This is a genomic window from Brevibacillus sp. NSP2.1, from assembly GCF_000470975.2.
GTDB classification, from domain to species: domain Bacteria; phylum Bacillota; class Bacilli; order Brevibacillales; family Brevibacillaceae; genus Brevibacillus; species Brevibacillus agri.
The window spans coordinates 1046030-1103700 of the sequence record NZ_CP048274.1; the positions used below are offsets into that span (position 1 = coordinate 1046030).

The following is a 57671-nucleotide window of genomic DNA, read 5'->3' on the forward strand; positions in this document are numbered from 1 at the left end:
TTCCGGGCGTGATCTTCATCAACCTGGTCGGCATCATGGTCGACCTGCACCTGCCCAAGCTGGGATGGAGCTCAGAGCAGGAAGCGGTGAAGCAGAATCTCAATCCGCTGTTCTCGCTTCTCGTCGGCCTGGTGGCGGGAGGACTGGTTGTCGTGGCTATTAGTTTTGCGGGGACTTCTCTGTTTGCAACGGCTCTGGGACTTTTCGCTCTTTTTGCCCTTCTGGACTTCGGAATTTACCGATTGCTTGTTGCCAAAGGACCAGGGTGGCTGGAAAAGATCGAAGAGTGAGCATAACGTTTGGCTGCTGAAAAGCCGTTCTCCCCGTGCTGGAGTGCGGCTTTTTTCACATGGTCAACGCCAATTAGGAACATTTTGTGAAAAGAGGGTATAAAGAAGTGCGCGATCCATCCCGATACATGAAAGGGGGATCGTTGTTGTCCGGGACGCTCGTCGAGTCCTGGACCTTTCTGCCACAGAAACGGCAGGGAGAACTACATAGAAAAAGGGGTAAAGATTCTGGCAAAGGAGAAAGGAGTATGCGTATAACATGATGAAGCGTTTTGCTCTCTGTTTTCTCATGGCATTGCTGCTCGTGCAAACTGCATGGACGGGCGGAGCACATGCTGCAGGTGTTTTCGATGACACCGAAGGACACTGGGCAGAGCAACAAATTGAAGAACTGGCGAGCCTGGGGATTGTAAAGCGAAACAGCAGCCACGCGTTTTATCCGAACAAGCCGATTACGCGCGGCGAAGCGCTGGCTCTGCTCAACCGCGTATTTGAGACGGCCTACGGCTCGCTTGAGCTGCCGCAGCGAAAAAGCAACCTGGACTACCGCTTTCTGCTTCGGGGGGAAGTAGAACAACTGTTGGTCAACATGAAAGCGATCTGGCAAGTAGAAACGAATGCGCAGTCCAGCTACGATCCGGGCGACAGAATGCTCTATTACTTGTACCTGGCCGAAAGCGGGCAACTGCTCAAAAAACAGCAAAAAGAAAATCCTGACTGGTGGCTGTCCAGCGAAGCCATGCAGCGGCCGTTGACCCGAGAAGAGGCGAGCCTGCTGTTGTTCCACGTGCTGGCGCCGCAAAAATTCAGAACGGCCAATTTGAAGCCGCAGGACGCGGTGACGTACTTCAACAGCTTTTACGAGTGGAAGCAGGATCGGTTCTACCGCGATACATACTCTCCATACCCGCTGGCTATTCGCGAGTTTCAGTTGTTTTTGACCGAAAAGACGTTTTCACCCGAGAAAATCATGACCCGCGCGGAATATGCCGTCGTCATGAAGCGACTGCTCGATTATTACCGCACCGATATGGCAGCCCAGTTCCGCAGCACGGTGGCGCAGCAGCAAAAAATCGCCCAACTGTACTTGCGCTCCGCTACTCTCGCGCTGGAGAAAAAGCAGCAGGCCCGCTTGGCCGCCGTGTTCGCTCCCGAACCGTTAAAAGCGATGACAATGCTTCCGCAAGTGCCGAAGTACAACGGCCCGGTGACGATTACAAACAAGACAGACATGAATGACCCGAAAATTCTTTGGCTGATCGGCCACTATCGCGACCCGGTAAACGGAGACTTCCAGGTCGAATACAAGCTGGAGCAGGATGCGTCGAATGCTTATGGGCGCAAAATCACAGCCGTTCTTTATTCGGAAAAATAGGCAAGCACTATGGGGAGCATCTGTTGCAGGATGCTCCTCTTTGTTTTGAAATGGAAAAGAGGAAGAAACACCGACAAGTGACGATTGCAAATGACAGAATTTTCGATTACAATAAAACTGAACGGTGACTCAGTAGGGGGTCAGCCAAAACATCTCAGGGCGGGTAACATAGCCAACACGTGGGATGTATTTTTTGGCCCACCAACTGAATGAGCATTCATTCAACAAGAGCATGAGCCTTGGCATACAGGAATATGGTTAAGAATAGTAGAACTTATGGAAATGATCTACTAATCTGAAAAGTTGAGCAAGGTTGGCAGCCATTGTGATTATGCCTCGACAGAGGTTCTCTAAAGGAGGATTTGAAGATGGAACGCAAAATTCGCAAAGCGGCGGTTCTCGGCTCTGGCGTCATGGGCGCCGGGATTGCCGCACATCTCGCCAACGTCGGCATCCCTACTTATTTGCTGGACATCGTACCGCGCGAACTGACGGCGGACGAGAGTAAAAAAGGACTGACACTGGCTGATCCAGCAGTGAAAAACCGCATTGCACAGGCGGGCAAAGACAGGCTGCTCAAGGAAAAGCCAGCTCCGCTCTACGATAAAAAGAACATCGAGCTGATAACGGTAGGCAACTTCGAAGACCATTTGCCGCTGCTCGCCGAAGTCGACTGGATCATCGAGGTCGTCGTGGAGAACCTCGAAGTGAAGAAAAGTGTGTTCGCGCAAGTAGAAGCACACCGCAAGCCAGGGACGATCGTCTCTTCCAATACGTCCGGCGTTTCTATCAACGAGATGGCAGAAGGCCGCTCTGACGATTTCCGCAAACATTTTCTCGGCACGCACTTTTTCAACCCGCCGCGCTATTTGAAGCTGCTGGAGCTGATTCCCGGACGCGATACCGACCCGGCCATCGTAGCTTTCATGAAGCAGTTCGGGGAGCATGTGCTCGGAAAAGGAATGGTCGTCTGCAAGGACACGCCAAACTTCATCGCCAACCGCATCGGTACATACGGATTGCAGGTTTCGATCCACGAGATGGTGCGTCTTGGCCTCGGGGTAGATGAAGTCGATGCGCTGACAGGCCCGGTAATCGGCCGTCCGAAGAGCGCGACGTTCCGCACGCTCGATGTCGTCGGGCTGGACACGTATGTGCATGTCGCAGGAAACGTCCGCAACAAGAGCACGGACGAAGCGGAGCGCGCTGTCTTTGAGGTTCCGGATTTCGTTTTGCAAATGGTCGAGAAGCGCTGGATCGGACAAAAGGCAGGGCAAGGCTTTTTCAAACAGGTGAAGTCGGCGCAGGGCAAAGAAATTTTGGCGCTGGACATCAACACATTGGAATACCGCCCGAGCGTGAAGCCGAAGTTCCCGTCGCTGGACGCGGCCAAGACGGCGAAAACATTGCCGGAAAAGCTGCGGGCGCTCGCATACGGCAAGGACAAGGGCAGCGAGTTTGTCTGGAGCGTTTTCAAAAAAGTGCTGCTGTATTCCGCTGAAAAGGCTTACGAGATCGCCGACGACATCGTTGCAGTCGATCAGGCGATGAAGTGGGGCTTCGGCTGGGAGCTGGGGCCGTTCGAGACGTGGGATGCCATCGGCGTGGAAAAATCAGTGGCGCGGATGCGCGAGGAAAACGAGCAGATTCCCGCGCTGGTCGAGGAGCTGCTCGCGAGCGGCAAAACCTCCTTCTACCAAAAGGCAGAAGGCAAGCGCCAGGCGTTTGCGATCGGCGGCGTCTACAAAGGCATCGAGGAAAACAAGGAAAACATCAACCTCGCCGCGCTCAAGGAGCAAGGCAAGTTGATTAAGAAAAACGCGGGCGCTGCCCTGATCGACCTGGGCGATGGCGTCGCGTGTCTGGAGTTCACTTCGCCGCACAACGCGCTCGGACTGGATGTATTGCAGATGGCGAACCAGGCGGCAGAAGAAGTGCAGAAAAACTTCGCCGGACTGGTGATCGGCAACCAGGGCAAAAACTTCTGCGTCGGGATGAACCTCGCGATGGCGCTGATGGAAGCGCAAGATGAAAACTGGCTGGAGCTCGACATGCTCGTCAGCAATTTCCATAAAGCGGCCAGAGCGATTCGCTACATGCACCGCCCGGTCGTGGCGGCACCGTTCGGCATGACGCTCGGCGGCGGCGTCGAGGTCACGTACCTGGCTGACCGCGTACAGGTAGCAGCGGAAACGTACCTTGGACTCGTCGAGGTCGGCGTCGGGCTTTTGCCAGGCGGCGGCGGCACGAAGGAAATGCTGTTCCGCGCCATGGAAAACGTGCCGGAGGGCGGCAGCGTGCCAGTCGACCCGTTCCCGTTTGTCGCCAGAGCTTTTGAAACGATTGCGATGGCAAAAGTTTCGACTAGCGGACAGGAAGCGATCAACCTCGGCTACTTGCGGCCGACTGACCGGATCAGCATCAACTCTGACCATCTGTTGTACGATGCGAAGCAGCTCGTGCTCGCGATGGACAAAGAAGGCTATACGCCGCCCAAGCCGCGCAAAATCCGCGTAATCGGAGAGACGGGCTACGCCAACCTGCGCCAAAACATCTATGCGATGAAGAAGAGCGGGTACATTTCCGAGCACGACGAGCTGATCGCGTCCAAAATCGCCTATGTCATGTCTGGCGGCAACGTGCCGGCGGGTACGGAAGTGACCGAGAGCTACATTTTGGAGCTGGAAAAGCAAGCGTTCCTCTCGCTGATTAAGACGCCTAAGACTCAGCAGCGGATGCAGCACATGCTGACCAAAAACAAGCCTTTGCGCAACTAGGGAGAAGGAGGGTAAAACGATGAGAGAAGCAGTAATTGTCGCAGGGGCCCGGACTGCGGTCGGCCGAGCGAAAAAAGGAAGTCTCAAAGACGTACATCCCGTCGACATGGGGGCAGCCGTCGTAGCGGATTTGCTCCGCCGCGTTCCGCAACTGGACCCGGCGGATATCGAGGACGTCATCATGGGGACGGCGGTGCCGGAAGCAGAGCAGGGCATGAATATGGCGCGGCTGATCGGACTGCGCGCCGGACTGCCGACAAATGTCGCGGGCATTACGATCAACCGTTTTTGCTCCTCCGGCTTGCAGACGATTGCCTATGCCGCGCAACAGATTATGGTCGGCAGCTCGGACGTGGTCGTGGCAGGCGGAGTGGAGAGCATGAGCCTCGTGCCGATGCTCGGCCACAAGGTCGCGCTCAATCCGACACTGGTGGAGACGAAGCCTGAGGCGTACATGAGCATGGGGCATACGGCGGAGGAAGTGGCGCGGCGCTACCATGTGACCCGCGAAGACCAGGATGCGTTTGCGCTCCGCAGCCATCAGCGCGCGGTTGCGGCGATCAGCTCGGGCAAGTTCCAGGACGAAATCGTGCCGCTGACGGTGAAGCAGTACACGGTAGACGAAGCCGGAAAGGTGCATATCCGCGAGCGCATTTTTGACAAGGACGAAGGCGCGCGCCCAGATACGACGCTGGAGGCGCTCGCCAAGCTGAAGCCGGTCTTCCACGTGCAGGGCAGCGTAACGGCCGGGAACTCCTCGCAAACGAGCGATGGCGCGGCAGCGGTGATCGTCATGTCAGCCGACAAAGCGGCAGAGCTGGGCGTTTCGCCTATCGCGAAGTTCCGCTCCTTTACCGTTGGCGGGGTGGACCCGGATGTCATGGGGATCGGTCCGGTCGTCGCGATCCCGAAAGCGTTGAAGCTGGCGGGGATCAGCCTGGACGACGTCGATTTGTTCGAGCTGAACGAAGCGTTCGCGTCCCAGTCGATTGCGGTCATTCGAGAGCTTGGCCTGGACCCGGAAAAAGTAAACGTCAACGGCGGCGCTATCGCCTTGGGCCATCCACTCGGTTGCAGCGGCGCGAAGCTGACCGTCTCGCTCTTGAATGAAATGAAGCGCAGAGGCGGCAAGTACGGCGTCGTCACTATGTGTATCGGCGGAGGCATGGGAGCCGCAGGCGTTTTTGAAATGATCTAGCACGTACGTCCATTTTCATAAAAGGAGAGGGATAGCATGGCAGATACGAAAGAATTGATCCGTGGTGGAAGCTTTTTGATTGACGCAGGTTCGGCAGACGACGTGTTCGTGCCGGAGGAGTACAGCGAGGAGCAAAAAATGATCGCGAAAACGACGGAGGACTTTGTCGTCAACGAAGTTCGTCCGCATCTGGAAGAATTGGAGCAGCACAACTTCGACATTTCCGTCCGTCTGCTGAAGGAAGCAGGGGAGCTTGGCCTGTTGGCTGGCGATGTGCCGGAGAAGTACGAAGGACTTGGCCTGGATAAAGTCAGCACGGCTTTGGTCACCGAAAAGTTTTCGCTTGCGCGCGGCTTCGCGCTGAGCTATGGCGCACATGTGGGCATCGGCTCGCTGCCGATCGTGTACTTTGGAAACGAAGATCAGAAGCAGCGCTATCTGCCTGATCTGGCGTCCGGAAAACGGATCGCGGCCTATTGCCTGACAGAGCCAGGCTCCGGCTCCGACGCGCTGGGAGCCAAAACGACAGCGACTCTCTCTGCTGACGGCAAGCATTACATCCTCAACGGAGAGAAGCAATGGATCACGAACGCAGGCTTTGCTGACGTGTTTATCGTCTATGCGAAAATCGACGGGGAAAAATTCACGGCCTTCATCGTCGAGCGCACCTTCCCTGGCGTATCGTTTGGACCGGAAGAGAAGAAAATGGGCATCAAGTGCTCCTCGACTCGCACCGTCATTTTGCAGGATGTGCCCGTGCCTGTGGAAAACTTGTTGGGCGAGCCGGGCAGAGGCCACGTCATCGCCTTTAACATCCTGAACGTAGGCCGTTACAAGCTGGCAGTCGGCGCAGTCGGCTCCGCGAAAAAAGCGCTGGAGCTGGCGACGAACTACGCGAAGGAGCGGAAGCAGTTTAAAACGCCAATCGCCAATTTCACTTTGATTAAAAACAAACTGGCGAACATGGCGATCAAAGCGTACGCCGCAGAAAGCTCCGTCTACCGGACAGTCGGCCTGTTCGACACTGCGCTCGGCCGCCTGGGCGAAAAAGCGGATGACGGCGCAGAAGTCGCGAAGGCGATTGCCGACTACGCCATCGAATGCTCGATCAACAAAGTGTTTGCTACGGAAGTTTTGGACTACTGCGTGGACGAAGGCGTGCAAATCCACGGCGGATACGGCTTCATGTCCGAGTACGAGATCGAAAACATGTACCGCGACTCGCGGATCAACCGGATTTTTGAAGGCACGAACGAGATCAACCGACTGCTCATCCCGGACACGTTGGTGAAAAAGGCGATGAAGGGCGAGCTGCCGCTTCTGCAAGCAGCGACCAGCCTGCAAGCCGAGCTGATGAGCTATTACCCGGAGGAGATCGAGGAAGCGCCGCTCGCGGTGGAGAAGCACCTGCTCAGCATGACGCGCAAAATCATCCTGATGGTGGCAGGCTCCGCGCTGATGAAGTACCAGCAAGCGATTTCCAAGGAGCAGGAGCTGCTGGCGTTCGCTGCCGACATGCTGATCGAGCTGTACGCAATGGACAGCATCGTGAAGCGCACGGAAAAAGCGATTGCGGCCAACGGACTGGAAGCGGAGCAGCAAAAGCTGGAGTTGACAGCGGTCTATGTGCATGAAGCGTTTGATCGCATCGAAGCGTGGGCGAAGGAAGCGCTCGCTGCCATGGAAGAAGGAGATGAGCTGCGCCTGCGCCTCTCGATCCTGAAAAAGCTGACACGCCGTACGCCGATCAATACGGTTGCGCTGAAACGGTCGATTGCCGATCGCGTCATCGAAGCAGGCGGATACGTGGTGTAAACCGCACAGACACGCATACAGAAAAAAGGAGCGAAGAGTCATTCTTTGCTCCTTTTTCTTTTGCCCGCAACCAAAAAGCTTGGCTCAAGGCTTTTGCTTCACTTTGGAAATACCGCCGTCGTTGATGTGCACCTGCACGTTTACCGACTCCAGCATGTCGGGGCGAAGCGGGAGCGCGCTATTTTTTTGCAGTCTGTGCCACTCATGCGGGTGCTTGCGATAGAGCGTGTGCCCGAGCTGGAGAGTGTCTGCGCCCAGCTTCAGCCCTTTTTCAAACAGTCCGCGAATCTCTTCCTCGATTTTTTTGGCTGCTTCCGTTTCGATTTCGATTTCCCGCACAGGGCCTTTGCGGAAAAGCTGGGTAATAAAGCCAGAGATGTCGACATCCACCTGAAAAACGACGTTCTCGCCGCGGAGCACCGGACGTATGGCTGCTTTTGGCTTTTCGAGCACGAGCATGGCGAGCGTCTGTTTGTCTTTTTTACCTCCAAAAGCGTACGGACTACATGCTTGTCCATCCAGCGCAAGCCGAGCAGCTCGGAGCGCGGCCAGCAAGCTGTAAAACTGGATGGCGCTGAGCGGCAGGAGCGAGAGCGTCGACGAAAGGAAAAAGAGTCCGGTCAGCCACCAGATCCGTTTTCGCCCGCCAGGTATCATCCAGATTTCCACGATCAGCAGATGGGCGAGCGCGATTCGGGTGAAAGCCCCGCTGAACCATTGGTAAATGCTCAAAAAATCGAGATGCTCGATATAAATGCCGATATTGGCTAGCCGCCACTCTTCATAGGCCGGGTAGCGCAGCTTGGCGGCTTCCGCCGGGCCAAATTCGACGATCGCGCCAATCGTTCGGCCCCAAGGTCAAGTCAATCAGCGACATCGCCAGCGAGAAAAACTGATAGTAAGGCACTTTGCTTTTCAGATGATGCTTCAGAAACAAAAACAGGAGCAGTTCCACAAAGCCGCTTCCCGCGTACATCATGCCTTTGAGCACCGGGGCCATCCCGTTTTCCATGATCGGCAGAAGCAGGCGGTAGTCTTTGTTCTGAAAATTCGTGGACATCACGAAAAACCCTACGACGACTGGCAACAACACCGTCGACGTCATTGCAATGGAGCGTATCCCGAACAGAGCGTTGACGAGACACAAAGCGGCGAAGAGGACAGTGTGAACCGTCAGCGGAGTCTGGGGAGCAAAAGACAGGTTGATCCAGGTGACCGTGTCTGTTATGGTCATCTTCCCGATAATAAAGCAATAGAGAGAGGTCAGTAGCGCCAACAGGCGGGAAACGAAGAAGCCGTATCGGTTCTGCAACCAAACAAAAAGGTGTTCGCGCCCGGTTCTCAGATAGATAAAGTAAAGAAAGCACGTCCAGATCAGGTAGAGAGCCCCGGCAAAAAGGACGGAAATCCACGAATCTCTCTTGGCAGAGTCGAGCATCATGGGGATGACGATGACATGGTTCATCAAGCCGTTGGCCAGCATCAGTATTGCTACGATTTGAGTAAAAGCTAGTCCGTTTTTCATAGTTCTCCCGCCAGACTGTTCCAGTTCTTTTGTCAGTATTTGCAGGTCGTCTCGATTTATGCGACAGGACAGGCGTGCCTTCGAAGGTTGCATGCATATTTTTGGAAGCTGCCACGAAAGCTAAGAGAACATACTGAGCAGAGGATGGGGAACGGTTCGAGATGACGATGAGAGGATGGCTGAGAAGGAAACGGGTGTCGGCAAAAGACAGAATTCAGCCGTCCCATGCCCACCCGATAAGCGACAGCCTGGGCGAAAATATTAGCGAACTGGAGCGCATATTCACGCTGACACCTGACCTGGTGATTCGCACGTTTGAAAGCAGTATGCTCGAAGGTTCGGCAGCGATCGTGTATTTAACTGGGCTTGTGGACAAAAACTCCATCAACAACAATGTGCTGCGGCCGATGCTGGCTCAGCGGGATCGGGGAAAAGCGGGAATTCTCGACCTGCTGTCGGTAGGAGATGTCTCGATTGCCCGCGATTTTCGCACCGTTGAAAAGGAGATTTTCGACGGCAGCTGTGTCATGTTTGTAGAAGGGCGCAACGAGGCGTTCGTTCTCGATACGCACGGCTGGCCGCAGCGGGCGATTGAGGACCCGCAACTGGAAGCGTCTTTGAAGGGCGCCCACCAGGGGTTTGTGGAGACAGGGATGCAAAATATCGCCCTGATTCGCCGCTACTTGCCTAATCGGGAGTTGAAAATCAAGGAATTTTGGATAGGGGACAGGGGAGCTACCCGGGTGTCGATCCTATTTTTGCAAGATGTCGCACATCCGGAGGTTTTGCAAGAAATGGAGGACCGGATCAAGCAGATCAAGATCGACTCGATTCTCAATACAGGCGAGCTGGCAGAGTTGATTGAGGACAATCCGTTTTCCCCTTTTCCGCAGTTGATGATGACGGAGCGGCCCGATTCGGTGGCCTCGCACATTTTGCAAGGCAAGATCGCCGTCGTGGTAGACCGTTCTCCCAGCGTCTTGATTGGCCCTGCCACCTTTTCCTCCTTTTTTCAAAACGTGGACGATTACAGCACGCGCTGGCTTGTTTCGTCGTTTATTCGTCTGTTGCGGGGGCTGGCTTTTATCATCGCGACCTTTCTTCCGGCTCTCTACATCGCCCTGATCTCGTTTAACTACGAGGTGATTCCGCTCGACTTGATTTTATCGGTCGGAGAGTCGAGAGAGAGAGTGCCTTTTCCGCCTTTACTCGAAGCGATGCTTATGGAACTGACCTTGGAAATGCTGCGGGAAGCAGGGGTCAGGCTGCCAACGCCCATCGGACAGACGGTAGGCATCGTGGGGGGGATCGTCATTGGGCAGGCAGTAGTTCAGGCGGGGATTGTCAGCAACATCATGGTGATTGTGGTCGCGTTTACAGCGATCTCCTCCTTTATCATCCCGAATTACGATATGGGGTCTGCGGTTAGACTGCTCCGGTTTCTCATGATGGTGCTGGCTGCTTTGTTCGGTATCGTCGGGATTATCGTCGGGCTGATGGGCCTCATTGCCCATCTGATCCAGTTGGAATCGCTTGGCGTTCCCTACGGAAGTCCGCTCGCGCCCGCTCGTTTCAGCGACTGGAAAGATTTCTTTGTCCGCTTGCCGTTTTGGACGATGCGGGATCGGCCAGTCAGCACGAGGGCCATTCAAGCGAGAAGGCAGGGAGATAATCGTCCAAGGGGAGATGGCGAATGAAAAAATATGCCTTCAATGAACTGACGGTCTTCCAGTACATTTATTTGATTCACGGTGCGCAGGTAGGGATCGGGGTGTTGTCCATGCCGCGAGAGCTGGCCGAGGTGGCAGGGACGGACGGATGGCTCTCAATTTTGATTGGTTGGTTCGCGGCTATGGCGGTCAGCCTGGTCATCATCGGCATCATGAAGCGCTATCCCGGCAAAACGATTGTGGATCTGCTGCCGTTGTTTTTGGGTAAATGGCTGGGGAAAGTCTGTGTTGCAGGAATCGCCGTCTATTGCGGTTTTGCCTCTTTCACTGTCATGGCCAACACTGCGGCCATCGTCAATACGTGGATTCTTAGTCAGACACCGATTTATATGGTAGGTATTTTGCTGGCTGTTCCGGCTTATATGGTTCTCCAAGGCGGCTTGCGGGTGCTTGGACGGTATGCCGAGCTGATCTTTTATCTGACGCTGTGGATGCCGATCGTCTTGGTCACTGTCTTGCCGAAAACGAACTGGCTTTATTTGCTCCCTATTTTCAAGGAAGGGTGGTGGCCGATTCTGGTGGCAACAAAATCAACGGTTCTGTCTTTTTTAGGATTTGAACTGGCTTTTTTTCTCTATCCTTTTTTGCAGAAAAAGCAGTATGCAGTCCTTGGTATCGTTGTGGCCAATACGTTGTCCATGCTGATTTTTATGAATATCACCTTGTTCAGTTTCGTGTTTTTCAACCCTGATGAAATTCTACAATATACGTGGCCAACATTGAATTTATGGAAGGTGATTGAGTATCGATTTTTGGAACGAATGGATATTATCTTTCTCGCTTTCTATTTATTTTATTTGTCTACAACCAGCTTCCCTTATCTGTATTTTTCAGTCTTCTCGTCAAGTCAATTGTTCGGTGCAGCAGATCATCGCAAGCATTTAGGCATCGCTTTGCTGTTGGTTATTTTACTGCTTTGGCTGTATACGCCTACGTTCATGGATTTACTCAAATGGAAGCAGTGGTGGAGCACTGGCGGTTTGCTATTCGGATACGCGCTGCCCGTTCTGGCTTTTGTGCCGATCTGGCTGCTGCGTAGGTCAGTGAAGGAGTGAAGGTTATAAAAAGATACGTACACGTTCTATTGATTTTGTGTGTAGTCTCCCTGCTGACGGGGTGTGTGGATCGGATTGATCTGGAAGACGCGACGATCACCCTGATGACAGGGATAGATCTGAATGAAAAAGATCAGCTTCTCGTCTATTTATCGAGTCCGGTGTTCAGCAAGGAAGCCAAGGATAAGGAAGAGGAGTACGGAGTCAAGATAGAATCGCTCCGTCAGGCAAGAGGACGGTTTGACGGGCTGGTGACGGGCCTTTCGTTATCAGGCAAAATACAGGTGTTCGTTATCGGGAAAAAACTGTTGGAACATCCCGATTGGTTTCCCATTATGGATGTGATGTTTCGCGATGCGCGATTTACGGTGAATGCGCGAGTGATCGTTTGCGACGGGCCGGTCAAGGAGCTGTTCAATTTTAATCCGACGGATAAGCCGCGGCTTCCGCTTCACCTAACCAGGCTGCTCGATAAGGCAAGCCAAAGGAATTTGACAGTAACAACAAGGTTACAGGAATTTCATCGACAAATGTTTGAAAAAGGAGGCACACCGTTACTCGCTGAAATCAATTCAGGACGCTCTGTTAAAGTATTGGGGACGGCACTGCTAAACAAGGGCGGCAAGTACGCTGCGCTGCTCGAGCCAAGAGATACGATGCTGTTGCAGATGCTCCGTAATCAAAAGCAGGGAGAGACATCCTTGACGCTTCCGCTTCCCGTAAACGGTGGCAGCAATCACATAGCGAGGGATCGGCTCAGTTTTTTGGTGAATGGCGTCAATCGCTCCGTGAAAACAAGCTACCGTAACAATCGGTTTCAATTCGACGTAAAAATGAAAATTCGCATTTCCATCACCGAAAGGCTGTTTTTGTTCGACATGGAACAAGACTACAGGAAAATGGAGCAAATGATTAGCGAGGAACTGCGCAAAGAGTTCGCAAATCTGGTCACAAAGTGCCAGGAGAGTGGAACAGACCCGTTTGGCTTTGGCGTGTACGCCCGTGCGTATGAGTACGAGGAGTGGAAAAAGGTACAGGAAGATTGGCCGGCGGCATTTGCCAGAGCCGATGTCCGTATTGTGCCGGAGGTGTCGATTATAGGCGATGGCGTCATTAAGTGAGTAAATAGCAGGAAAAAGGAAAAGCACCTTGTCGCCAAGGCTATGGTCCAAGGTGCTTGTTTGTTTTTGCGATACGTATCAGTAGATAGCCTCCCAGCCTGCAGGAGTGACGAACAGGCGGATTGCCTTGATTTTGCGGTCGTCCATCAAGGTGAAGTAGTGGCGGAAGTTCGGCGGTACGGAGATCAGGTCGCCTGGCTCAAGCTCGACGTCGAAGTAGCGCCCGTCTTTGCCCTTGATCGCGAAAATGCCGTGGCCGTCTACGCAGAAGCGGCACTCGTCGTCGGTGTGATGATGCTCGTTCTTGAATTTCACGAGCAGCTCATCGAGGTTAGGGGTTTTGTCAGAGAGGACGATGATGTCGGCAGTCAGGTAGCCGCGGCGCTCGCTGATCGCGTCGATCTCCGGCTTGAAGGCGGCGAGAATCTCCTGTTTTTCTTCCTCTGTCGGGCTGTAGTTGTCGCGGTGCTTGGGATCGAGGCGGTCTACGCCCCATTTTTCGTAAATGATCTCTTGGCTGTCCAGGAAGGAAATGACTTCCTCCGGTGCGGAAATGTACTCGTTAGTGTCGTGGAAACGAATTTGTGCCATCTTGTTTGCCTCCTTGGTTAATTGGTTGTAGTGGACACGACGGCTTGGCGCAGTTGCAGCCAGCGGGCGTGGTACTCGAACAGAAATTCAAATGCTTCCAGGTGGCGCTTCGCTTCAAAGTCGTTGCCGCCCCATGCGTAAATGCCGTGGTTGCGGATGAGCACGCCCGGAATTTCCGGGGTGATGACTTTTTCAATCGCGGCGGCCAGGGTCGGAATATCGGCAAAGTTCTCAACAATCGGAACAGTGATACGCGCGTTTTCCTCCCAAATGCCCAAGCCTTTAATCAGCTCTTGCCCCTGGATGGAGAAGGCGCGCTGGCCGAAGTACAGCTCGGAGATGAGGTTGTTCCAAACGGTATGGACGTGGAAGCAGGCACCTGCCTGCGGGAACTTTTGATAGACGACGGCGTGGATCAACGTCTCTGCGGACGGCTTGAGCGAAGTCGCGTCTACAGGGCGGGAATCTCGATCGACTACGAGGTAGTCTTCCGGCGACAGCTTGGTCTTGTCTTTGCCGCTTGCGGTTACGGCAAATTGCAGCGGCTCGTTCTGGATTTTGATCGAGAGATTGCCGCTGGTACCGGGAAACCAGTCCCGGCGGGCAAATGTCAGCTTGGCGTCGTCCAGACGGCGAAAAGCGTCCAGACGTTGTTCGAGTGTTGCGGTCATGGATTAGACAACCTCCTGTTTCAGTTCGGTCAGCGTGCCAATCACGTCGTGGAAGGTCGCGAATGTGCTGTGCGGCAGCGCAAGCTCCTGTGCCTTCTCGGCGAGGAAGGAGCGGGCGATGACGTAGTCGGCGATCTTTGCGCCAGCCAGGTCCGTGATCGAATCGCCAATGACGACGCGATAGTGAGTGGCAGGGTCGTAGCGGCGAATGATGGTCGTCTTGCACATGCCGCAGCCGTTTGTGCATTGCTCGTCGCAGGAGTGCGGCCACGTGATCGTGATGTTCTCGCCGGAGAAGTCGCTGCCGTTGCAGTAGATCGGGACACCGCTAAGGTCAAACGGAGCGAGAATCGGCTGGACGAAAAAGTCGATGCCGCCGCTCGTAATCAAAAGCTCGATGCCTTCCTCGCGGCAAAAGCGGACGAAGTCAGCGAAGCCGGGGCGAATCGTAGCCTCCTGGACGATGTAGTCTACAATATCCTGGCGCAAGGAAGAAGGGAGCAACTGAAACAGCTTGCCGACGCCTTCCTGTACGCTTATTTGTTGCGAAAGAATTTGTTTGGTGAGTGCTTCCCATTCGGGGGGAGCGAACTTTTTCACAATCGCGACGATGTTGTCTTTTTCCGTAATCGTTCCGTCGAAATCGCAGAACAGCACGAGCTTTTTGCTCATCGTGCGCCACCCCACTTTTCCAGGGCGATGGCAAGCTCAGGCGATCCGGCAGCGGCTTCTTCCAGGCTGCGCCCGGCAGTGACGGCAGTGATTGCGTCGACAAAAGCTTTCGCTCCGGCCGTCGCGCCGCCGGGGTGGCCGTGAATGCCGCCGCCCGCGTTGACGATTTGGTCGAGACCGAAGTCCTGATACAACTGCGGCACGAGTCCGGGATGAATGCCTGCGGACGGAACCGGGAACGAGCGGCGCACGCCCTCCAGCGGCGTCGTCAAGTTGTGGGCGAGTTGCAGCGCTTCTGTCTTGTCCAGCGCCACGTTGCCGTACGGAGACGGGAACAGCACCAGGTCTGCTCCGGCGATCCGCATCAAGGTGCCGAGCAGAAGCGGCGTGGCGATGCCGTAGTCAGGCGACGGATAGTACGCGCCTGCGAGCGCCGGGTGCGCCATGATCGGGACGTTGACATCCGGATCGGCTGCCAGGCGGTGCAGGGCATCGAAGCCGAAGGCCAGCACGTTGAACAGCAGGCAGTCGGCGCCCGCTTCGACCGCGCGTTTTGCCTTTTCGTTCAGCTCGTTGATCGGCCCGGTCAGGTTGGCGGCGTAGAGGACAGGCTTGCCTGTCTCGGCTTCGGTCTCCAGGGCGATCTGTTTGAACGCCTGGATGCGCTCCAAAAACGGTGCGCGGTCGTCCGCGAAGAAAATTTCGTCATCTTTGACCAAATCGACGCCGCCCTGCGCCTGTGCTTTAAATTGCGTTTTCAGATCGTCGAACGGCAGGCCGAGGCAAGATTTGAAAATGCTCATCAGGAGCGGACGGTTTTGGGCGTCCAGTCGTCCGCGCAGTCCGTCTATGCCGAACTTCGGTCCGGGAAAAGCCTGGAGGAACGAGTCGGGAAAAGCGATGTCGACCAGCTTGATTTTTCCGTCCATCGAGAGCTTTCCGAAAATTCCGGTCAAGAGCGAAGGAATGTCGCTGGTGAAGTTGCGGGTCGGGTAGCTGACGGTAATCAGCCCGCGCACATCCCCGTTTTCCAATGTTTCCAGCGGAGTGGCGCTGACGGCTTCGCCTAGGTACGGCGCCAGCTCCGCTTGCTTGGCAGCGGGCAAGTCCGTCCAGGAGCCGACCGTCATGCCGACTGCGATGGCAGCGGCTTTTTTGTTCAAGTCTTTGGCTTGTGTCAAATAGGTGACGAGGATGCGTTGCTCACTCATGCTAGTCCTCCTTGGCAGCTTGAAAAGCTGTCGTGGTCGTTTCGAAACATGTAATCATGCAAAAAAGCCTCCCCACTTGAGCGGGGAGGCGGTTGTCGACTATGAAAACGTCTCGTCTCCTCTCATCTCTCGGGTCAGTAGCCGGAACAAACAGCTCCGACTCTTATCCGTTGGAATTAGCACCGTTTCGCTATTTTTGTCGAACGCAAAAAAATAGCGCCGGTTGCCGGGCATCATAGGGCCAGTCCCTCAGCCAGCTCGCGATAAGAGTTTATGTGGTTCACACGTCATCTATCCGTGTGCGATACACCCATGATATGCCTTCTCGTTCCGCTAGTCAATCTTTGTTTTTCCGAGAATGTGCATCTGCTCACAGGGAAAAGGAGGCAGCAAGTGAAACTTTTTTACTCAGCGTGGGTGGTATCGGATGAAAGGGTGTGGAGGCATTGGGAAAGTAGGCTTGGAGGACGTGTACCAGTTGCACGTAAACGATATATACCGCTATCTTTTCCGGCTCACACGCGATCGGAGGCAGGCGGAAGACTTGACGCAGGAGACTTTTTTTCGCGCGTATGCCTCCCTGGATGACTATCGCGGGGAAAAAGTGCGGCCGTGGCTGTTCAAGGTGGCCTACCACGCCTTCGTGGACTGGCATCGCAAACAGAAGCGGCGGCCAGTCGATTACGTCGGGAGCGTGCCGGAACGACTGGATGCTTCCGCCGTCGATCCCGCTGACCAGCTCGTGAACCAGGAGTTGTGGGAGGCGGCATCCGCCTGTTTGGAGCGGCTGCCGGAAAAGCAGCGACAGGTGATTTTGCTGTCGGCGATGCAGTTTTCCTACGCGGAAATGGCGGAGGTGCTGGGAATCGAACTGGCGGATGTCAAGCGCTCCCTGTTTCGGGGACGGCAAAAGATGCGGCAACTGTGGAAGGAGGAAGGGCTATGACGAACCAAAACGGGGATGACCGCGAGCAAAAACTGCTTGCTTACCTGAGAGGGGATTTGACGGGAGAGGAAGCGAAACGGCTGGGCGAGGAACTGGCAGACGACGAAGAGTACGGGAAGCGGCTGGAACGGCTATTGCTCGGGGAAGAACAAGGGACAGACGGCAAGCAGGAGGCTGCGCCAGGGCTTTCGGAAGCAAGACAACGGGCGATCGTCCGACGGGGAAAGTGGAAAAACAGGCTGACGACCTCCTTCTATGCCTTCGCGATTCCTTGCCTCGCGGGTGTGCTCTTGCTGTTCGTAAACGGCTGGGTGGGGACGCTGATGCATGACGATTTGTTCCGGGTGGCACGGGACATGGTCAATTTTACCCAGCCTGGCGTGAGCGTGGGCAGCAGCGGCTCGCAGGTGGGGCTGTTGTACGGCAGCATCGACATGGAGCTGCGAGAGCAGGTTGGCAACGAGGCCAAAAGCGCTGGCCGCTTTCGGAGCACGAATGTGCTGTGGAACGTGAGCGCCAGACCGGAGTGGACAGGGGGCGGCAGGGAGCAAAAGCTGTTTTTCCGCTATCCGCTATCGGCCGGAGAACCGGAAGAAGACACGTCCTTTTTGCGCACGCCTGCCTGGACGACGCTGGAAAAGCTGCCGGAAGGAACGGTTTCCCAACTGGCGATCTCGTTTGACAGCTTCCTGACGTATGAGCAGTATGTCGAGCTGGTTTCCCGCCATGTCAGCAGCTACAACCAGGAGACGGTCTGGTTTGCCGTCGACACTGGCGTGGAGGTGAAACAAGTTGACGGGGAAGCCGGCAATCTGCTACTCGGCCCGGGGGAGGTCTGGGGCTTTGCCGAGCGGGAGCTGGATTACGGAACCGCGCCGATTCAGGTGAACGGAGAAGGCGAGCGGCGAATGGCCGCCTTCATGGGCGAGATGAAGTATTTGACCGAGCAAAAAAGCTTGGCGCGCGATATGGGCTACGCGCTGCTTTCGGGCGGCAATCCGCAACTCGAGGAGCGCTATCGCTATTTGCAGGAAAAAGGCGTGCGCATCTACGGCGCCGTCCTGACCGGGCCGACGAAGGAGCTGCTCAGGCTCAAGGAGGAAAAGTCAATTACCGCCGCGTTTGTCGGCAAAATCGACTGGTGGAACTGGGAGCGCCCCGCCGCCTCGGGGACGCAGAATAGCTGGTAGAAGGCGAGCCGTTTTTGCAAAAAAAGAGTGTTGACATCGTGGAACCGCAGGTTGTATGATTCAAACTAAATCAAAACCGCATACGTTTGGATACCTTATCCAGAGAAGGTGGAGGGACTGGCCCGATGATACCCGGCAACCGACACGACGCGATTTCAACGCGAGCAGCGATTGAAGCAAAAAGCGACGTGCACGGTGCTAATTCCTGCAGAAACAAAAGTGGTCTGGAAGATAAGGGGGACATGACACGTTATTTGTACGTGACGACAGCGACCTCTTTTCTTCGGAAAAGAGGTCTTTTTGTATGTCACAGCACGAACGCCGATGGCCGCATGACACCGTTTGACCGCAAGGCTGGGGGATATGACCAGTCCGCTACAGATAGAGAGAAACTACTTAACGAGGGGAGTAATCAATCATGGCATACCGCGCATTGACTGAACAGGAAGCAGTAGAGTACGTAAAAGGCTTGCCGGGTCTGTTTACAGAGGGGGCCGAGCTGACCAGCCGCGAAATCGGGGACGGGAACCTGAATCTGGTGTTCGATATTCAGGAGTCGGCTACCGGAAAAAAAGTGATCGTGAAGCAGGCGCTGCCGTTTGCGAGAGTCGTGGGCGAGTCGTGGCCGCTGACCATCGACCGCGCCCGGATCGAGAGCGAAGCGCTTCGCATCCAGCACAAATACGTACCGGACCTGGTGCCGGAAGTGTACCACTTCGATCAGGAGCTGGCCCTGACGGTGATGGAAAACGTAGGCGACCACATCATCATGCGCAAAGGCTTGATTGAGGGCAAGCGCTATCCGCTTTTTCCGAAGCAGATCGGCCGTTTTCTCGCGCACACCTTGTTCTACACATCGGATTTGGGCGCGCATCCGTACGACAAAAAAGCGCTCGTCGGAACATTCATAAATCCGGAATTGTGCAAAATCACAGAAGATCTCGTCTTTACCGATCCGTACGAAAATGCGCCGACCAACGACTTCAACCCGCTGATTCGCCGGGAAGTGGAAGCGATCTGGAACAACAAGCCGCTCAAGCTGGAGATCGCCAAGCTGAAATACGACTTCCTCACGCGCGCAGAAGCGCTGCTGCACGGCGACTTGCACACGGGCAGCATTTTCATCACCGAGACGAGCCTGAAAGCGATCGACCCGGAATTTGCCTACTACGGGCCAATCGGCTTTGACATCGGCGCGGTCATCGCCAACCTGCTGCTCAACTACGCAGGTCAACACGGATTGCAAGAAGACCCAGGAGAACGCGACTCGTACCGCGAATACTTACTGGAAACGGTGGAAGATGTCTGGAACGAATTCGTTTCCCAGTTCGTTCAGCTCTGGCACAAACAGGCAAAAGAGCGCAGCGCTCACGTCGAAGGCTTGTGGCAAAGCTACGTGAAGCGACTGATTCAGGACACGGCGGGCTATGCCGGCTGCAAAATTTTGCGCCGCGTGATCGGGCTTGCGGGAGTGGCTGATCTGAACACCATCGCAGACGATGAAAAACGGGCAGAAGCCGAGCGACTGGCGCTGGCGATCGGAGAAGCGCTGATTCTCGGCCGCAGCAACGTCGACGAATCGACAGACATCACGGACATCGTCCGCCAGGTAACCGCACGCTACTATCAGGAGGCAACGACAGTATGACAACCAGTACACAAACAACGCCAGTCAAGTGGGAAGACGACGCGCTCGTCTTGCTTGACCAGACGCGTTTGCCAGTAGAGACGATTTACTTGCGGCTGACGACCGCAGAAGAAGTATGGGGCTCCATTCGCCGCCTGGAAGTGCGCGGCGCGCCGGCAATCGGCATGGCCGCAGCATATGGATTGTACCTGGGGATTCGCGGCAGCGAGGCACAGACGTACGAAGCGTTTTGGCAGGAGTTGAACCGTCAGGCAGACTACCTGGGCACATCCCGCCCTACCGCTGTCAACCTGTTCTGGGCGCTCGACCGGATCAAGGCGCGCGTGAAAAAAGACGCTGCCCTGCCAATCGCAGAGCTGAAAGCCGCTGTGCTTGACGAAGCGCTGGCGATTCAAAAGGAAGACGCCGAGGTGTGCCGGACGATCGGAGAGCATCTGCTCACGCTGCTGCAAGACGGCATGGGCGTTCTCACGCACTGTAATCCGGGGGCGCTGGCGACGGCAGCGTACGGAACGGCTACGGCTCCCTTTTATTTGGCCAAGGAACGCGGCTGGAATCTGAAAGTATATGCAGACGAGACGCGTCCCGTCTTGCAAGGCGCTCGCCTGACCGCGTATGAATTGCAGCAGGCGGGCATCGACGTCACGCTGATCTGCGACAACATGGCGGCGATGGTGATGTCGCAGGGCAAAGTGCAGGCGGTCGTCGTCGGAACGGACCGCGTGGCGGCCAACGGCGATGTCGCCAACAAGATCGGCACCTACGGGGTAGCGGTTTTGGCAAAGGCGCACGGCATTCCTTTTTACGTGGCAGCTCCCCTGTCCTCAGTCGACCTGGCAACACCGACAGGCGCGGACATTCCGATTGAGGAGCGTCCGGCCGAGGAGATCACGCACGGCCTGGGCAAACAGGTAGCACCTGACGACATCAAAGTGTACAATCCGGCGTTCGATGTGACGCCTGCCCAATACATTACGGCGATTGTCACCGAGACGGGCATTTTCAAACCGGAAGAGATTGCGAAAAGCAAACAATAATCACGCTCATGAGCGTCTGCCAGTTCGCTGGCGGGCGCTTTTTGCGCAAGAAGCGTCCCTGCCGCTTGCCAAACAATGGCTCCGGTCGCATAATCGAGCGTAAGCAGTCGTTTGCCAGTCTTTAGTCGCTGCATCTACATAATATAAGGAGGGCTTTTGCATGAGAAGGATACCGATTAATGAGGAGACGTTTCTCAAACAGCTTGAGCTGTCCGATGCCGCCGAAATGTTCTGGCTCACGGACACCAACAGACCCTACCTGAAGGAATGGCTGCCTTGGCTGAATTTTACGAAGCGTGTCGAGGATACGAGCCATTTTATCCAGCGAACGATCCAGCAGCATAACGACAATCAGGGCATTCACTACGGAATCTGGCACAACGGACGGCTGGCCGGAACGCTGGGCGTGCACAATATTGACTGGATCAACAAGAAAACGGCGATCGGCTATTGGCTCGGCGCCCAGTTCCAGGGCAAGGGACTGATGACCGGGGCAGTGGCGGCGTACATGGACCAGCTTATTTTCGGCTCGTGGGGGCTGGAAAAGGTCACGATTCAGGCGGCGACGGAAAATTACAGGAGCAGAGCGATCCCGGAGCGGCTGGGCTTTCAACTGGAAGGAATCCTGCGCCGCAACGAGTTTCTGTACGACCATTTTGTCGACCATGCCGTGTACAGCATGTTGAAGGAAGAATGGCTGGCAAGACGTAGCTGAAAAAGTTGGATTGACAAAGAAAATTCAGTAAATTACGATGAAGGAAGCAAGAAGGGGTGCGTGATGCGCGCGCCTTTTTTATATATTAGTACAATTACGGTTTCGCCCATGGTTTGGTTTGGCGCAGCCGGGTTTGTCCATTCGCTGGAAAGGTGCAGTTGCCCAGGAGAAAAGCGCTGGCTGCAATTGAGTTCCATACAAGGCTACATCATGGGAGGGGGATCTGCTTGCATACACTCAAGGAGCTATCGTGGTTTTTTCGCGCGTACTGGAAACGGTACACAATCGGTATCTTGTTTTTATTTCTCATCGACGTCCTGATGCTTTGGCCGCCTCGTCTGATCGGAGAGACGGTCGATGCGATGCGCAACAGCTCTTTGACGACGCAGGATTTGACCAGGACGGTTGCGATCCTGCTCTCGCTTGGTGTCGGGCTGTACGCGATGCGTTTTGCCTGGCGACACTTGCTCAACGGCGGTGCGCTGATTTTGGAGCGGACTTTGCGCGAGCGTCTGTTTGCGCACCTGACGCGGATGACGCCGTCGTTTTACCATCGCAAGCGCAGCGGCGATCTGATGGCTGTCGCGACCAACGACATTCCGGCGATCGAGCAAACGGCGAGTACAGGCGTGCTCACGCTGGTCGATTCGCTGTTCATGACGCTGTTGACGCTCGGGGTCATGGTGACGGTCATCGATTGGAAGCTGACGTTGGCGGCGCTGATCCCGATGCCTTTTTTGGCCTGGTCGACCGCCTACTACGGCAGACTGCTGCACGAGCGCTTTTATCTCGCCCAGGAAGCGTTTGGCGAGATGAACGACCACGTGCAGCAATCGGTTTCCGGCGTGCGTGTGCTGCGTGCGTTTGTGCAGGAAAAGGAAGACATTGAAGCCTATCGCCGGGTCAGTGAAAAAACGCTGGAGCGCAACGTGAGCGTATCGCGGATCGACGCGCTGTTCGAGCCGACGATTGCGATCATTATCGGCTTCAGCTTCCTGATCGGGCTTGGCTATGGAACATACCTCGTCTTTACGAGCGCGATTTCTTTGGGCGATCTGGTCGCTTTTAACCTGTACCTCGGGCTTTTGATCTGGCCGATGTTCGCCTTTGGCTGGCTGGTCAACGTGCTGCAGCGCGGCGGAGCGTCCCACAAGCGCCTCTCCGAGCTTTTGGTGGAACAGCCGGATGTGAAGGAAGTCGCCCACCCGGTGACGGCCGAGACGCCGAATACGGTAGAAGCTCGCCAGTTTTCTTTTGCCTACCCGGGCAGTGAAAAGCCTGCGCTCACTGACATCACCTTTTCGCTCGGGGCAGGCGAGACGCTGGGCATTGTCGGGCGGACGGGGAGCGGGAAGTCGACGCTGTGCCGCGCCCTGTTGCATCAATACGAGTTGAAGGAGCAGTCGCTGTTTGTCGGCGGAGTGCCGATTGAAAAACTGTCATTTGCAGCGCTGCGGGAAAAAATCGCCTATGTGCCGCAGGAGCATTTGCTGTTCTCGCGGACGATTGCGGAAAATGTAGCGTTTGGCCGGCCGCAAGCGACAGAGGCGGAGGTACTGCACGCGCTCAAGCTGGCGGAAATGAGCAATGATCTGGCCCAGTTCCGCGATGGCCTGCAAACGATGGTGGGCGAAAAGGGCGTGACCCTCTCCGGCGGGCAAAAGCAGCGGATTTCGATTGCCAGGGCTTTGCTGCTCGATGCAGGCATCCTCATTCTCGACGATTCGTTGTCGGCGGTCGACGCCCGGACGGAAGAGGCGATTTTGCGTCATTTGCGCGAGGAGCGCGCCGCCAAAACGACGATTATTACCGCTCACCGCCTGTCTGCCGTGCAACACGCCGAGCTGATTCTCGTGCTGGACGAAGGCCGGATTGTCGAGCGGGGAACACATGATGAGCTGATGCAGCAAAACGGCTGGTATGCGGAGCAGTATCGCAGACAGCAAATGGAGCGGGATGTTGCCGGCTAAGCCGTGAAGAGGGAGGGAGAGCGTTTCGTGGGGAAAGAACACGTATGGAAGCGGCTGGCCGCATTTGCGCGGCCGTTTCAAAAGCAAATAGGGGGAGCGCTGATCCTGCTTCTGCTCGGGACGAGTGCGGAGCTGGCGGGACCATTTCTGGCCAAGGCGATGATCGACAATCACATCCTCGCCATCCAGAAGCCCTGGTACGAGTTTGAACAAAAGCCGCAGGTGCCCGAGGACCTGGTGGTTGCGATAAACGATCGCTACTATATACGGGAGGATGCGCTGGCCGATGCGGGCTTGACACCCGGCAGCATCCAGGCGAGCGAAGCGACCGTAGTTGCGGCAGGCACGACGTATTACTTGATCGAGGGAAAAATCGAGCAAAACGGCGAGAAGCAGTTCACGCCCATCGAGCCGGAAAATGGCCGGGAGCGCTTTGCGGTGACGGCGGGCGATGCGGCGGGGACGAGTGCGGCTCCGACAGGAATCCGGCTGACGGGCGAAGAAGTTTTGGCGATGTACCAAAACGACGTGCAGCCGATCATCTGGCTGTCGTTAGGGTACGGAGCGCTGATTTTGCTGTCGGCGGGCTTCAACTACGTGCAGATTTTGTGGCTGCAAACGATTGCCCAGCGCATCATTCAGCAGATGCGGATGAAGCTGTTTGCGCATTTGCAAAAGCTTCCGGTGTCCTTTTTTGACAAGACGCCGGTTGGCTCGCTCGTCTCCCGCGTGAGCAACGACACCGAGGCGATTCGCGAGCTGTACGTGAGCGTGCTGGCCACGTTTGTGCAAAACGGGATTTATTTGATCGGAATTCTGGTCGCGCTGTTCGTGCTCCAGCCGCAACTGGCCCTGTTTTGCTGTCTGACGGTGCCGCTGCTCGCGCTTTTGGTTTACTTTTATCAAAAGTATAGCTCCCGCTACTACGCGGTGATTCGGGCGAAGCTTGGCGACATGAACGCGACGATCAACGAAATGATCCAGAACATGACGATTGTTCAGGCGTTTCGCCGCGAGGAAGGCGTGCAAAAAGAGTTTGCGCAGGTGAACGAAAGCTACTTCAAGGTGCGGATGAAGGAAATCAACCTGGAGTCGCTTCTGCTGCGGCCCGCTGTCGATCTGATCTGGAAAATCGCCCTGACCTTGATTATCTGGTACTACGGCTCGGCGTCGTTTCACAGTGTCATTTCGTTCGGGGCGCTGTTTGCTTTCGTCGATTACATGGGCCGCTTTTTCGAGCCGATCAACATGATTATGAACCGCCTGTCGCAAATGCAGCAGGCGACGATCTCGGCGACACGCGTCTTCGATATTCTGGACACGGCGGTCGAATCGCCGAAAGCCGGGGAGCCAATCGCGCGGCCGCGCGGGGAAGTGGTGTTCGACCAGGTGTCGTTTGCCTACAACGAAGAGGAGTACGTGCTGAAAAACGTTTCGTTCACCGCGAAGCCGGGCCAGACGATTGCGCTCGTCGGCCATACCGGATCAGGGAAAAGCTCGCTGATGAACCTCTTGCTCGGCTTTTATCCGGTGACAAAAGGGCGCATCCTGATCGACGGAAAAGACATGCGCCAGATCGACACGCACTCGCTGCGCAGTCATATCGGGCTGGTGCTGCAAGACCCGTTTTTGTTTACGGGCAGCATCGGCTTCAACATTCGCATGTACAACGATGCGATTTCCGATGAAAAAGTCGTGCAGGCTGCCAAGGCAGTGCGGGCCGACGAGTTTATCACGCGCCTGCCGCAAGGGTACGACGAGCCTGTTGTCGAGCGCGGCATGACGTTGTCAGCGGGTCAGCGGCAGCTCATTTCGTTTGCGCGGGCGCTTGTGGCCGATCCGGCGATTTTGATTCTCGACGAAGCGACGGCGAGCATCGACAGCGAAACCGAGCTGGCGATCCAGGAAGCGCTGCACGTCCTGTCGCGCGGGCGGACGACGTTTATCATTGCCCATCGGCTGTCGACGATCCAGCACGCGGACCAGATTCTCGTATTGTCCCGCGGGGAAATCGTGGAGCGGGGAACGCATGACGAGCTGATGGCACAGGATGGACTGTATCAAAAAATGTACCAGCTTCAACAAGGGAGTCTTTCTGTTAAAGTGAATGGATAGAGGTTTACAGAGGATTTAGGGGAAAGGAGCTTCAACACCATGTCTTCGTCGAGATACACCTTCTGGGTGTTGATCCTGGTGGTAGCCATCTCGGGCTTGAGCCAAGGCTTGAGCATTCCGCTTTTGGCTGTGCTGTTGGAAAAGCAGGGCGTGTCGTCGGTCATGAACGGGCTGAACGCCGCCGCTCTGTACGTGGGGATGGTGCTCGTCTCGCCTTTGCTGGAAATTCCGCTGAGGCGGATCGGCTACCGTTCCACGATTTTGTGGGGAATGCTGCTGCTCACGATTGCGACTGCCCTCATCCCGCTGTTCAGCCACCTGGCTGTCTGGTTTGTGTTGCGCATGCTGATGGGGATTGGCGATTCCAGCCTGCACTACTCCAGCCAGATGTGGGTGACGAAAATCGCCGCGCCGCAAACGCGGGGACGCGACCTGTCCCTGTACGGGCTGGCGTATGGCGTCGGCTTCAGCATCGGGCCGCTTGGCTTGAATTTGTTGCCGCTCGGGCTGTGGGTGCCGTTTGGCGTCTTGCTTTTTTTGTACGCCGTAGCTTTTGTGCTTTTGTCGCGGATTAAAAACGAATATCCCGAACAGCTCAAGCAAACGGAAAAGAAACAAAACAAATACGCCACCGTGCTGCGCATCGGCTGGCTGTCGCTGATTCCTTCCTTTTTATACGGGTTCATGGAGACGTCTTTGAACGGCAGCTTTCCGGTCTACGCGTTGCGCACAGGCTTGTCGCTGGAGTGGGTTTCCCTGATTTTGCCGTCGTTTGTAGTCGGCAGCATTATTTTGCAAATGCCGCTCGGGACGCTGAGCGACCGGATCGGGCGCAGGCAAGTGATGCTCGCCTGTGCGCTTGTCGGGGGGATTGCCTTTTTCCTGTTCCCGCTGGCCGGGGAAAACGTCTGGCTGATGATGCTGCTGCTCGCGCTTGCCGGGGCGGCAGTCGGATCGTTTTACTCGCTCGGTCTGGCCTATTCGGCCGATATTTTGCCTGCGGCCATGGTGCCGACTGCGGGGATTATAGCGGGAATCAACTTTGGGGTAGCGAGCATTCTTGCGCCAAACGTCAACGGTTTGCTCATGGAGCTGTGGGAGCCGTGGACGATGTTTTGGCTGATGGGGGCGCTTCTCGTGGTCTTCGCCGCCGCCTGCCTGTTTGCCCGAAACAGCAAGTCCCAGGCAGAGGGCTATCCGCTGCCATTGCAAAAACAAGGCTGATGGATGCCAAAAACGAAGCCATTCTCTGCATGTGTGGAGGATGGCTTTTTGTGCTGCCGGGGTTTCCCAACCATTTTTGCTGAACTGTAAGTTTTCTTCGTAAAAAAGCATAAACGGGCGCAGGGGAGGGAAGCGTATTACTATAGAAGAATTGTTTTTTTGGAAGGGGTTGACCCGATGCTGACTCCGTGCATATTCAAGCGGGGGATCGTCTGGATTTTGTTTTTCGTTCTCAGTCTGGTCATCATCCCGTTTTTTTCCGGAGAGGGTCAGGCTCCGCCGCCAGCTCCTGCTACGAGTGCGGCTGCGCAGCAGTAACTTCGACTCTGTCCGTGGATGAGGCAAGAAGTCTTCGTTAGAGCAACAAAAGACACGCCAAGCGATTGTGCTGGCGTGTCTTTTTTCGCGAGCGCTTACTTCGAGACGAAGTTTTGCGTGTAGAACGGGCGGCCGTCTTTGATGACGACACCGACGCCCAACTGTTTGAAGTTTTGATTCAAAAGATTTTGCCGATGGCCGGAGGAGTTCATCCAGCCCATGTGGACTTCAATGCCGTCCAGTTGGCCGTAGGCGATGTTTTCGCCCGCGTAGCTGTAGCGGATGCCTGCTTTTTTCAGGCGGTCAAACGGGCTTCCCGTCGTCGGCGAGGTGTGGCTGAAGTAGTTGTGCTGCGCCATGTCGTTGCTGTGCGCCCTGGCGACAGCCGCGACCTGCTCGTCCCAGGTCAGGACAGGCAATTTGGCGCGCAGCCGAGCGACGTTCAGCAAGTCGAAATTTTCTTTCTCATAAGCGATGGCGGCTTGCTTGATCTGGGCGTCTGTCAGCTTCGGCTGTGCCGGCAACTGTGTATAGACAATCGGGTACATCAGGCCCATGGCGATCGTGGCGAAGTGCTCTGGCGTGGAGATGCGGACACCTGCGACTTTGTTGCCGCCCAGTTGATCGATGGAAAAGGTGATGACCTGATTGTTTTGAAGATAAGTCGGATGTTTGAGCGTATTGTCCTGGATGCGCAGCGATGGAGTAATAGCCAGAGTGTTCTGTGGCGCTCCCCATGCCTCCTGCAACGCTTTGGTGGTGGAACCGATCGTGATTCCCCCGATATTGATCTTCGCTCCGTTCGTAAACAGCGTGACGACTTTGCTGTTTTGGATGCCCACCTGTATGTAGTTGTTCAAATCTTTGTTGTAGATCCACCATTCTACTCCGGTGTGGCTCGGGTCTTTGCGTGCGGGCTTGCCCAGCTTTTGCTCGACCTGAGCGGCGCTCATTCCGAGCTGGATGCCGTACGTGGACACCGATTTGACTGCTTGCTCTGCGGCTGCGACAGGAGCGGCGGACACACCAAAAACGGGTGACAACTGGCCGAGCAGAGCCAGTGAAAGACCTAAGGCGAGGATGCTGATTGCTTTTTTCTTGTGCATATGTCTTCCTCCTCGAAGTGGAATTGCCTTGGTTGTTACCAGTATCAGTGCAAAGACGGGCCAAAAACAGAGTCAAAGGAAGCAAATCTGTTACGAAAAAAGGAAAAACCTCCGAATAGACGATCGGAGGTTTCACGTTTTGCGGTCGTAGACGACGTATGTTTTCGCGAGCAAGTCATGCCAGCCTTGCTTTTGCGGATTCCATGCCACCCACAAATAGCCGAGCCCAAAAGGCAGCGTGGACAAAAACTTGCCAATCACTTCGCGCAGGATGACCTGGCCGCCCGACAGGTTGCCCCGGGACTGTCTGGCACTAATGACCCGGATTCCGGTAATCAGCTTGCCCAACGTCTGTCCCGTCCACCAGGTCAGAAGGATCATGTACAACAGTCCGAACAGCGCCTCCATCAGATCGATCAACGAAAAAAAGTCGCCGGATACGCCCATGGCGCGCCGCAGCGGATTGAACACGAGCAGGCTGACGCCGACCAGAAACAGGGAGTCCAGCAGGGAGGCCGCTACGCGTATCCAAAAGCCTGCGAAGTGGTGCTCGCGAGGCGGCTCCTGCCAGCCGTCCGGCTCTTGCCTTGCCATGAGGTCGCTCATTCCTCTCACTCCTTTTTAAAACGACGGGATGAATTGGTACAGGAGCCGCGGCGAGCTTTGGCGCTGCACGAGCTGCGCAAGCCCGAGCGGATCAGGGTTGGACCAGTGCTGCTTCAGGCTGAACAACAGCTTGCTGATGGAGAGCTGGTCATTGTAGCGCACGACCATCGCTTCCTGCTCGCCAGAGAGCGAGAGTGCATGCCGGGTCGCTTCTTCCAGATCGCCAAATTCGTCGATCAGTCCGAGCAGCTTGGCTTGCTCGCCGGAGTAGACGCGGCCATCGGCAATTTCTAAGACGCGCTGGCGGGAGAGATTGCGGCCTTTGACGATTACATCGACGAATTTTCGGTAGCTCTCGTTGACCAGCGACTGGAAAATTTGCCGCTCGGGATCGGTCAAAGGGCGCGCCGGGCTGCCGATGTCTTTGTAGCGCCCGCTTTTGATCGCGTACTGTTTGACGCCCAGCTTGGCTGCGGCCTCGTTGTAATTAAACAGTTGAAAAATGACGCCGAGACTCCCGGTCAATGTATTCGGATTGGCAAAAATCGCATCGCCAGCCGTTGCCAGGTAGTAGCCTCCCGACGCAGCGGTCGAGCCCATGCTGACGACGATCGGGATGTCGCGCAACTGCTTGAGCCGCATCAGCCGGGTATGCAACTCATCCGTAGCGACGACCTCGCCGCCAGGGCTGTCGATCCTGAGCACGAGCGCCTTGACCATGTCGTCTTCCTCGACCCGCCGCAGTTGCTCGGCGAGCAGTTCTGCCATCGAAGGCATCCCGGAAGCGTTCGGCTCCCCGGAAATGACGCCGTTTACGAACAACTGCACAATTTTGTTGCTGCCTGACCCGTACACGACGTTTTCCTCCCAGGAGAATCCGGGGGTGTCGGCCAGCTCCTTGTAGCTTCCGGCCAAGCCTTCTACCGTTATTCCCGCGACAAAGACGACCAGCACGATCAGGAGCGCCACCCATTTTTTTCGTTGCATGAAAACCACCTCCCCCTTAGCATGAGCCGCGAGGGGAAGAGTTACGCATCGGGCCGGGCTTGGAAAAACAGGGAGTGCAAAAACTGGGCGAGAGACTATTTGTGCAATTTTCAAACTATTGCGGTACAATATAGTTACATAGATTACAGCAAACGCATTTACCGCAATTAGGGGGATGACCATGATTATTCAAGTGACCGATTTGACGAAAAGCTACGGAGAGCTTCAGGTGTTAAAAGGAATTACGACACAGGTGGCGGAAAAGGAAGTCGTGTGTGTCATCGGGCCGTCGGGCTCGGGCAAAAGTACTTTTTTGCGCTGTCTGAACCAACTGGAGCAAATGACGGGCGGGAGGATCGTCATTAACGGGCATGACTTGTCAGACCCCAAGACAGATATCAACAAGGTCAGGGAAGAAGTCGGGATGGTGTTCCAGCGCTTCAACCTGTTTCCGCATAAAACGGTTCTGGAAAACGTCATGCTGGCGCCGATCAAGGTCAAAAAGCTCGCGCAAGAAGAAGCGCGCAAGCAGGGTCTGGCGCTTCTGAAAAAGGTCGGGCTGGAAGACAAGGCCGACGTGTACCCGGAGCGGTTGTCCGGGGGCCAGATGCAGCGGGTGGCGATTGCCCGCGCGCTGGCGATGAACCCGAAAGTCATGCTGTTCGACGAGCCGACCTCCGCCCTCGACCCGGAGCTGGTGGGTGAGGTGCTGACCGTCATCAAAAACTTGGCCAAGGAAGGGATGACGATGGTCGTGGTCACGCACGAGATGGGATTTGCGCGGGAAGTCGGCGACCGCATCATTTTCATGGATCAGGGCGTGATTATGGCAGAAGGAAGCCCCGAGGAACTTTTTGACAACACCAGCCACGAGCGGCTGCGTTCTTTCCTCGGAAAAGTTCTGGCCTAAAAGGCAAAAGGCAAGGCACCAGTTGCTTCGCGAAAGAGCGAGGCGTTGGTGCCTATTACTTGGCCTCATCGAGCAGTTGCGATACGGTGACAAAGCGGTAGCCTTGCGAGCGCAGGTCACTGATTAGCTCCTGCAGGGCGGCCACGGTTTGCTTCTGGTTCAGGCCGCCATCGTGAAACAAAATGATGTCGCCGGACGACACGTTGCTTTTCACGGTTTTCGCAATGACAGACGCCGTTCTCGCCAGCGACCAGTCTCGCGGATCGACCGACCAGTGAATGATGTCGTACCCGCTCGCCTGGACGGCGTTCATGACGTCGTGGGTCATGACACCCCCGGCGGGACGGTAGTATTGGGCGAGAATGCCCGTCGTCCTCAGGATGGAGCGCTCTGCTTGCTTGATGTCCTCGTACACCTCGTGCTCTGTCAGCTTGTTTAAGTCAAAATGGTGGTAGCCGTGATTGCCGATCTCGTGTCCGGCCTTGTAAATCCATTGCAGCACCTTTGGATGCTTGTCCACCTGGGAGCCGAGCACGAAAAAGGTGGCGGGAACCCGGTTTTTATGGAGCACCTCCAAAATTTTCGGGGTGTAGGTGGCATCCGGACCGTCGTCAAAGGTCAGGGCGACTACCTTTTTGTTCGTGTCGATCCGGTGAATCGGTTCGTAAGAGGGGAGCAGTTCCCGGGCCGTAACAGGAGATATCCCGTAGCCGAGCAGGCAGGCAAGCAACAAAGCATACAGCACGACGCGGCTCATGACGGACGCCCTCCTTTTGATTGAGATAGTTTAGGTTCACCCTCCGCTCTGGAAAACATGCTGCCAAAAGAAAACAGCGCCCGGTGCGCACAGGCGATATGTTAAAATGAAAGGACTGTACATGGGAGAGGAGAGAATGAAGTGGAACTCCGCGGTATTTTGCACGGTCTGAGCCACGATTATCACGGGAAAGAAAAGCCGGTCGACTACTATTTGAACATCGGCGAAGACCGTCTGCCTTTAAATGAATGGCTCGGCAGCGAACTGACCATTTCCTATCTGGGCCAAAAAAATTGCATCGCCTGCGGGCGCAAAACGAACAAAACGTTCAACAGCGGGTACTGCTACCCCTGTTTTACCAAACTGCCGGAAAATGACTTGTGCATCGTCAAGCCGCACGAATGTCATTTTGACCAAGGGACGTGCCGGGACGAGAGCTTCGGCGAGCAATACTGCATGATCCCGCACTACGTCTATCTAGCAGTTTCCAGCGACATCAAGGTCGGACTGACGCGCAAGCACAACCAGCTCAAACGCTGGGTCGATCAGGGCGCGATTCGCGCGATCCCGATTGCGGAAGTGCCGACGCGCCGGATGGCGGGAGAACTGGAGTACCATCTTAGCCAGTTTTTGCCGGACAAGACCAACTGGCGCAAAATGCTCAAGGGCGACGTCAAGGAAATCGACCTGATTGCTATGCGCGACGAGGTGTACAGCCATTTTCCCGAACCGTTCAAACCTTTCCAATACAGGGAAGACGAATGGGTGGATATTACATATCCGATTTTGGAGTCGCTGGACAAGATCAACTCGAAAACGTTGGACAAAGAGGAGCAGCTCGGCGGGCGGCTGATCGGCGTCAAGGCGCAGTACCTGATTTTTGAGAACGGCGTTTTCCAGGTGCGAAAGCACGCCGGCTACCAGGTAGAGATCAAGGCAAGCCACTCTGCATAAGTTCAGGCAAACTCCCCACACTTAAAAAAGCAGGCCAAGCTGAAGGGGGAGCTTTTTCGTGGATGGAGAAATCGAGTACACCCAGCCGTTGACGGGGACTTTGGCGGAAGCGGTAGAAGCGCAAAACGACAAGCAGCTAGGGGTGCCTTATTCGCCGCTTGCCCAGATGTGGCAGGTGAACCCCGGGGCCGAAGCCGTCGAGACGGAAGGCGCAAAAGCCGATCCGTCCAAAAGCCCGGGCCACTAACAGCAAAGCAAAACGCGAAAAACGGCAGCCGTTGAAGTGGGGCTGTCGTTTTTTTCAAGCAGGCAAACATTGTCCAGGACGGTGTGGTATTCTTTTACAAGAGAGAATGACTACATAACGAAAAGCGAGGGAATCGACCATGACCATGAAAGCGTATTTGTACAGCAAATGCGATACATGCCGCAAAGCGAAAAAATGGCTGACAGACCACAAGGTGAGCTTCGAGGAAGTGCCGATTGTCGATGCGCCGCCTTCCAAGGAAGAGCTTCGTCGGATTTGGCAGACGAGCGGGCTTGACCTGCGCAAGTTTTTCAATGTCAGCGGCGTGCAATACCGCGAGCTTGGGTTAAAGGACAAGCTGCCGACGATGACAGACGAGGAAATGCTTGACTTGCTCGCTTCCAACGGAAAGCTCATCAAGCGCCCTCTCTTGGCGAGCGATGATACAGTGACGCTGGGCTTCAAGGAAGACGAGCTGGAAAAAGCGTGGGGAGGCAAGTAGGGAATGCGCCAACCGTCCAAAAGACTGCAAAACTTGTCTGCCGCGATTTTTTCCGAGATGGCTGCGCGAAAAAAAGAAGTCGCGAAGAAAAGGACCGTGTACGACTTGAGTATCGGCAGCCCGGACCAACCGCCTGAAGACCAGTTGCTCGAAACATTGCTCGCTGCTGCCAGACAGCCGGGCGCATTTGGCTACGCCTTGAGCGAGGGTACCGGAGCTTTTCGCGAAGAAGTGGCGCGCTGGTATCAATACCGCTTTGGCGTGGAGCTTGCGCCAGACGGCGAGGTTCATTCCTTGATGGGCTCGCAGGATGGACTCGCGCACTTTGCTTTGGCCTGGACCGATCCGGGCGACATCGTGCTCGTGCCTGACCCCGGCTACCCGATTTACGAGGGGAGCGTGCATCTGGCCGGGGCGATGCCTTACCGGATGCCGCTGCGCGCGGAAAACGGCTTTTTGCCCAGGCTCGCAGACATCCCGGACGAGATCGCGGCTCGTGCGAAGTTCATGATTCTGAACTATCCGAACAATCCTGTATCGGCTGTGGCCACCGTCGACTTTTTTGCAGAGGTCGTCGCATTCGCCAAGCGTCACGACATCATCGTCGTGCACGACCTCGCTTATTCGGAGATGGCTTTTGACGGCTATCGCCCGCCCAGCTTCCTGCAAGCGCCGGGAGCCAAAGAGGTCGGGATCGAGTTCAATTCGTTTTCCAAGAGCTTTAACATGGCAGGCTGCCGCATTGCGTATGTAGTCGGCAACAGCGAGATCATCAAGCCGCTGGCCATCGTCAAGTCGAATGTCGACTACGGCGTCTTTTTGCCTGTCCAGCAGATGGCGGTCGCGGCTTTGCGCATGGACCGGGAAGCAGGCGGCAAGAGCAGCGTCGGCCCTGTCTATCAGGAGCGCCGCGACGTCTTGCTGGCAGCACTGGCCGAGGCGAGCTGGGACATTGTGCCGCCGAAAGCGACGATGTTCGTCTGGGCACCCGTGCCAACTGGCTGGACGTCCCGCGAGTTTGCCATTGCGCTATTGGAGGAGGCAGGGGTGGTCGTCATTCCTGGTAGCGCCTTTGGCGACGAAGGGGAAGGCTACGTCCGGATTGCGCTCGTGCAAAGCCCGGAAGTATTGCGCCAGGCCGCTCGCTCGATTGCGGAGTCAGGCATTTTGGCGAGAAAAACAGGGGCATAGGCGCAGGCTGGCCGGCAAATGAGGGACGGTGTGACAAATCGGCGTCGGCGAATGGTTTGAAAGTTACACGTATTCCTGTGCCGGATTTGGAAAAAGCTACAGATATTGAAGTGAGGAAACAGGCGATTGCGGAGCATGGCCTGAGGTATTCGCTTGCGGTCGTCGACGAAAAGGTCGATGCGCTGCCGGATGGACATGTCTCTGTTTTTGGCCTGTTTACGAGAGGCTCCAGCGCGCCATTTTCTGGCAGGCGAAAAGGGTTTCAAGCTGGTCCCCAAAACGTCTGTTCAGAATTTTGTGGAGCGAAGAGGAATCCTAGAATGTTCGTCTAATTATGTATTTGTAATGGATTGTACCCGATAGGAGGATATGTAAACGATGGAATTCCCGAAAAATCTACGTTACAGTGAAGAGCATGAGTGGGTGCGAGTAGAAGGCAACAAAGCGTATATCGGAATCACCGCTTTTGCTCAATCAGAGCTGGGTGACATCGTGTTTGTCGAGTTGCCAGAGGTAGGCTCGACAATTCAACAGGATGAGCCATTTGGCAGTGTGGAATCGGTAAAGACCGTTTCCGAGCTGTACGCTCCTGTATCTGGCAAAGTAGTGGAAGTAAACGGCGAACTGGAAGACGCACCAGAACTGGTGAACTCTTCGCCTTATGAGCAGGCCTGGATGATCGCTGTCGAGCTGTCCGACACAGCCGAGCTGGACAAGCTGCTGGATGCCGACAAGTACGAGGCAATGGTAAAAGAATAGTTTGCAGACACACAAAAAGCCGGGGCATTGTTGCTCTGGCTTTTTTAGCTTTTTGGCAAAAGCCAGTCGACCGTTGCCGCAGTGGAGGGAGGAAACAGGAGAAAACGCTACAGGTACTTGGGCCTCTAGCGAGGAAGCGGAGACTGGCCGCCTGCGGGGAAAAAGGAAAACCGCGTCCAAAGTGGAGGATTCAGGGAAGCGGGTTCAAGGTGGACGCTTAAAGGCAGATACAAAAGAAAAAAGGCTTCGCCGAGCCGCTAAAGCTTGGCGAAGCCTTTCTATGATAAAACGTCAAAACCTCAAACCACTACCTAAGCTTAAACGAGCGCACCGTATCGTTCAGCTCTTCTGCCATCTTCGCGAGCATGGTCACGGCTGCGGAAATTTCTTCCATCGACGCGTTTTGCTCTTCTGCTGCCGCTGCGACGGTTTGCGAATTGCCGGCGGACTGGATGGCGATTTGCGAAATATGGTCGATCGCTGCGACGATCGTTTGCATTTCCTGGCTGATTTTTTTCATTTCCGCCGACACTTCGTCTGTGCGGGTAAGCAAGTGGGCGGTAGAGTCGGAAATTTGCTCGAAGGCGGTTCCGGTCGCGGTGACCAGCGTCATGCCTTCCCCGAGGATGATGGAGCCGTGGCTCATGGCGGAGATGGCCGATTCGGTATCGCGCTGAATGTCCGTGACGAGGCTGCTCACCTGTTCGGCGGCCGAGCTGGACTGTTCCGCCAACTTGCGCACTTCGTCAGCGACAACGGCAAAGCCTCGTCCTTGCTCCCCGGCTCTGGCGGCTTCGATCGCTGCGTTTAAGGCAAGCAGGTTGGTCTGGCTGGCAATCGAGGTAATCAGCGCGATCATTTGGCCGATTTCCTGGGAGCGCTGTCCAAGTGCGTTGACCACCGCTGCGGTTTGCTCCATTTGTCCGTGAATTACCGTCATGTGCTCCACTGTCTTCGCGGCCATCTGGTTTCCTTCTGCAGCCTGGCGATTGGCATCGCGAGTAGAGGAGCTGACTTCCTCGATGCCTTTTTCCATCAACGAAATATGCTGGGCGATTTCGTTGATGACATCGCTGCCCTGATTGGTCGCGTCCACCTGCTGCTCTGTTCCGTAGGCGATCTCCTGCACAGACTGGGCAATTTGCTCCGTCGCTTTGCTCGTCTGCTCTGCGCTCGCCATCAGTTGTTCGGAAGTAGCGGCGACTTGCTGGGCGCTGTAGCTGACCTGGCTGAGCGTTTCGCGCAAGGTGGCGGTCATCGTATTGAAGCGGCTTGCCATGACGCCCATTTCATCGGCTGTCTTGACGTCCATCGTAGCGGTGAAATCGCCGGAGGAGAGAGCTTGAGAAAGCTGGTTGGCCTTGTTGATTTGTCCGGTCAAATACTTGCTGAAAAAATAAATGACGGCAATCAGGATCAACAGCCCAAGCAGACTGACAGCGAGAAGCCGGTAAGCCAGAGCGTTCAGAGGCTTGGCAAATTCATTTTCCGGCATGACGAGCGCGATAGTCCAATTTGTGTCAGGGATTTTTTGGAAATAGACGCGATTGACGCCATTGTCATCGGAAAAAGTTGTCATGCCTTCATTTTCAGCGAGAAGAGCGGGGCCGATCTCTGCGAGCGACGCGTTGCTGTCGGTTTGCACGGATTGGACCATCAGCTTGTCCGACTGGGGATGGGACAAGTACTTGCCGTTCTGATCCAGCAAAAAGGCCCAGCCCGTCTCGCCTACTTTTGTACCCGAGACCATCGCTTGAATATCCGTGAGCGTGATGTCGTCTGTCGCTACACCCAAAAGCTTTTTGTCTGGGGAGTAAAACGGAGCTACGACTGTCGTCATGGAGACTTTGGAAATCTCGTCATAGTACGGCGGTGAGTAATTTGTCGGTTTTTGGGTCGACGCACCGATCTTGTACCACTCTTGCTCAGGATAGTTATAGGACGATGTACTGTACTCGTACGTAATGCTCACCTTGCCGTCTTTTTTGGCAGCGTAAGTAGCAACGAACTGCTTGCTCGGATCAAAAGCGTAAGGCTCCATGAAAATTCCCATGCCAACAGACGTTTCGTTGACGAGAACTGTTTTGCTCAGCAGGGAATCCAACTGCTCCAGCGAATAAGTAATGGGGCTCATTTCGATGACGCGCGCCATGTTCAGCGTCACCTTGCTGTGTGCTTCCAGTTCTTTCTCCACTTTGCTGCCGAGCACGTCCAACTGGTAGTTCATCTTCTCCGTCAGTTCCTTGTTCAACTGGGCGTGGGAAAACATGAAGGCCATGCTCATCAGAAGTACTAAGGTAAGGACAATGACTGGAAGGGTAATCGCAAGTGTCCGGGCGCGAAGACTTTTAAAACGAAACATAAAACCGCTCTCCTTTTATTGTGACTAGCTGACTAACTATTCTCTTTATCGGCGTGATTCGAACTTCTTTGCACGATTTTTAGGCATGTACCGACAAAAAACTTCAAACTAATCAGAAAACGGTGTTCAAACGCAGGCAAATCGAGTACAATGGTATGACAATTTGTTTTGCCATAAACCGATTGGTATCTTTTTGCGGTAGAGCAGCAGAGGGATTACGGGTTACAATGCGGATACAGACAGAGAGTTTCGACCAGACGCTTCTAACGCTTTCGCTGTTTGGCGAAGAAGGAGGGAGACTATTTATGAGTTTTTGTTGCGGTGCAGGAATGGTAGGTTCCGTAGGCTCAGTCCGTCATTATAAAACGCTTGTACACAATGTCCCCATCATGTTTTGTCCTGTTTGTGACAGAATTGAGGTTCATCCCGGTATTGAGGGAGAGTACGAAATTTTAGTAGAATATGCTCAAGGGGATCAGGCGCCCGAAGTCGATTTCGCCGATTTTGTGAGTGTTGACAATACATCGGAGTTGTTTGAGAATTGTACCATGACGGATGAAGCAGCCAGCTTCGCCGATGTTTTGAAGCAGCAGATTGATATCTCCTTGGATTTGCTCGGTATTGCCAAGGAGTTAAAGGATGAAGAGTGGCGCGAAGCACTCATGATTCGTTTAAAACGGTTAAGCGAGCGACTGAAGCAGTACAATAAACGCAAGCAGGTGTCGCAAAAAAGCGCATGACCTTTAGTTGACGTGGGAGGCAGTGTGAATGTTTCATTTGAAAGGCGTTCACCACATCGCATTGAATTGCAGCGATGTCGTGAAGGTAGCTCGGTTTTTTAAGGACATTTTGGAAGTCCCCATCCCGGAAGAGAATATGGTGGAAGGAGCGCCTGTCTACTTTCAAATCGGCACATACACACGGATCGGTCTCCATCCGCACGACGGGGCGGAAGGCAAAGGCGGCGTAGGGCAGGTCGATCACCTCGCTTTCTCGGTAACGAGCCGCGCTGAGCTCGACTATCTGGTCGACAAGCTCGAGGCGGAAAACATTTGCTACCGTGGCCCGATCACGCAGCCTACGAGCTACAATTTGTATTTTGAGACACCGGATGGTCACCATCTGGAAGTCCGACTGGATAAAGACGAATTTGATGAATAACGGATGGATCAGAAGAGCATCTGCGGCCGCGGGTGCTCTTTTCGTTTTTGCGCAACAGATGAAAAAGCCTGTCGAGAAAAAGTCGGCCGCCCTGACAAGACCCGACAGTGGTTCTCATCCCTCGCCAAAGGATTCGACTGAGCGAGCCACGAACCCAATGGGAGAAGAGAGGGGGACGGATTTTTATGATCGGAATTGGCAGACTGCTTTACGAGGTAGGCGAGCGCCTACAAAAGAAAACGCATTTGCACTATATGACAGCAGGCTGGGAAAAGCGGATCGGGATCGTCGTCGACGACACGCAGTCGCGCTGGCAACTCACGATATCAAAAGGCAGCATTTCGGCAGGCGTCTGGGAGGAGGAGCAGTCCGCCGATCTGATCGTCAGGGGCGGCGAGCGGCAGATGGAGATGCTGTTTGGCGGAGACGAGCTGGTCTACACCTTGGCCAAGCAGCAGGTGAAAATAGCAGGGACATTGCGCGACCAGTTGAAGCTGGATGCGATTTTGCGCTTGACGTGCAAATAAAAGCTGGCTGATCCCGTTTCCAAATAAAGGCGCCCGCATGTGCTATAATGAGGAAGAAACGATGGGGGAGGCGCAAATATGTCTGATAGCTTGGCGTTGAAAGAAACAGTCGCTGCACGTGCGCGAAACATTGACGAAACATTCAGTCACTTGCACGCGAATCCGGAAATTAGCTGGCAGGAAGTCGAGACGACGAAGTACTTGGCCGAGAGAATGCAAGCACTGGGGCTTGCAGTCACTACTTTTGCAGATTGTACAGGGCTTGTCGCGGAGTGGGGAGAAGGGAAGCCTGTCGTCGGGCTGCGCACCGATATCGACGCGCTGTGGCAGGAAGTAGACGGAGAGTGGCGCGCCAATCATTCCTGCGGGCATGACGCGCACATGACCATGATTGTCGAAACGGTAGAGGCGTTGATCGCTTCCGGGTACAAGCCTCCGGGCACGCTGAAAGTTTTGTTCCAGCCCGCTGAGGAAAAAGGAACAGGCGCCTTGAAGCTCGTGGAAAAAGGCGTCGTGGACGACATCGACTATTTGTACGGCGTCCATCTGCGCCCGATTCAGGAAATGGCGAACGGGACGGCGGGGCCAGCCATCTACAACGGCGCCGCGATGTTTTTGTACGGAGAAATTACAGGCGTATCTGCACACGGAGCAAGGCCGCACCTCGGAATCAACGCGATTGAAGTCGCGGGTGCGATCATTTCCGGGATCGGACAAATTCACATCAATCCGATGGTTCCGGCGACAGTGAAAATGACCATGCTGCAAGCCGGAGGAGAGAGCTACAACATCATTCCGGACAAAGCGAGATTCGCCCTTGACTTGCGGGCGCAAACCAACCAGGCGATGGATGAGCTAGTCGGGCGCGTCCGCCAGATGATCGAAGGGATCGCGACATCCTACCAGGCGTCGATCGAACTTACGGCCGGATCGCGAATGGTGGCGGCGGAAGTCGATGAGGAAGCGAAGGAGCTGATGGAGCAAGCGATTGTCGACGTGCTCGGGGTGGACAACCTCAAGGCGGCGCCTGTCAGCCCGGGAGCGGAAGACTTTCATTATTACACTGTAGAGCGTCCGCACATCAAGGCGACGATGCTGGCTCTCGGCTGCGATTTGCAGCCTGGACTGCACCACCCGCAGATGAAGTTCGAACGGTCGGCACTCCGCGACGGCGTCCAGATTCTCAGCCGTGTCATCGTGCGCACGTTTGACAAGCTCGGAGAAAATGCCTCCCGCTAAGCGAATGCGCTGGAAGACCCGCTCATGCAGCGGGTTTTTTGTGTAAGCCATGGCGCAGGCACCATCCAGGGCTGGCGGATCAAGGCGGGCCGCTGTCCAGGCACTTTGTCGCGCCAACTGGTCAGACCAGCGAATTTTCAAAATATCCATTCATTTACGAAAGGGTGGACATAGAGTCGAAGAACTGAAATACTGTAGGGTGGGGAAAACTACTGGGGAGGCTATTCACACATTCTCCACAAGAGATTATAAAATTATGTGGCTTATTTGATTGAATGTGATATACTAATTACAAATCGAACGACATTGAGAAAAGTTACTTTACTTGGATATACATTTTGGGAAGGAGATCGTTCACACATGGAAACCAATACGGTTCACAAGCTTTCTGACATTCTGGGAGCTACACAGGTTTACCGCAACCTGCCTGTAGCTGGGCTCGTTGAGATGGCAGTAAAGCGTGGCGAAGGGATTTTGACCGACAAGGGGGCGCTCAATGCGCTGACAGGCAAGTTTACCGGCCGTTCGCCAAAGGACAAATTTGTGGTGGACGAAGCTTCCGTACACGATAAGATCAACTGGGGTCCGGTGAATCAGCCGATTTCTCCGGAGAAGTTCCAGGCACTCCAGCAGGACGTGCTGCAATACTTGCAAGGCAAAAGCGAGCTGTTTGTATTTGACGGTTTTGCTGGTGCAGACACAACCTACCGTCTGCCAATCCGGGTCGTAACCGAATACGCTTGGCACAGCCTGTTTGCGCGCCAGTTGTTCATCCGTCCATCTGCAGAGGAGCTGGCGACACACGAGGCTGAGTTCACCGTGCTTTACGCACCTGGCTTCAAAGCCAATCCATCTGTACACGGAACCAACTCCGAGACTTTCATCGTTCTGAGCTTCGAGCAAAAGACCGTTTTGATCGGTGGCACCGAGTACGCGGGCGAGATGAAAAAGTCGATCTTCAGCGTCATGAACATGCTGTTGCCTGAGCGCAACGTTTTGTCCATGCACTGCTCGGCCAACGTGGGCAAAGACGGGGATGTCGCCCTGTTCTTCGGACTGTCCGGTACAGGCAAAACAACGCTGTCCGCTGACCCGAACCGCTTCCTGATCGGGGACGACGAGCACGGCTGGTCTGACAATGGCGTATTCAACATCGAGGGCGGATGCTATGCAAAATGCGTCAAGCTGTCCGAAGAGGGCGAACCGCAAATCTGGAACGCGATCCAGTTCGGTACCGTACTTGAAAACGTAGATGTAGACCCGGCTACCCATGTCGCCGACTACGACAGCACGAAGTACACAGAAAATACGCGCGCAGCCTATCCGGTAGACGCAATCTCCGGCGCTGTGATTCCAGGTGTAGGCGGTCAGCCAAACGTCATCATCTTCCTGACAGCCGATTCGTTCGGCGTGCTGCCTCCAATCTCCAAACTGAACAAAGAGCAGGCGATGTACCACTTCCTGTCCGGCTACACGAGCAAAATGGCCGGTACAGAGCGCGGCGTAACGGCTCCGCAAACCGAGTTCTCCACGTGCTTCGGCTCTCCTTTCCTGCCGCTGCACCCGGTTGTGTACGCAGAAATGCTCGGCAAAAAAATTGACGAGCGCGATGTGCAAGTATATCTCGTAAACACAGGCTGGACGGGTGGCCCTGTCGGTGTTGGACAGCGCATGAAGCTCTCCTACACGCGTGCGATGGTAACGGCAGCGCTGAACGGCGATCTGGAAAAGGTAGAGTACGTGGAAGACCCAACGTTTGGCGTACAAGTGCCGACCACTTGCCCGAACGTACCGGCAGAAGTGCTTCAGCCGCGCAACACATGGGCAAACAAGGAAGACTACGACAAGCAAGCTGCCGAACTGGCTGCACGCTTCATCGAGAACTTCCAGAAGAAGTTCCCGGATGCAACAGACATTGCGAAAGCAGGTCCAAAAGCGTAAGCAACGGCTATATATATGGAGGAAACGGCTGGACAATAGCGTCTAGCCGTTTTGTTTTGTCCAAGGCGAGAGCGGCCAGGCAACGCTGCCAATCAGCAGGCTGTGGACAGGGCCGCTATCACAGCTTTTCCATTTGACTCGCGCAAAAGGGTCAGGTAAGCTTCCATAGGAGGCTTTTTCAGCGATGGAAACGAGCGGATTGGATACATAACCAACACGAGGCAAGCTGCTGAACTGGCTGTACGCACCTGTGCCTTTTTTTGTGGCGCTCGGGAGGCGAATCGGGAGAAAAGTTCCTGGAAAATGCCAGGCGATGTATTGGAAAAAGTTGCATGGGAGAAAATGCTTACGTGGCCGTTGTATTTGGGAAGGTTTTTGGAAGCAAAAACGGACTTTCTAAATATAATGATATAAAAAATACAGATATGTTTCATTCCTTGATTTATAATTATTCTTATTATAAGATAGTTATTGAGAATGGATTGAGAATTACCAACTCACTTTTGTGTATGGAGGGAATTCAGATGACAGCAGTACCGCATTTGCAAATAAAAAACCTTCGCGCCAAGATCGAGGACAAAGAGATCCTCAAAGGTTTGAACCTGGAAATCAAGGGCGGCGAAGTGCACGCGATCATGGGACCGAATGGTACCGGTAAATCGACACTGGCATCTACGCTGATGGGCCACCCGAAATACGAGGTAACCGATGGCGAAGTGCTTATCAACGGCGACGACCTTCTGGAAATGGAAGTAGACGAGCGCGCACGCGCAGGTCTGTTCCTGGCGATGCAATACCCATCCGAAATTAGCGGCGTAACCAACTCCGACTTCCTGCGTTCCGCGATCAACGCGCGCCGTGGCGAAGGCAACGAAATCTCCCTGATGAAATTCATCCGCGAGATGGACAAAAAGATGAGCACGCTGGAAATGGACGATTCTTTTGCGCACCGCTACCTGAACGAAGGCTTCTCCGGCGGGGAGAAAAAGCGCAACGAGATTTTGCAAATGATGCTCCTGGAGCCAAGTATCTGTATCCTGGACGAAATCGACTCCGGTCTCGACATCGACGCGCTGAAAATCGTAGCCAACGGTGTAAACGAAATGCGTTCTGCTGACCGCGGTTTCCTGATTATCACGCACTACCAGCGTTTGCTGAACTATGTGAAGCCTGACTTCGTACACGTCATGATGCAAGGTCGTATCGTGAAGTCCGGTGGTCCTGAGCTGGCTGAACGCCTGGAGGCAGAAGGCTACGACTGGATCAAGGAAGAGCTCGGCATCGAGGACGAAACCGTTAACGCCAACGTGTAGGAAGAAGGAGGCAGCAGTGAAATGAGTGTGGATGTACAGCTCCGCTTCGGTTCCGAAGCGATCACCGAGTACTCCAAAGCTAATCAGGAGCCTGCTTGGTTCCTTGAAAAGCGCCTCGCTGGACTGAAGGCGGCGGGAGAGCTTCCGCTTCCCGCTTTGGAGAAAACGAAGATTGATAAATGGAATACTGCCGGGTTCGACCCGTTTCAAACCACTGCCAAGATCGCGTCGGCCAATGAGCTGAGCGAACTGGTAAAAGGGCAAATCGACGTGGACAGCGTGAAAAACCTGGTGGTGCAAAAGAATGCTTCCGCCGTTTTTCATGCCGTGACAGATGAGCTGAAGGCACAAGGCGTCATTTTCACTACGCTCGCTGACGCGCTGCAAAACCATGGCGAACTCGTACAAAAATACATGCACCAGGTAGTGGCGCCAGACGAGCACAAGCTGAGCGCGCTGCATGCCGCAGTCGTAAACGGCGGCGTTTTTCTCTACGTTCCGAAAAACGTGGAAGTGGATGTACCGTTGCAGGCTGTTTACGAAATCGCTGGCGACCATGCGCTTCTTTGCCCGCATGTGCTGATCGTGGCAGAAGCGAACAGCAAAGTGACCTACGTGGATACATACGTATCTGGCGAAGGCAAAAGCATGGTAGCCAACAGCATTGTCGAAGTGTTCGTAGGGGCAGGCGCATCCGTGCAGGTAGCTTCTGTGCGTTCCTTGTCCGCAGAGGTTCACGACTACAGCTTCCGTCGCGCAACGGTTGACCGCGATGGCAAAATGGAATGGATTTTGGGCGAGATGAACGACGGCAACACCGTTGCCAACAACACAACCATCCTCAAAGGAACTGGTTCGAATGCACTGACCAAATCCATTTCGGTAGGGACAGGTTCCCAGCGTCAAAACTTGACTTCCCAGGTTCAACATATCGGCACCCACTCCGAGTCGGACATGGTGAGCAAGGCCGTTATGACAGGGGAAGCAGTCAGCATTTTGAATGGGATCACCAAAATCGAAAAAGGCGCTGAAAAAGCAAACGGTGTGCAGGCGGAAAACATCCTGATGCTGAGTGACAAAGCTCGCGGCGACGCCAACCCGATCCTGTTGATCGACGAGGATGACGTTAAAGCGGGGCACGCTGCTTCGGTAGGACGCTTCAGCGAAGAGTCCATCTACTACCTGATGTCGCGTGGAATTACCCGTCAGGGCGCAGAACGTCTGATTATTCTCGGCTTCCTCGATCCGGTTGTGTCCGAAATCCCGGTGGAAGAAGTGAGAAACAAACTCCGTCAGGCGCTTGAAAGGAAGTTAGGCTAATGGACGCCAAGGAGCTTCGGAAATATTTTCCCATCCTTCACCAAGAGGTAAACGGGCACCCGCTCGTTTATCTGGACAATGGAGCAACCTCTCAAAAGCCGCTTCCGGTAATTGAGGCGATGGATAAATACTACAAGGAGTTCAACTCCAACGTGCACCGTGGCGTGCACACCTTGGGCAACCGAGCGACTGACGGCTACGAGGGCGCGAGAGAGAAGGTTCGCGCCTTCATCAACGCCCGCGAGACAGCGGAAATCGTGTTCACGCGCGGCACGACCTCCGCGATCAACACGATTGCTTACGGCTACGCTCGCCTGGTTCTGAAGCCTGGGGATGAGATTGTCACAACGCTGGTAGAGCACCATGCCAATTTCATTCCGTGGCAGCAGGCAGCCAAGGCAACCGGAGCGACCTTCAAGTTCATCCCGCTGGCAGAGGACGGGACCGTCACTCTGGACGCGGTAAAAGAAACGGTTACGGACAATACCAAGATCGTAGCGATTCACCATATTTCCAACGTACTTGGGGATACTACTCCGATCAAGGAAATTGCCCAGATCGCGCATCAGCACGGCGCTCTTCTGTTTGTGGACGGGGCCCAGGGCGCTCCGCACAAAAAAATCGACGTCCAGGATTTGGATTGCGATTTTTACGCGTTTTCTGCGCACAAGATGGCAGGCCCGACAGGCATCGGTGTCCTGTACGGCAAGCGCGAGGTGCTGGAGCAGGTCGAGCCGATGGAATTTGGCGGCGAAATGATCGACTACGTGGATAAGTACGACTCTACGTGGAAGGAGCTGCCGTGGAAATTCGAAGGCGGCACGCCGATCATCGCAGGCGCGATCGGACTCGGGGCAGCGATTGACTTTTTGCAGGAAATCGGTCTGGAAAACATCGAGCGCCATGAAAAGCATCTGGTGAAATACGCCATGGAGCAAATGCGCGAGATCGAGGGACTGACGATTTACGGCCCGCAGCAGGACCGCAGCAGTTTAATTACATTCAATCTGGATACGGTACATCCGCATGATCTGGCGACTGTGCTGGACAGCTACGGAATCGCAGTTCGTGCGGGCCATCACTGCGCCCAGCCGCTTATGCGCTGGCTGAATGTGACGGCTACCGCTCGGGCAAGCTTCTACCTGTACAACACAGAAGAAGAAGTAGATGTGCTGATAGCGGGATTGAAGAAGACGAAGGAGTATTTCGGCAATGTCTTCTCTTGATGATTTATACCGCCGCGTCATTATGGACCACTACCAGAAGCCGCGCAATCGCGGCAAGCTGGAAGAATCCGACGGACTCATTGTGAATTTGAATAACCCGACTTGTGGCGACAGCATCTCGCTCTCCTTGAAGGTTGAGGAGGGCAAGGTGGTGGACGCGAAGTTTCTAGGCGAAGGCTGTTCGATCAGCATGTCATCCGCTTCGATGATGACGGATGCGGTCAAGGGCCTGCCAGTGGAAAAGGCACTTGAGCTGGCGCACAAGTTTTCCGATATGATGCAGGGCAAAGAGATCGACGATTCCATTGATCTGGGTGACATCGAAGCTTTGTCTGGCGTAGCCAAGTTCCCGGCGCGCATCAAGTGCGCCACTCTGGCCTGGAAGGCGCTGGAGCAAGGCATCAAGCAGGCAGAGCAGAAATAGCAGTCAGGTATGGACATGAATGAAGAAGGAGTGAGCAACGATGGCTAAAAAAGCCCCTGAGATACAGGATTACCAGTACGGCTTTCACGACAAGGACGTCTCTGTATTCCGGACGAAAAAGGGTCTGACCCGCGAAATCGTCGAGGAAATTTCCAAGATCAAGGATGAGCCGGCGTGGATGCTGGAATTCCGCTTGAAAGCCCTGGACATTTTCAACAGCATGCCGATGCCGAAATGGGGTGGCGACCTGGACGACCTCGATTTCAATAGCATCACGTACTACGTAAAGCCTTCGGAAAAGCAAGGCCGTAGCTGGGATGAGGTGCCGGAAGAAATCAAGGCGACTTTTGACAAGCTGGGGATTCCGGAAGCAGAGCAAAAATTCCTCGCGGGTGTATCCGCTCAATACGAATCCGAGGTCGTTTACCACAACATGCAGGAGGACCTGGAAAAACTGGGCGTTCTGTTCTGCGACATGGATTCGGCAGTGAAGCTGTACCCGGATATCGTGAAGGAATACTTCGCGACCGTCATCCCGCCAGCAGACAACAAGTTTGCGGCGCTGAACTCGGCTGTATGGTCCGGCGGCTCCTTCATTTACGTGCCAAAAGGCGTAAAAGTGGAAACTCCGCTGCAAGCGTACTTCCGCATCAACTCGGAAAACATGGGCCAATTCGAGCGCACGCTGATTATCGCTGACGAAGATTCGTTCGTGCACTATGTAGAGGGCTGTACAGCTCCGATCTACAGCACGGATTCCCTGCACTCCGCCGTTGTAGAAATCATCGTGAAAGAGCGCGCACGCTGCCGCTACACCACGATCCAAAACTGGTCGAACAACGTTTACAACCTCGTGACCAAACGCGCGGTTGCTTACGCAGACGCGAACATGGAATGGATCGACGGCAACATCGGCTCCAAGCTGACCATGAAATACCCTGCAGTTATCATGAAAGGCCCACGCGCCAAAGGTACTGTCCTGTCCATCGCGGTAGCAGGCAAAGGCCAGCACCAGGACGCAGGTGCGAAAATGATTCACTTGGCACCGGATTGCACATCGACCATCATTTCCAAATCGATCTCCCGCGACGGCGGAAAAGTAACCTACCGCGGTCTGGCCCAGTTTGGGCGCAAGTCGGAAGGCTCCAAGTCCAACATCAAGTGCGACACGCTGATTCTGGATAAACTGTCCACGTCCGACACGATCCCGTACAACGAGATCATGAACGACAACATCACGCTGGAGCACGAAGCGACTGTCTCCAAAGTGTCCGAAGACCAGCTCTTCTACCTGATGAGCCGCGGCCTGACAGAAGCCGAAGCGACCGAAATGATCGTCATGGGCTTCATCGAGCCATTCACGAAGGAACTGCCGATGGAGTATGCGGTGGAGATGAACAGATTGATTAAGTTCGAGATGGAAGGCAGTATTGGGTAGGAAACGATAAAACGTTGTTGCCCCAGCATTTTATAAGTGGCATACGTGTTTTAAAAAATAATCGTGCCGATTCAAAATGTTCCTTTGGTGTAGAAGGCGAACTTTTATGTTCGTCTTCTTCCATTTTTTCGGCGATGGACCAGGAGCGAGAGAAGCAGCTCACTGCGCTGCGAACGCTTTGCGTGACGCGGGGTATCCTGAAATATGACGAAGCCCTCCTTCAGAATTCTAGTCTGGAGAGGGCTTCCCTTGTTTATTCTGATTCATGTTGCTTCACTAGCACAGGAATACACATGCCAGTTCATACTTCTTCAATATGTTACATTCATCAACAACGTAAATCTCCAATGGATCTTTGAGGATAATATCAAAAATGTCTCGTAGCTCCTTTGGAAGCACAATGCGTCCAAACTCATCGACTTTTCTAACAACCCCGGTTGCATTCATCGTTTATTACTCGAAACTGAATAAAAATTGAGCAAAAAAGTGGAAATAAATCTAGGATGTGTCTGAAAACTCATTATTGAGTTAGTTTAAAGATGGACGCGACATATACAAACGCTAGGAATGATTTGGCCAGCTTGTCGTAACGAGTAGCGATTCGTCGAAAATGTTTGATTTTATTGAAGAAGCACTCCACCAAGTGCCGTTCTTTATAGCGATACCAATCCACTTTCCAAGGATTTTTATTATTCGCTTTAGGCGGGATGGTGTACGCTGCCTGCTTAGCCGTAATCCAATGCCGAATGCCTTCTGAGCCGTAGGCTTTGTCACCAACAATATGGCTTCCCGTAAGATCAAACCCTTGAAGCAAATTGATCGCTGGAACGGAATCATAGACGTGCCCCCCCGTGAGAAGAAAAGCGAGGGGATTCCCTAATCCATCGACGACGGTATGAAGTTTGGTTGTCTTTCCGCCACGGCTGACGCCTATGTGCTGATTTACTTCGTGTCCTTCTGCGTTTTTTTAGCACCCGCACTGTGTTGATGAGCTTTGACCGATGTAGAATCGATGCTCAAGTTTTCAAAGTCAGGTTCTACGTGAAGAGCTTGGAAGATGGCGACAAGTAATCCGGTATCTCTCCACTTGCAGAAGCGACTGTAGACCGTTTTCCATGAACCATAAAGTTCTTCCGGCAAATCTCGCCAAGCCGCACCACTTCGGGCAATCCAAAGAATGGCATTAAACATGGTACGATTACTTAATTTGGACGGACGTCCTGTTCGATAGGGGGGGAACATGTCCTGAATTTGTTCCCACTGTTCATCGTTTATTTCGTACCGTCTTTGAATCATGCTCGTTGCTCCATTCGTTTTTCCTAAATCATACCACATTTTCTTTAGTTTTCAGACACGTCCTAAAATTATGCTAAATTTTAAAAAGGGGTATATGGGTAATATTGTAAAATTAGGGTGATGGTTAATTTTTTGAGAGATAATTGAAAAGCCAAAAAAAGAAGATTATTGATGTTGGAAATACAATGATAAAAATTATTAGTGTCTCTTTTGGATTCTTAATCGAATCACGAATAAAATTAGAGAAACCAAGTGTAAAGAAAAACGTGATATTTTCAAAAGCTTTGTCTGCAAGGCTTTTGTTTTGATCATCATTGTTTTTCAAAGTAAACACCTCTTTTGGGTTTATTACACAATATTACCATTTATTTCACTGTTAATAAATAGTAAAGGGTCATGAATAATGAAGAAAATTACAAGCACACTGTTAGCTTTATCGGTTGTAGGAATGTCTATATTTTCGAATTTTGCTGTAGTACCTACAACTTTCGCGAAAAGTAGCAAGGCTTATGAAAAAATTCCTCAGCCTAAATTTGATTCTTATAAGATTGAGTTAAATGATGGATATAAAATTGTTTCCGAAAGTGTTGAAATAAACAAAAATGATGATTTCATCGAGACATCAGTTTATTCAAGAGAGGATTTTTTTGATAATGACGGTAAATATCAAAATACTGTCCTTGAGATTTCTTCTTTCCACAATGATTTCGAGACTGGAGAGGCAAAGAATAAATTCCTAACTAAAACGGTTCATGATGAAAAAGGAAGAAAGACGTTGTCAAGTAAAAAAACTGTCTCTTTTGAGATTACTGATTTTGAAGCAGAGATTGAAAGTTATTTTGAAGATGAAGAGGGGGCATTTGATAAAATCGAGGGGTATACTCTAGAAGACGTTAAAGAAGAGAAGGAAACAATAAATAAAGAAATTGAAAAGAATAATAATTCCATTGGTTTAAAGGCTGTTTTAGCCAGAGGAGCTTTTGACAATTATTACAACCATGATAATAAATCGGGAGACTTTGAAATTCAGGCTTTGAGTGCCTCAGCACATGAATATATTAGGATTACAGGTAATGAAGATGATGGGGATAACTCTGACTCTTTGTCGAATTTCAAGAGCTATATAAAAGCTTATGAAGATGCAGTTATTACAAAAATGGATCGAGAAGAGTTTAGAGATGAGGTAAATGCTTGGGCTAGCGGTATTTCTTCCTTCCTTACTATTGGCCAATACGGAGGAGAATATTTAAAAGGACCAGCGGGATGGGTTAAAGGAGTTAAGTACCTTGGAAAAGCGTTCATGGTTGCTAAGTTAGCCCTTTGGACAACACAAGCCTATGCTTCAGGGGCGGTCTTGGGTTACTCAAATATTGCAGCAGAAAATCTAGATAACGCTAGAAAAGAATTGAATTACAAAAACTGGACGAATGTAAGAATGAAGATTGTTAGCGGATACTAAGAGTGTGGAGGGTATTTATTAGACTCTCAAATTATTACTCATGCGAGTTTAAGACAATGTAGGCGTAGCTTCCCTCCCTAATCTAATCGATGTAGGGAGGGGTGTTTTTATTTGAGCCTTTTGCAGATTTCTGAGCCCTTTCGTATCAAGCACTTGAAAAGCATAAAAAAGGACTTCACCCCAAGAAGGAGAAGTTTTCAAGCAACCACACACGAAAACTTTTCGAGGAAGGTGAAGTCACTTGTATATTCTCCAGCCATCACTTTTTTCCTTTGAGGAACTGCAAAAACTTGAATCGAAAGAACGTCTGCCCTTATTTTTTTCGGTTCTGGACTTACGCCCGTACGCCAAAGAATTGAGAAGCATTACGCCCCAAGGGGCAACGGGACACAGCCGCGAAGCGATTTTACGGTCTTTGTTGGCGGCTCCTTTCGAAGGAATTTCGCAATTTACTGCTCTTCATCTGAGACTCACAAGTGATTTACGCTTTCGTTACCAGTGTGGGTTTCCCATTGATCGACCCGTTCCATCCATTGCAACGTTTAGTCGCGTATTTGCTCAAATTGTCCAGAAAAGCGTTGCCGAGAAGCTGTTTTACGACCTCGTCATGCAATGCCGTGAAGAGGGAATCATTACAGGAACGACCATTGCCATCGACAGCACGGCGATTGATGCGTATGAAAAAAAGCAACCGAAATCTCGCTGCCAAGGAACAGGAAACGCCACCTGGGGAGCCAAGTTCGACTCCTTTGGCAATAAAATCACGTGGTTCGGTTACAAAATTCATCTGGCAGTAGACGCGGACAGCGAATTGCCTGTTGCTTTAGAAGTCACTCCTGCTCACGTCAACGATGGAGACATGGCTCCTCCTCTCCTGGCACAAGTGAACAACCAAGCCAAGGAAGTGTGTAAGAATTACGTGATGGATGGTGGATACGATCATCTCAAGAACTACGAAATCGCTCATCAATACAAGGCACAGGCTATCATTCCTCTAAACCTCCGAAACGAGAAAGAGCCACCTGCTGGTTATACGTCAAACGGAACGCCTCGATGCAGCATGGGATTTGAAATGGTGTACGCAGGTGCTGACGGAACCCATCTCAAATTTCGTTGCCCGCATGTGATGGGAAAAGTAGAGTGCCCACACGGCTCAGCTTGGTGCTCTTCCTCCAACTACGGAATGGTCGTAAAAGTGAACGTCCACGATGATCTCCGCAGATTTTCTTTGCCACATCGGGACACAAAGAATTGGAAGAAGATGTATCACAAACGGACGAGTGTAGAGCGATGCAATGCCCGTTTAAAGGAAAACCTGACAGCGAATGATCTACATGTCGGTGGCATTCAAAAAGTGAAAACGTATGTGTATTTGAATGCTATCGTATTATTGGTGTCTGCTCTGACAGGAAAGAAAGCCAAGCCATCCAAAAAAACGGCCTAAGCACTCTTTTGAAAAAAGCAGCATCGCAAAATTCTGTCCGAATGACCATCTTGCTTTTAGGCTTTACCTTATAAAAGTGGCATTTCCCACTTTACGTACCATTAAACTTCATTTTTTAAACGAAAACCTAATTTTGCAAAAGGCTCATTATACAAAAACAGCACGATTGTTAAGCGTGCTGTTTTTTTCTGAAATCGCAAATATTAGTTATATTATAGTGTAACTGGAAAAACAGGTTAGGAAAACTAAAGGAAGTGACAAGCTTGGACGCAAAGAACGCGCATTACTGGATCACTGTGATATTCGCGGGGCTGGTATTTTTGTTAGTGCTCAACTACATCCCCGCCCAAGACACTGTACAAGAACAAATCTTTGCAGAGAGAGGATATAAGATTGTAAGCCAATCAGAAAGCATCGCTACTGAGTTTATTTTCGACCCAACATGGGTTCCCCAAGCAGGAGAAAGCAAAACTATTGACTTCATTTTTTACGATGCTAACAATACTCAAATCTATGTTAGCGAGGTCAAAAATAATGGACAAATGACATATGTAAATTTGAAATTCAGCTCGAATTACAATAAAGAGGGAGGGAAGTTTGTCACTTCTACTGTGATTCACAAAGACAACGGCCAATTGAATTATTCGGGTGTTCTAATCAAGCCGCGCTTTTATGATGTGCAAAACAACGAAGAACTTGCCATGGAGTATAGCACTGGGATAGGGCCAGATGACTTGATAACGCTAGGTTTTGGGAAAAAGGAAATGGAACAATTTAGCGGGAAGAAAATAGCTGTAAAACTAAGTAATTTAAACTTGGTTCAATATCGAAAAATATAGCTTTTCAAGGAGGAACGGAATCGCTGTCTTGTCAGTGAAACAGTCGCCACCGTTTGACCACAGATGGCGGAAGCAAAACTAAACGGTCCTTTTTTCAACTGTTGCCCACCGAGATCAGAGTTTTAAAGTCTGACTTTAAAACCCCGAATATGCGAGAGTATGTTGCTGCCACTTCCTTCGCAAAGACAGCCCCTTACCAAAAAAAGCGCCAAGAAGAAGGCGCGTTATGCCCCCCTCCTGGCGCTCTCCCATCGAAACAACACTACCCCCTGCCCTGCAACCGGCTGCACAGCTCATCCAGCGTTTGAATAATTGATAATAATTGCTCCGAGGATGAATCCAGTTGGTCGGCGGACTGGGAGAAAAGCGTGACTTGCTCCTCGATCTTATGCAGTTGCTGATTGATGCTGGATAGCGATTGGTTGATTTCTTTGGAAGAAGCGTTGGACTTGTCGGCGAGCTTGCGCACCTCGTCGGCGACGACGCCGAAGCCGCGGCCGTGCTCTCCGGCTCTGGCAGCTTCGATGGCGGCATTCAGGCCGAGCAGGTTGGTTTGGGCAGATACGTCGGAGACGAAGCGGCTTAAGCTTTCGATTTCTTCGTTTTGCTGCTTGAGCACGCGCATCGATTGGACGATTTCCTCATTGTATTCCGCTAGCGTGGTGGCGGATTGGGCGAAGACGGAGGAGATTTGCAGCGCGGCTTGGGTAGTCGTTGCCAGTTCGGCGGCCATTTGCTCCATGTTGTTGCGGTAGGCGGCGTTTTCGCGCATCGTTTCGCCGATGTACTGCTCCAAAATGATAGCCGAGTCGAAAAACACCCTTTTGGACAGCGCCTGGTAGAAGGCGTCTGGATCGGGGAGGGCGTGCAGCCGTTCTGCAAATAGCCGCAAATAAAGAGAATAGCCTCCCAAAAACCAGGAGGCAGACAAACCGATCCGGGCATGCGTCGAGCCGATGCGTTGACGGCTGGCGATATAACTTTCGTCAATGACATGGCTCGCCAATGTTTCGATGTAGTCGTACTGCATGCTTTTCAATCTGTCTACCGCGGCATTGGCGTGAATCAGTTGCCGCAGGTGCGAATGCCGCTCCAGCTCCTCGTAAAAACAGTCCACGATTTCATGCAAGTGAGCCTGAAAAAACCCCTTCTGACTGGCTAACAGATCCAAATCCGCCTCTGTCAAAGCGTAAAACTCCAGTAATTCTCTCCACTTCTGTTCTACTGTAACTATGTTGACGACCCCTTTTTCTTGTCTGCTTGTCTGATATGTTTTGGTAAACACTATTCAAATTCTATCAGAAAATTCATGGGAGAATGAAGGGATTTTGAGAATGGTTTGCTAATTGGTTGAAAAAAGTCCGGGAAAAACGCTTCGGAAGCGTCGAAAAGGGCCAGAAACCGAACAAAAAAAGCGAACCTAAACAAGAATCTAAAGACAAACCAAAAAGCAGGTCATCCGAGGAAGGCATCCCTCCGTGAGCATGTCTTTTTGCGGGAGACACTTGCTTGACCGAGGGCAGCACCAGCGCTTGGCTTGTACATTCCTTTGGGGCAGTGCTAAAATAAATAAGTATGGTTGAACACGCTGCATCGCCAATAAGACACGCACGCAAAGTATGCTTACTTTTACGGGCATGCTTTTTTGGGGCGATCACGCTTGAGAAAAATCCATCTCGACATAAAGGCAACGGAGAAAGACGGCGGAGGTCCGGGCAAAAAGACTGGCGAAGCCAAGTTTTCGCCTGGGGAACCGCACATTTTTTTCTTGTTGAAGCGGGGATATACATATGCTAGTAACAGGGCAACTGATGCAACATTGCGAGCGTTTTTGGGGGAGCCGGGGAGAGCTGTATCAGGCGGAAGAGGCGGATGTGCTGATTGGCGTCTATCCGGCGTCGCGCAGGCGCGGATGGTGGACATACGTTACGCTGGAGCTGCACAAAACGGGAGCGAGCGAATGTATGCTGTATTCCTACCGCTTTCAAAAGGAAATGATTGCGCACCTCGCAACGATCGCTTCGCAGGTGATTCGTCAGTGGGAAAAAGAGCGGACGCGCGTGCAGGCAGGAGATGTGTTTATGCTTGCCGACGCTATTGTGGAGGGCTCTGTGCTGAATCACGCGGTTCTTACTCCAGCCTTTTTTGAGGAAGTCGGCTTTGAATATTATACAAACGGTACGGATGTAATCCGGTTTATGATGCTGCATGCGATTGCGGAATCGGAAGCCCGGTATGTAGAGAGCTTTGGACTGGATGCACTGCAGGAACGGTTTGCGGACGTTGGTGTCGATTCCCTGCATGTATTGCGTCCCCCTGCCATCTGAGAAGGGAGCGAGCGGGATGAAAGAGATTCGGTTGAGAGTGACCGTAGTGGTTTGGCATGAAGGCAAAATTTTGGTGATCCGGGAAAAGAGCAAGAAAGGGATTTTTTACAGTTTGCCGGGCGGAAACGTGGAGTATTTGGAAGCGATACCAGATGCGACGAGAAGAGAAGTGTGGGAAGAAACGGGATTGCTCGTCGAAATGGAGCGTCTGCTGTGGGTGGATGACCGGATTGACCAGGAAGGCAACGGAAAGCACACCGTAGGGATTGCCGTGCTGGCCAAACTGGTTGGCGAGGAGACGACGCCAATCCCCGGTGGGCTGGAGGATGAGGAAATCGACTGGGCTGGCTGGGTGACGCTGGAGGAGTGGCGGGCGCTGCCGCAGTACCATAGCGCGCGGCCTGACCAGGTTTTGCAAGCGTTGAGCGACCCGGTTTATCGTCCGGGGTATATGGGGAACATGCTGGATCAGACCAATTGAACGAAAAGACGCGTGAGCACCGTCCTGCAAAAGCGGGACGGTGCTTTTCGTTGTTTCCCGGGTTCTCGCCGAGGAGCTGCTTGTGCGCCCCGCCCCGTCTGACCGGAAGCTACTTGTTATTCGCCGTTTTGCCGTTAGTCGACGGCGCTTTTTGCTTTTGCTGTATGGACGCATTTTTCCCTCTGGCAACGGCGAAAACGACGATGACGGCGGCCAGCACGGCTCCCGGCGTGAACGGCTCGGAGAGGAGCAGCCAGGCGGCGAGGATTGAGAGAAACGGCTGCAAGTACTGGGTCTGGCTGACTCGCGCAACTCCGCCCAGCGCCAGTCCGTGGTACCAGGCAAAAAAGCCGAGGAACATGCTGACGACGCTGATGTAGCCGAAGCCTGCCCAAACGGTCCAGGTGGCGTGCTGCAATTGCTCAAGCAGCGGCCCGGCGATGGGCACGACGAGAAATGGAAAGGCGATGAGCAACGACCAACTGATGACTTGCCAGCCGCCCATTGTTTTGGAAAGCTGTCCGCCAACTGCATAGCCGACTGCAGCGGAGATGACGGCGCCGAGCAGGGCGAGGTCGGCCCATTGCAGGGCGCTGAAGCCGGAGAAGACGGCGTAGCCGATAATCGTCAGGCAGGCGACGCCGCTGGAGATCCAGTACATTTTCGCAGGGCGCTCTCCGGAAAAAAAGGCGGCGGCTCCTGCGGTCGCAAGCGGCAGCAGGGCGATAATGACCGCCCCGTGGGTGGCGGGGACGCGCTCCATCGCCCACGAGGAGAAAAACGGAAAGCCGATGACGACCCCTGCCGAGACGAGGACTAGCTGCTTGAGCTGTGCCCAGGTTGGCAGCGGAACGCGTTTCAGCCAAAGAACGAGGGCGGCGAGCAGCGCGGCAATGAGTGCGCGGCCGAGGCCGGCTGACACGGGCGATAGGGTGGTGACGACGACTTTTGTCGCGGGCAAGGTCAAGCTGAAGCTGCACACTCCGAGCAAGCCGTAGAGCAAGCCTGCTTTTTCGGGGGGCATGCTGTTGCCTGGAATTGGTGGTTTGGATGGCGGGCATGTGCTCGTGCTTGGTAGCATCGTGTCGCTGTTTGACTGTCCCTGCACACCTCTGTCCGCTGCCGACTTGCCACTCAGTTGTACGGGCAGGCGACTGTTCCATATCGAGTCACCGCTCGACTGCGCCAGCGCACTCATTTTCAACAACTCGCCATCATCCATCACTGCCCGAGCCCCCACACCCGCCACATTCCGCATCCAGCCAGCTCTCCCCAGCGAACCTCCTGCTTTCATCTGTATCCCGTCCTTTGCTTGTAAAAAATGCGAACTGTTTTTCCAGCTTAGTGGAGGACAGTCAGGAACGGTAGAGCCAATTGGCGGCAGGAGGAGTAAGCCAATTTGTCGAAGCAGTGGCACAAAGACATGGGGGGAGGCGTAGGAGGATGGAATGGAAGCCTGACAAACATGCGGGAGCCCCGGTGTATCAGCAAATTACGAAGAGACTGGAGCAGCAAATCGTTTCCGGCGAGCTGCCGCCCGGGGCGTCCCTGCCTCCCGAGCGGGTATTGGCGAGGCGATACGGCGTCAATCGCGGGACGGTGTCGGCGGCCTATGAGGAGTTGCGCGCGATGGGGCTGCTGCAATCGTGGCAAGGGAGCGG

At 53.6% G+C, this 57671-nt stretch carries 54 protein-coding genes, 1 pseudogene and 2 riboswitches (2 of these 57 running past the window's edge); of the genes and pseudogenes, 39 read left to right on the forward strand and 16 right to left on the reverse strand.

The window, feature by feature from the left end; all coding sequences use genetic code 11:
* The 5 genes from M655_RS05085 to M655_RS05105 all read left to right on the forward strand — a co-directional run.
* Positions 1–290: the 3' portion of a putative ABC transporter permease subunit gene (locus tag M655_RS05085; RefSeq protein ID WP_007787397.1), read on the forward strand. Its footprint begins 1378 nt before the window's first position; only the last 290 of its 1668 coding nucleotides appear in the window; the start codon falls outside the window, past its left edge; its stop codon occupies positions 288–290.
* Between the two features lie 259 nt (positions 291–549).
* The gene (locus tag M655_RS05090; protein WP_026558497.1) at positions 550–1665 is read left to right on the forward strand and encodes an S-layer homology domain-containing protein; all 1116 of its coding nucleotides are present in this window, start codon (positions 550–552) and stop codon (positions 1663–1665) included.
* Between the two features lie 368 nt (positions 1666–2033).
* On the forward strand, positions 2034–4442 hold the full coding sequence (locus M655_RS05095; RefSeq protein WP_025844038.1) for a 3-hydroxyacyl-CoA dehydrogenase/enoyl-CoA hydratase family protein: 2409 nt from the start codon (positions 2034–2036) through the stop codon (positions 4440–4442).
* A gap of 19 nt (positions 4443–4461) precedes the next feature.
* A complete protein-coding gene (locus M655_RS05100) occupies positions 4462–5640 on the forward strand; it encodes an acetyl-CoA C-acetyltransferase (RefSeq protein WP_005826653.1) in 1179 nt (392 codons plus the stop codon).
* A gap of 36 nt (positions 5641–5676) precedes the next feature.
* A complete protein-coding gene (locus M655_RS05105; RefSeq protein ID WP_005826652.1) occupies positions 5677–7455 on the forward strand; it encodes an acyl-CoA dehydrogenase FadE in 1779 nt (592 codons plus the stop codon).
* A gap of 84 nt (positions 7456–7539) precedes the next feature.
* Here M655_RS05105 and M655_RS05110 read toward each other — a convergent pair whose 3' ends face one another.
* Positions 7540–8187 (reverse strand): Ger(x)C family spore germination C-terminal domain-containing protein, encoded by a 648-nt coding sequence (locus M655_RS05110; protein WP_026558498.1) that lies wholly within the window; start codon positions 8185–8187, stop codon positions 7540–7542.
* A 49-nt stretch (positions 8188–8236) separates the two neighbouring features.
* Positions 8237–8980: a GerAB/ArcD/ProY family transporter gene (locus M655_RS05115; protein ID WP_286085969.1), complete on the reverse strand. Its 744-nt coding sequence runs from the start codon at positions 8978–8980 to the stop codon at positions 8237–8239.
* Positions 8981–9141: 161 nt separating this feature from the next.
* Here M655_RS05115 and M655_RS05120 point away from each other — a divergent pair, with 161 nt between their 5' ends.
* Genes M655_RS05120 through M655_RS05130 form a run of 3 tightly spaced genes read left to right on the forward strand, consistent with a single transcriptional unit; the run spans position 9142 to position 12886 of the window.
* Positions 9142–10677: a spore germination protein gene (locus M655_RS05120; protein ID WP_026558500.1), complete on the forward strand. Its 1536-nt coding sequence runs from the start codon at positions 9142–9144 to the stop codon at positions 10675–10677.
* Entirely contained in the window at positions 10674–11765 is a 1092-nt protein-coding gene (locus M655_RS05125) for a GerAB/ArcD/ProY family transporter (RefSeq protein WP_026558501.1), read from the forward strand. The genes M655_RS05120 and M655_RS05125 overlap by 4 nt, the downstream gene beginning before the upstream one ends.
* The gene (locus tag M655_RS05130) at positions 11762–12886 is read left to right on the forward strand and encodes a Ger(x)C family spore germination protein (RefSeq protein WP_005826641.1); all 1125 of its coding nucleotides are present in this window, start codon (positions 11762–11764) and stop codon (positions 12884–12886) included. The genes M655_RS05125 and M655_RS05130 overlap by 4 nt, the downstream gene beginning before the upstream one ends.
* Positions 12887–12964: 78 nt before the next feature.
* Here the strand turns inward: M655_RS05130 and mtnD are convergent, their stop codons facing one another.
* Genes mtnD through M655_RS05150 form a run of 4 tightly spaced genes read right to left on the reverse strand, consistent with a single transcriptional unit; the run spans position 12965 to position 16031 of the window.
* The gene (gene mtnD / locus M655_RS05135; RefSeq protein WP_005826638.1) at positions 12965–13477 is read right to left on the reverse strand and encodes an acireductone dioxygenase; all 513 of its coding nucleotides are present in this window, start codon (positions 13475–13477) and stop codon (positions 12965–12967) included.
* Between the two features lie 17 nt (positions 13478–13494).
* Positions 13495–14148, reverse strand: a complete 654-nt coding sequence (locus M655_RS05140) for a methylthioribulose 1-phosphate dehydratase (RefSeq protein ID WP_005826636.1) — start codon at positions 14146–14148, stop codon at positions 13495–13497.
* A gap of 3 nt (positions 14149–14151) precedes the next feature.
* Positions 14152–14820 carry a 2-hydroxy-3-keto-5-methylthiopentenyl-1-phosphate phosphatase gene (locus tag M655_RS05145; RefSeq protein ID WP_005826634.1) on the reverse strand — a complete coding sequence of 223 codons (669 nt, stop codon included), beginning with the start codon at positions 14818–14820 and terminating at the stop codon, positions 14152–14154.
* Complete coding sequence (locus M655_RS05150; RefSeq protein ID WP_005826632.1) at positions 14817–16031, reverse strand: 2,3-diketo-5-methylthiopentyl-1-phosphate enolase; 1215 nt, start codon at positions 16029–16031, stop codon at positions 14817–14819. Before M655_RS05150 ends, M655_RS05145 begins: the two co-directional genes overlap by 4 nt.
* 119 nt (positions 16032–16150) lie before the next feature.
* Positions 16151–16301, reverse strand: a riboswitch (SAM riboswitch).
* Between the two features lie 157 nt (positions 16302–16458).
* Here M655_RS05150 and M655_RS05155 point away from each other — a divergent pair.
* The 9 genes from M655_RS05155 to M655_RS05195 all read left to right on the forward strand — a co-directional run bounded on the left by M655_RS05155 (position 16459) and on the right by M655_RS05195 (position 27194).
* Positions 16459–16977, forward strand: a complete 519-nt coding sequence (locus M655_RS05155) for a sigma-70 family RNA polymerase sigma factor (RefSeq protein ID WP_026558502.1) — start codon at positions 16459–16461, stop codon at positions 16975–16977.
* Positions 16974–18167, forward strand: coding sequence for an anti-sigma factor (locus M655_RS05160; protein ID WP_026558503.1), 1194 nt, complete (start codon positions 16974–16976; stop codon positions 18165–18167). Before M655_RS05155 ends, M655_RS05160 begins: the two co-directional genes overlap by 4 nt.
* Positions 18168–18259: 92 nt before the next feature.
* Positions 18260–18405, forward strand: a riboswitch (SAM riboswitch).
* Between the two features lie 180 nt (positions 18406–18585).
* Complete coding sequence (mtnK, locus tag M655_RS05165; protein WP_005826623.1) at positions 18586–19815, forward strand: S-methyl-5-thioribose kinase; 1230 nt, start codon at positions 18586–18588, stop codon at positions 19813–19815.
* On the forward strand, positions 19812–20852 hold the full coding sequence (mtnA, locus tag M655_RS05170) for an S-methyl-5-thioribose-1-phosphate isomerase (protein ID WP_005826621.1): 1041 nt from the start codon (positions 19812–19814) through the stop codon (positions 20850–20852). The genes mtnK and mtnA overlap by 4 nt, the downstream gene beginning before the upstream one ends.
* A 160-nt stretch (positions 20853–21012) precedes the next feature.
* Positions 21013–21567, forward strand: coding sequence for a GNAT family N-acetyltransferase (locus tag M655_RS05175; protein WP_007776467.1), 555 nt, complete (start codon positions 21013–21015; stop codon positions 21565–21567).
* A gap of 227 nt (positions 21568–21794) precedes the next feature.
* Complete coding sequence (locus tag M655_RS05180) at positions 21795–23537, forward strand: ABC transporter ATP-binding protein (RefSeq protein WP_005826618.1); 1743 nt, start codon at positions 21795–21797, stop codon at positions 23535–23537.
* A gap of 27 nt (positions 23538–23564) precedes the next feature.
* Positions 23565–25652 (forward strand): ABC transporter ATP-binding protein, encoded by a 2088-nt coding sequence (locus tag M655_RS05185; protein ID WP_026558504.1) that lies wholly within the window; start codon positions 23565–23567, stop codon positions 25650–25652.
* A 39-nt stretch (positions 25653–25691) separates the two neighbouring features.
* Positions 25692–26876: an MFS transporter gene (locus M655_RS05190; protein ID WP_026558505.1), complete on the forward strand. Its 1185-nt coding sequence runs from the start codon at positions 25692–25694 to the stop codon at positions 26874–26876.
* A 177-nt stretch (positions 26877–27053) separates the two neighbouring features.
* Positions 27054–27194 (forward strand): hypothetical protein, encoded by a 141-nt coding sequence (locus M655_RS05195; RefSeq protein ID WP_286085970.1) that lies wholly within the window; start codon positions 27054–27056, stop codon positions 27192–27194.
* 95 nt (positions 27195–27289) lie between these two features.
* Here the strand turns inward: M655_RS05195 and M655_RS05200 are convergent, their stop codons facing one another.
* The 3 genes from M655_RS05200 to sppA all read right to left on the reverse strand — a co-directional run bounded on the left by M655_RS05200 (position 27290) and on the right by sppA (position 29893).
* Positions 27290–28300: a CAP domain-containing protein gene (locus M655_RS05200; RefSeq protein ID WP_005826615.1), complete on the reverse strand. Its 1011-nt coding sequence runs from the start codon at positions 28298–28300 to the stop codon at positions 27290–27292.
* Between the two features lie 132 nt (positions 28301–28432).
* The gene (locus M655_RS05205; RefSeq protein ID WP_007776457.1) at positions 28433–28906 is read right to left on the reverse strand and encodes an RDD family protein; all 474 of its coding nucleotides are present in this window, start codon (positions 28904–28906) and stop codon (positions 28433–28435) included.
* A 15-nt stretch (positions 28907–28921) separates the two neighbouring features.
* A complete protein-coding gene (gene sppA / locus M655_RS05210; RefSeq protein WP_005826609.1) occupies positions 28922–29893 on the reverse strand; it encodes a signal peptide peptidase SppA in 972 nt (323 codons plus the stop codon).
* Between the two features lie 181 nt (positions 29894–30074).
* Between sppA and M655_RS05215 the strand changes: the two genes are divergently transcribed.
* Positions 30075–30803: an amino acid ABC transporter ATP-binding protein gene (locus M655_RS05215; RefSeq protein WP_005826607.1), complete on the forward strand. Its 729-nt coding sequence runs from the start codon at positions 30075–30077 to the stop codon at positions 30801–30803.
* A 55-nt stretch (positions 30804–30858) separates the two neighbouring features.
* Here M655_RS05215 and M655_RS05220 read toward each other — a convergent pair whose 3' ends face one another.
* The gene (locus tag M655_RS05220) at positions 30859–31560 is read right to left on the reverse strand and encodes a polysaccharide deacetylase family protein (protein ID WP_005826604.1); all 702 of its coding nucleotides are present in this window, start codon (positions 31558–31560) and stop codon (positions 30859–30861) included.
* Positions 31561–31701: 141 nt separating this feature from the next.
* Between M655_RS05220 and M655_RS05225 the strand changes: the two genes are divergently transcribed.
* The 5 genes from M655_RS05225 (at position 31702) to gcvH (ending at position 35213) form a co-directional block, all read left to right on the forward strand.
* On the forward strand, positions 31702–32514 hold the full coding sequence (locus M655_RS05225) for a DUF2797 domain-containing protein (RefSeq protein ID WP_026558506.1): 813 nt from the start codon (positions 31702–31704) through the stop codon (positions 32512–32514).
* 58 nt (positions 32515–32572) lie between these two features.
* Entirely contained in the window at positions 32573–32761 is a 189-nt protein-coding gene (locus M655_RS05230; protein WP_005826599.1) for a hypothetical protein, read from the forward strand.
* 139 nt (positions 32762–32900) lie between these two features.
* A complete protein-coding gene (locus M655_RS05235; RefSeq protein ID WP_005826597.1) occupies positions 32901–33263 on the forward strand; it encodes an arsenate reductase family protein in 363 nt (120 codons plus the stop codon).
* A gap of 3 nt (positions 33264–33266) precedes the next feature.
* Positions 33267–34454, forward strand: a complete 1188-nt coding sequence (locus M655_RS05240) for an aminotransferase class I/II-fold pyridoxal phosphate-dependent enzyme (RefSeq protein ID WP_026558507.1) — start codon at positions 33267–33269, stop codon at positions 34452–34454.
* A 378-nt stretch (positions 34455–34832) separates the two neighbouring features.
* Positions 34833–35213: a glycine cleavage system protein GcvH gene (gene gcvH / locus M655_RS05245; RefSeq protein ID WP_005826591.1), complete on the forward strand. Its 381-nt coding sequence runs from the start codon at positions 34833–34835 to the stop codon at positions 35211–35213.
* Between the two features lie 307 nt (positions 35214–35520).
* Here gcvH and M655_RS05250 read toward each other — a convergent pair whose 3' ends face one another.
* Positions 35521–37575 (reverse strand): methyl-accepting chemotaxis protein, encoded by a 2055-nt coding sequence (locus M655_RS05250; protein WP_007780223.1) that lies wholly within the window; start codon positions 37573–37575, stop codon positions 35521–35523.
* 305 nt (positions 37576–37880) lie between these two features.
* Here M655_RS05250 and M655_RS05255 point away from each other — a divergent pair, with 305 nt between their 5' ends.
* The 10 genes from M655_RS05255 (at position 37881) to sufB (ending at position 48164) form a co-directional block, all read left to right on the forward strand.
* The gene (locus tag M655_RS05255; RefSeq protein WP_005826586.1) at positions 37881–38315 is read left to right on the forward strand and encodes a hypothetical protein; all 435 of its coding nucleotides are present in this window, start codon (positions 37881–37883) and stop codon (positions 38313–38315) included.
* A 28-nt stretch (positions 38316–38343) separates the two neighbouring features.
* Complete coding sequence (locus M655_RS05260) at positions 38344–38736, forward strand: VOC family protein (protein ID WP_005826584.1); 393 nt, start codon at positions 38344–38346, stop codon at positions 38734–38736.
* 185 nt (positions 38737–38921) lie between these two features.
* The gene (locus M655_RS05265; protein ID WP_005826582.1) at positions 38922–39263 is read left to right on the forward strand and encodes a hypothetical protein; all 342 of its coding nucleotides are present in this window, start codon (positions 38922–38924) and stop codon (positions 39261–39263) included.
* Between the two features lie 78 nt (positions 39264–39341).
* On the forward strand, positions 39342–40502 hold the full coding sequence (locus tag M655_RS05270; RefSeq protein WP_005826580.1) for a M20 peptidase aminoacylase family protein: 1161 nt from the start codon (positions 39342–39344) through the stop codon (positions 40500–40502).
* A gap of 360 nt (positions 40503–40862) precedes the next feature.
* Positions 40863–42443, forward strand: coding sequence for a phosphoenolpyruvate carboxykinase (ATP) (pckA, locus tag M655_RS05275; RefSeq protein WP_005826578.1), 1581 nt, complete (start codon positions 40863–40865; stop codon positions 42441–42443).
* Positions 42444–42967: 524 nt separating this feature from the next.
* The gene (sufC, locus tag M655_RS05280; RefSeq protein ID WP_005832072.1) at positions 42968–43756 is read left to right on the forward strand and encodes a Fe-S cluster assembly ATPase SufC; all 789 of its coding nucleotides are present in this window, start codon (positions 42968–42970) and stop codon (positions 43754–43756) included.
* 21 nt (positions 43757–43777) lie between these two features.
* Positions 43778–45076: a Fe-S cluster assembly protein SufD gene (gene sufD, locus M655_RS05285; RefSeq protein WP_025844055.1), complete on the forward strand. Its 1299-nt coding sequence runs from the start codon at positions 43778–43780 to the stop codon at positions 45074–45076.
* The gene (locus M655_RS05290) at positions 45076–46302 is read left to right on the forward strand and encodes a cysteine desulfurase (protein WP_007780199.1); all 1227 of its coding nucleotides are present in this window, start codon (positions 45076–45078) and stop codon (positions 46300–46302) included. The genes sufD and M655_RS05290 overlap by 1 nt, the downstream gene beginning before the upstream one ends.
* The gene (gene sufU / locus M655_RS05295) at positions 46289–46726 is read left to right on the forward strand and encodes a Fe-S cluster assembly sulfur transfer protein SufU (RefSeq protein WP_005832076.1); all 438 of its coding nucleotides are present in this window, start codon (positions 46289–46291) and stop codon (positions 46724–46726) included. The genes M655_RS05290 and sufU overlap by 14 nt, the downstream gene beginning before the upstream one ends.
* A 40-nt stretch (positions 46727–46766) precedes the next feature.
* Positions 46767–48164 (forward strand): Fe-S cluster assembly protein SufB, encoded by a 1398-nt coding sequence (sufB, locus tag M655_RS05300; RefSeq protein ID WP_025844056.1) that lies wholly within the window; start codon positions 46767–46769, stop codon positions 48162–48164.
* A 276-nt stretch (positions 48165–48440) separates the two neighbouring features.
* Here the strand turns inward: sufB and M655_RS05305 are convergent, their stop codons facing one another.
* A complete protein-coding gene (locus tag M655_RS05305; RefSeq protein ID WP_081414807.1) occupies positions 48441–48611 on the reverse strand; it encodes an AbrB/MazE/SpoVT family DNA-binding domain-containing protein in 171 nt (56 codons plus the stop codon).
* A gap of 73 nt (positions 48612–48684) precedes the next feature.
* Positions 48685–49460 (reverse strand): IS5 family transposase gene (locus tag M655_RS05310; RefSeq protein WP_198508421.1). Its coding sequence is split into 2 segments (ribosomal slippage): positions 48685–49133 and positions 49133–49460, totalling 777 coding nucleotides; the frame shifts between segments, so codons are not numbered across the junction.
* Positions 49461–49863: 403 nt separating this feature from the next.
* Between M655_RS05310 and M655_RS05315 the strand changes: the two genes are divergently transcribed.
* From M655_RS05315 to M655_RS05325, 3 genes are all read left to right on the forward strand, one after another.
* The gene (locus M655_RS05315) at positions 49864–50919 is read left to right on the forward strand and encodes a hypothetical protein (protein ID WP_007780192.1); all 1056 of its coding nucleotides are present in this window, start codon (positions 49864–49866) and stop codon (positions 50917–50919) included.
* 241 nt (positions 50920–51160) lie between these two features.
* Positions 51161–52363 carry a transposase gene (locus M655_RS05320; RefSeq protein ID WP_025849021.1) on the forward strand — a complete coding sequence of 401 codons (1203 nt, stop codon included), beginning with the start codon at positions 51161–51163 and terminating at the stop codon, positions 52361–52363.
* A gap of 254 nt (positions 52364–52617) precedes the next feature.
* On the forward strand, positions 52618–53202 hold the full coding sequence (locus M655_RS05325; RefSeq protein WP_051353956.1) for a hypothetical protein: 585 nt from the start codon (positions 52618–52620) through the stop codon (positions 53200–53202).
* A 262-nt stretch (positions 53203–53464) separates the two neighbouring features.
* Here M655_RS05325 and M655_RS28280 read toward each other — a convergent pair whose 3' ends face one another.
* Together M655_RS28280 and M655_RS28285 are read right to left on the reverse strand one after the other, a co-directional pair.
* On the reverse strand, positions 53465–53974 hold the full coding sequence (locus M655_RS28280; protein WP_375371911.1) for a methyl-accepting chemotaxis protein: 510 nt from the start codon (positions 53972–53974) through the stop codon (positions 53465–53467).
* Positions 53975–54034: 60 nt separating this feature from the next.
* Positions 54035–54487: pseudogene (locus M655_RS28285) on the reverse strand (protoglobin domain-containing protein); the annotation flags it as partial.
* A gap of 505 nt (positions 54488–54992) precedes the next feature.
* Between M655_RS28285 and M655_RS05335 the strand changes: the two are divergent.
* The gene (locus M655_RS05335; protein WP_005829356.1) at positions 54993–55529 is read left to right on the forward strand and encodes a suppressor of fused domain protein; all 537 of its coding nucleotides are present in this window, start codon (positions 54993–54995) and stop codon (positions 55527–55529) included.
* A 16-nt stretch (positions 55530–55545) separates the two neighbouring features.
* Positions 55546–56010, forward strand: coding sequence for an NUDIX domain-containing protein (locus M655_RS05340; RefSeq protein ID WP_005829358.1), 465 nt, complete (start codon positions 55546–55548; stop codon positions 56008–56010).
* Positions 56011–56119: 109 nt separating this feature from the next.
* Here M655_RS05340 and M655_RS05345 read toward each other — a convergent pair whose 3' ends face one another.
* A complete protein-coding gene (locus tag M655_RS05345) occupies positions 56120–57304 on the reverse strand; it encodes a DMT family transporter (RefSeq protein WP_026558094.1) in 1185 nt (394 codons plus the stop codon).
* Between the two features lie 149 nt (positions 57305–57453).
* Between M655_RS05345 and M655_RS05350 the strand changes: the two genes are divergently transcribed.
* Positions 57454–57671, forward strand: the beginning of a protein-coding gene (locus tag M655_RS05350) for an aminotransferase-like domain-containing protein (protein ID WP_026558095.1). It continues 1219 nt past the right edge of the window; 218 of the gene's 1437 nt are visible here — the first part of the coding sequence; its start codon is at positions 57454–57456; its stop codon lies off the right edge, out of view.

Excerpts from the sequence above, each read along its gene's own strand:
- M655_RS05090 (WP_026558497.1), top strand. The coding sequence starts at position 550 with ATGATGAAGCGTTTTGCTCTCTGTTTTCTCATGGCATTGCTGCTCGTG.
- M655_RS05095 (WP_025844038.1), top strand. The coding sequence starts at position 2,034 with ATGGAACGCAAAATTCGCAAAGCGGCGGTTCTCGGCTCTGGCGTCATG.
- M655_RS05100 (WP_005826653.1), top strand. The coding sequence starts at position 4,462 with ATGAGAGAAGCAGTAATTGTCGCAGGGGCCCGGACTGCGGTCGGCCGA.
- M655_RS05105 (WP_005826652.1), top strand. The coding sequence starts at position 5,677 with ATGGCAGATACGAAAGAATTGATCCGTGGTGGAAGCTTTTTGATTGAC.
- M655_RS05115 (WP_286085969.1), bottom strand. The coding sequence starts at position 8,980 with ATGAAAAACGGACTAGCTTTTACTCAAATCGTAGCAATACTGATGCTG.
- M655_RS05120 (WP_026558500.1), top strand. The coding sequence starts at position 9,142 with ATGACGATGAGAGGATGGCTGAGAAGGAAACGGGTGTCGGCAAAAGAC.
- M655_RS05125 (WP_026558501.1), top strand. The coding sequence starts at position 10,674 with ATGAAAAAATATGCCTTCAATGAACTGACGGTCTTCCAGTACATTTAT.
- mtnD (WP_005826638.1), bottom strand. The coding sequence starts at position 13,477 with ATGGCACAAATTCGTTTCCACGACACTAACGAGTACATTTCCGCACCG.
- M655_RS05140 (WP_005826636.1), bottom strand. The coding sequence starts at position 14,148 with ATGACCGCAACACTCGAACAACGTCTGGACGCTTTTCGCCGTCTGGAC.
- M655_RS05145 (WP_005826634.1), bottom strand. The coding sequence starts at position 14,820 with ATGAGCAAAAAGCTCGTGCTGTTCTGCGATTTCGACGGAACGATTACG.
- M655_RS05150 (WP_005826632.1), bottom strand. The coding sequence starts at position 16,031 with ATGAGTGAGCAACGCATCCTCGTCACCTATTTGACACAAGCCAAAGAC.
- M655_RS05155 (WP_026558502.1), top strand. The coding sequence starts at position 16,459 with ATGAAAGGGTGTGGAGGCATTGGGAAAGTAGGCTTGGAGGACGTGTAC.
- M655_RS05160 (WP_026558503.1), top strand. The coding sequence starts at position 16,974 with ATGACGAACCAAAACGGGGATGACCGCGAGCAAAAACTGCTTGCTTAC.
- mtnK (WP_005826623.1), top strand. The coding sequence starts at position 18,586 with ATGGCATACCGCGCATTGACTGAACAGGAAGCAGTAGAGTACGTAAAA.
- mtnA (WP_005826621.1), top strand. The coding sequence starts at position 19,812 with ATGACAACCAGTACACAAACAACGCCAGTCAAGTGGGAAGACGACGCG.
- M655_RS05175 (WP_007776467.1), top strand. The coding sequence starts at position 21,013 with ATGAGAAGGATACCGATTAATGAGGAGACGTTTCTCAAACAGCTTGAG.
- M655_RS05190 (WP_026558505.1), top strand. The coding sequence starts at position 25,692 with ATGTCTTCGTCGAGATACACCTTCTGGGTGTTGATCCTGGTGGTAGCC.
- M655_RS05195 (WP_286085970.1), top strand. The coding sequence starts at position 27,054 with ATGCTGACTCCGTGCATATTCAAGCGGGGGATCGTCTGGATTTTGTTT.
- M655_RS05200 (WP_005826615.1), bottom strand. The coding sequence starts at position 28,300 with ATGCACAAGAAAAAAGCAATCAGCATCCTCGCCTTAGGTCTTTCACTG.
- M655_RS05205 (WP_007776457.1), bottom strand. The coding sequence starts at position 28,906 with ATGAGCGACCTCATGGCAAGGCAAGAGCCGGACGGCTGGCAGGAGCCG.
- sppA (WP_005826609.1), bottom strand. The coding sequence starts at position 29,893 with ATGCAACGAAAAAAATGGGTGGCGCTCCTGATCGTGCTGGTCGTCTTT.
- M655_RS05215 (WP_005826607.1), top strand. The coding sequence starts at position 30,075 with ATGATTATTCAAGTGACCGATTTGACGAAAAGCTACGGAGAGCTTCAG.
- M655_RS05220 (WP_005826604.1), bottom strand. The coding sequence starts at position 31,560 with ATGAGCCGCGTCGTGCTGTATGCTTTGTTGCTTGCCTGCCTGCTCGGC.
- M655_RS05235 (WP_005826597.1), top strand. The coding sequence starts at position 32,901 with ATGACCATGAAAGCGTATTTGTACAGCAAATGCGATACATGCCGCAAA.
- M655_RS05240 (WP_026558507.1), top strand. The coding sequence starts at position 33,267 with ATGCGCCAACCGTCCAAAAGACTGCAAAACTTGTCTGCCGCGATTTTT.
- gcvH (WP_005826591.1), top strand. The coding sequence starts at position 34,833 with ATGGAATTCCCGAAAAATCTACGTTACAGTGAAGAGCATGAGTGGGTG.
- M655_RS05250 (WP_007780223.1), bottom strand. The coding sequence starts at position 37,575 with ATGTTTCGTTTTAAAAGTCTTCGCGCCCGGACACTTGCGATTACCCTT.
- M655_RS05255 (WP_005826586.1), top strand. The coding sequence starts at position 37,881 with ATGAGTTTTTGTTGCGGTGCAGGAATGGTAGGTTCCGTAGGCTCAGTC.
- M655_RS05260 (WP_005826584.1), top strand. The coding sequence starts at position 38,344 with ATGTTTCATTTGAAAGGCGTTCACCACATCGCATTGAATTGCAGCGAT.
- M655_RS05265 (WP_005826582.1), top strand. The coding sequence starts at position 38,922 with ATGATCGGAATTGGCAGACTGCTTTACGAGGTAGGCGAGCGCCTACAA.
- M655_RS05270 (WP_005826580.1), top strand. The coding sequence starts at position 39,342 with ATGTCTGATAGCTTGGCGTTGAAAGAAACAGTCGCTGCACGTGCGCGA.
- pckA (WP_005826578.1), top strand. The coding sequence starts at position 40,863 with ATGGAAACCAATACGGTTCACAAGCTTTCTGACATTCTGGGAGCTACA.
- sufC (WP_005832072.1), top strand. The coding sequence starts at position 42,968 with ATGACAGCAGTACCGCATTTGCAAATAAAAAACCTTCGCGCCAAGATC.
- sufD (WP_025844055.1), top strand. The coding sequence starts at position 43,778 with ATGAGTGTGGATGTACAGCTCCGCTTCGGTTCCGAAGCGATCACCGAG.
- M655_RS05290 (WP_007780199.1), top strand. The coding sequence starts at position 45,076 with ATGGACGCCAAGGAGCTTCGGAAATATTTTCCCATCCTTCACCAAGAG.
- sufU (WP_005832076.1), top strand. The coding sequence starts at position 46,289 with ATGTCTTCTCTTGATGATTTATACCGCCGCGTCATTATGGACCACTAC.
- sufB (WP_025844056.1), top strand. The coding sequence starts at position 46,767 with ATGGCTAAAAAAGCCCCTGAGATACAGGATTACCAGTACGGCTTTCAC.
- M655_RS05305 (WP_081414807.1), bottom strand. The coding sequence starts at position 48,611 with ATGAATGCAACCGGGGTTGTTAGAAAAGTCGATGAGTTTGGACGCATT.
- M655_RS05315 (WP_007780192.1), top strand. The coding sequence starts at position 49,864 with ATGAAGAAAATTACAAGCACACTGTTAGCTTTATCGGTTGTAGGAATG.
- M655_RS28280 (WP_375371911.1), bottom strand. The coding sequence starts at position 53,974 with ATGCGCGAAAACGCCGCCTACCGCAACAACATGGAGCAAATGGCCGCC.
- M655_RS05335 (WP_005829356.1), top strand. The coding sequence starts at position 54,993 with ATGCTAGTAACAGGGCAACTGATGCAACATTGCGAGCGTTTTTGGGGG.
- M655_RS05340 (WP_005829358.1), top strand. The coding sequence starts at position 55,546 with ATGAAAGAGATTCGGTTGAGAGTGACCGTAGTGGTTTGGCATGAAGGC.
- M655_RS05345 (WP_026558094.1), bottom strand. The coding sequence starts at position 57,304 with ATGAAAGCAGGAGGTTCGCTGGGGAGAGCTGGCTGGATGCGGAATGTG.